General features: G+C 66.5%; 56 protein-coding genes (1 of these 56 only partly in view). 37 read left to right on the top strand and 19 right to left on the bottom strand.

Going from position 1 to position 56676, the window contains the following annotated elements:
* Positions 1-184, bottom strand: partial view of a YcgL domain-containing protein gene (locus BM365_RS11835; protein ID WP_093489780.1) — the 5' portion only. 74 nt of this gene lie to the left of the window's left edge; only the first 184 of its 258 coding nucleotides appear in the window; its start codon is at positions 182-184; its stop codon lies beyond the left edge, outside the window.
* Positions 185-371: 187 nt separating this feature from the next.
* Between BM365_RS11835 and BM365_RS11830 the strand changes: the two genes are divergently transcribed.
* Genes BM365_RS11830 through hemF form a run of 3 tightly spaced genes read left to right on the top strand, consistent with a single transcriptional unit; the run spans position 372 to position 4227 of the window.
* Positions 372-2714: a S9 family peptidase gene (locus BM365_RS11830; RefSeq protein WP_175502107.1), complete on the top strand. Its 2343-nt coding sequence runs from the start codon at positions 372-374 to the stop codon at positions 2712-2714.
* A 3-nt stretch (positions 2715-2717) separates the two neighbouring features.
* Complete coding sequence (locus BM365_RS11825; RefSeq protein ID WP_093489778.1) at positions 2718-3287, top strand: hypothetical protein; 570 nt, start codon at positions 2718-2720, stop codon at positions 3285-3287.
* A 10-nt stretch (positions 3288-3297) separates the two neighbouring features.
* Positions 3298-4227, top strand: a complete 930-nt coding sequence (gene hemF, locus BM365_RS11820; protein WP_093490751.1) for an oxygen-dependent coproporphyrinogen oxidase — start codon at positions 3298-3300, stop codon at positions 4225-4227.
* 15 nt (positions 4228-4242) lie between these two features.
* Here hemF and BM365_RS11815 read toward each other — a convergent pair whose 3' ends face one another.
* Together BM365_RS11815 and polA are read right to left on the bottom strand one after the other, a co-directional pair.
* Positions 4243-4755, bottom strand: a complete 513-nt coding sequence (locus BM365_RS11815; RefSeq protein WP_233210796.1) for a DUF421 domain-containing protein — start codon at positions 4753-4755, stop codon at positions 4243-4245.
* 363 nt (positions 4756-5118) lie between these two features.
* Positions 5119-7884, bottom strand: coding sequence for a DNA polymerase I (polA, locus tag BM365_RS11810; RefSeq protein ID WP_093489777.1), 2766 nt, complete (start codon positions 7882-7884; stop codon positions 5119-5121).
* 94 nt (positions 7885-7978) lie between these two features.
* Between polA and BM365_RS11805 the strand changes: the two genes are divergently transcribed.
* Positions 7979-8287, top strand: coding sequence for a DUF2782 domain-containing protein (locus BM365_RS11805; RefSeq protein ID WP_093489776.1), 309 nt, complete (start codon positions 7979-7981; stop codon positions 8285-8287).
* Between the two features lie 10 nt (positions 8288-8297).
* On the opposite strand, the gene BM365_RS11800 is transcribed toward BM365_RS11805, so the two are convergent.
* The 4 genes from BM365_RS11800 to BM365_RS11785 all read right to left on the bottom strand — a co-directional run bounded on the left by BM365_RS11800 (position 8298) and on the right by BM365_RS11785 (position 12212).
* Complete coding sequence (locus BM365_RS11800) at positions 8298-8744, bottom strand: universal stress protein (RefSeq protein WP_093489775.1); 447 nt, start codon at positions 8742-8744, stop codon at positions 8298-8300.
* Between the two features lie 79 nt (positions 8745-8823).
* The gene (uvrD, locus tag BM365_RS11795) at positions 8824-11016 is read right to left on the bottom strand and encodes a DNA helicase II (RefSeq protein ID WP_093489774.1); all 2193 of its coding nucleotides are present in this window, start codon (positions 11014-11016) and stop codon (positions 8824-8826) included.
* Between the two features lie 49 nt (positions 11017-11065).
* A complete protein-coding gene (locus BM365_RS11790) occupies positions 11066-11566 on the bottom strand; it encodes a GNAT family N-acetyltransferase (RefSeq protein WP_233210795.1) in 501 nt (166 codons plus the stop codon).
* 4 nt (positions 11567-11570) lie between these two features.
* The gene (locus BM365_RS11785) at positions 11571-12212 is read right to left on the bottom strand and encodes a TIGR00645 family protein (protein ID WP_093489773.1); all 642 of its coding nucleotides are present in this window, start codon (positions 12210-12212) and stop codon (positions 11571-11573) included.
* 108 nt (positions 12213-12320) lie between these two features.
* Between BM365_RS11785 and BM365_RS11780 the strand changes: the two genes are divergently transcribed.
* The 4 genes from BM365_RS11780 (at position 12321) to BM365_RS11765 (ending at position 16707) form a co-directional block, all read left to right on the top strand.
* The gene (locus BM365_RS11780; RefSeq protein ID WP_093489772.1) at positions 12321-13037 is read left to right on the top strand and encodes a glutathione binding-like protein; all 717 of its coding nucleotides are present in this window, start codon (positions 12321-12323) and stop codon (positions 13035-13037) included.
* 64 nt (positions 13038-13101) lie between these two features.
* Positions 13102-15330 carry a S9 family peptidase gene (locus BM365_RS11775; RefSeq protein ID WP_093489771.1) on the top strand — a complete coding sequence of 743 codons (2229 nt, stop codon included), beginning with the start codon at positions 13102-13104 and terminating at the stop codon, positions 15328-15330.
* Positions 15331-15361: 31 nt separating this feature from the next.
* Positions 15362-15802: a cytochrome c oxidase assembly factor Coa1 family protein gene (locus BM365_RS11770; RefSeq protein ID WP_093489770.1), complete on the top strand. Its 441-nt coding sequence runs from the start codon at positions 15362-15364 to the stop codon at positions 15800-15802.
* A gap of 44 nt (positions 15803-15846) precedes the next feature.
* Positions 15847-16707, top strand: a complete 861-nt coding sequence (locus tag BM365_RS11765; protein WP_199186233.1) for a transglutaminase-like domain-containing protein — start codon at positions 15847-15849, stop codon at positions 16705-16707.
* On the opposite strand, the gene BM365_RS11760 is transcribed toward BM365_RS11765, so the two are convergent.
* Positions 16623-17114, bottom strand: coding sequence for a hypothetical protein (locus tag BM365_RS11760; protein WP_139227419.1), 492 nt, complete (start codon positions 17112-17114; stop codon positions 16623-16625). The genes BM365_RS11765 and BM365_RS11760 overlap by 85 nt on opposite strands.
* Positions 17115-17124: 10 nt before the next feature.
* Positions 17125-17586, bottom strand: a complete 462-nt coding sequence (locus BM365_RS11755) for a hypothetical protein (protein WP_093489768.1) — start codon at positions 17584-17586, stop codon at positions 17125-17127.
* 219 nt (positions 17587-17805) lie between these two features.
* On the opposite strand from BM365_RS11755, the gene BM365_RS11750 reads away from it, so the two are divergent.
* The 6 genes from BM365_RS11750 to BM365_RS11725 all read left to right on the top strand — a co-directional run bounded on the left by BM365_RS11750 (position 17806) and on the right by BM365_RS11725 (position 22410).
* Entirely contained in the window at positions 17806-18738 is a 933-nt protein-coding gene (locus BM365_RS11750; RefSeq protein WP_233210868.1) for a chorismate transformation FkbO/Hyg5 family protein, read from the top strand.
* A gap of 72 nt (positions 18739-18810) precedes the next feature.
* Positions 18811-19059, top strand: a complete 249-nt coding sequence (locus BM365_RS11745; RefSeq protein ID WP_093489766.1) for a hypothetical protein — start codon at positions 18811-18813, stop codon at positions 19057-19059.
* Positions 19060-19156: 97 nt separating this feature from the next.
* The gene (hemB, locus tag BM365_RS11740) at positions 19157-20146 is read left to right on the top strand and encodes a porphobilinogen synthase (RefSeq protein WP_093489765.1); all 990 of its coding nucleotides are present in this window, start codon (positions 19157-19159) and stop codon (positions 20144-20146) included.
* Between the two features lie 159 nt (positions 20147-20305).
* Positions 20306-21154 (top strand): shikimate dehydrogenase, encoded by an 849-nt coding sequence (aroE, locus tag BM365_RS11735; protein ID WP_093489764.1) that lies wholly within the window; start codon positions 20306-20308, stop codon positions 21152-21154.
* A 46-nt stretch (positions 21155-21200) separates the two neighbouring features.
* On the top strand, positions 21201-21554 hold the full coding sequence (locus BM365_RS11730) for a hypothetical protein (protein WP_093489763.1): 354 nt from the start codon (positions 21201-21203) through the stop codon (positions 21552-21554).
* A gap of 79 nt (positions 21555-21633) precedes the next feature.
* Positions 21634-22410: a ThuA domain-containing protein gene (locus BM365_RS11725; RefSeq protein ID WP_093489762.1), complete on the top strand. Its 777-nt coding sequence runs from the start codon at positions 21634-21636 to the stop codon at positions 22408-22410.
* 4 nt (positions 22411-22414) lie between these two features.
* Here BM365_RS11725 and BM365_RS11720 read toward each other — a convergent pair whose 3' ends face one another.
* From BM365_RS11720 to BM365_RS11690, 7 genes are read right to left on the bottom strand one after another with little or no spacing between them, the layout of a single operon-like run.
* Entirely contained in the window at positions 22415-23452 is a 1038-nt protein-coding gene (locus tag BM365_RS11720) for a DUF4380 domain-containing protein (RefSeq protein ID WP_233210794.1), read from the bottom strand.
* Positions 23452-24750, bottom strand: coding sequence for a DUF58 domain-containing protein (locus BM365_RS11715; RefSeq protein WP_093489761.1), 1299 nt, complete (start codon positions 24748-24750; stop codon positions 23452-23454). Before BM365_RS11715 ends, BM365_RS11720 begins: the two co-directional genes overlap by 1 nt.
* Before the next feature lie 52 nt (positions 24751-24802).
* A complete protein-coding gene (locus BM365_RS11710) occupies positions 24803-25804 on the bottom strand; it encodes an AAA family ATPase (RefSeq protein WP_093489760.1) in 1002 nt (333 codons plus the stop codon).
* Positions 25801-27000, bottom strand: a complete 1200-nt coding sequence (locus BM365_RS11705; protein WP_093490746.1) for a DUF4350 domain-containing protein — start codon at positions 26998-27000, stop codon at positions 25801-25803. The genes BM365_RS11710 and BM365_RS11705 overlap by 4 nt, the downstream gene beginning before the upstream one ends.
* Positions 26997-28562 carry a DUF4129 domain-containing protein gene (locus BM365_RS11700; protein WP_093489759.1) on the bottom strand — a complete coding sequence of 522 codons (1566 nt, stop codon included), beginning with the start codon at positions 28560-28562 and terminating at the stop codon, positions 26997-26999. The genes BM365_RS11705 and BM365_RS11700 overlap by 4 nt, the downstream gene beginning before the upstream one ends.
* Positions 28552-29550 (bottom strand): stage II sporulation protein M, encoded by a 999-nt coding sequence (locus tag BM365_RS11695; protein WP_093489758.1) that lies wholly within the window; start codon positions 29548-29550, stop codon positions 28552-28554. The genes BM365_RS11700 and BM365_RS11695 overlap by 11 nt, the downstream gene beginning before the upstream one ends.
* Positions 29547-30227, bottom strand: coding sequence for an RDD family protein (locus BM365_RS11690; RefSeq protein WP_093489757.1), 681 nt, complete (start codon positions 30225-30227; stop codon positions 29547-29549). The genes BM365_RS11695 and BM365_RS11690 overlap by 4 nt, the downstream gene beginning before the upstream one ends.
* Positions 30228-30374: 147 nt before the next feature.
* Between BM365_RS11690 and BM365_RS18180 the strand changes: the two genes are divergently transcribed.
* Together BM365_RS18180 and BM365_RS11680 are read left to right on the top strand one after the other, a co-directional pair.
* Positions 30375-30692: a YkgJ family cysteine cluster protein gene (locus tag BM365_RS18180; RefSeq protein ID WP_093490745.1), complete on the top strand. Its 318-nt coding sequence runs from the start codon at positions 30375-30377 to the stop codon at positions 30690-30692.
* Entirely contained in the window at positions 30671-31309 is a 639-nt protein-coding gene (locus BM365_RS11680) for a Pr6Pr family membrane protein (protein ID WP_093489756.1), read from the top strand. Before BM365_RS18180 ends, BM365_RS11680 begins: the two co-directional genes overlap by 22 nt.
* A gap of 10 nt (positions 31310-31319) precedes the next feature.
* Here the strand turns inward: BM365_RS11680 and BM365_RS11675 are convergent, their stop codons facing one another.
* Together BM365_RS11675 and BM365_RS11670 are read right to left on the bottom strand one after the other, a co-directional pair.
* Positions 31320-31697 carry a VOC family protein gene (locus BM365_RS11675; RefSeq protein WP_093489755.1) on the bottom strand — a complete coding sequence of 126 codons (378 nt, stop codon included), beginning with the start codon at positions 31695-31697 and terminating at the stop codon, positions 31320-31322.
* 37 nt (positions 31698-31734) lie between these two features.
* A complete protein-coding gene (locus BM365_RS11670; protein ID WP_093490744.1) occupies positions 31735-32283 on the bottom strand; it encodes a gamma carbonic anhydrase family protein in 549 nt (182 codons plus the stop codon).
* Between the two features lie 199 nt (positions 32284-32482).
* Between BM365_RS11670 and BM365_RS11665 the strand changes: the two genes are divergently transcribed.
* The 3 genes from BM365_RS11665 (at position 32483) to xth (ending at position 36327) form a co-directional block, all read left to right on the top strand.
* Positions 32483-33871 carry a coniferyl aldehyde dehydrogenase gene (locus tag BM365_RS11665; protein ID WP_093490743.1) on the top strand — a complete coding sequence of 463 codons (1389 nt, stop codon included), beginning with the start codon at positions 32483-32485 and terminating at the stop codon, positions 33869-33871.
* A 97-nt stretch (positions 33872-33968) separates the two neighbouring features.
* Entirely contained in the window at positions 33969-35528 is a 1560-nt protein-coding gene (locus BM365_RS11660; protein ID WP_093489754.1) for an MFS transporter, read from the top strand.
* A 28-nt stretch (positions 35529-35556) separates the two neighbouring features.
* On the top strand, positions 35557-36327 hold the full coding sequence (gene xth / locus BM365_RS11655; protein WP_093489753.1) for an exodeoxyribonuclease III: 771 nt from the start codon (positions 35557-35559) through the stop codon (positions 36325-36327).
* Positions 36328-36423: 96 nt separating this feature from the next.
* Here xth and BM365_RS11650 read toward each other — a convergent pair whose 3' ends face one another.
* Positions 36424-36681 carry a GlsB/YeaQ/YmgE family stress response membrane protein gene (locus tag BM365_RS11650; RefSeq protein WP_056881586.1) on the bottom strand — a complete coding sequence of 86 codons (258 nt, stop codon included), beginning with the start codon at positions 36679-36681 and terminating at the stop codon, positions 36424-36426.
* A 173-nt stretch (positions 36682-36854) separates the two neighbouring features.
* Here BM365_RS11650 and BM365_RS11645 point away from each other — a divergent pair, with 173 nt between their 5' ends.
* From BM365_RS11645 to BM365_RS17845, 18 genes are all read left to right on the top strand, one after another.
* The gene (locus tag BM365_RS11645; protein WP_093489751.1) at positions 36855-37472 is read left to right on the top strand and encodes a 4'-phosphopantetheinyl transferase family protein; all 618 of its coding nucleotides are present in this window, start codon (positions 36855-36857) and stop codon (positions 37470-37472) included.
* A gap of 7 nt (positions 37473-37479) precedes the next feature.
* Complete coding sequence (gene rsmG, locus BM365_RS11640) at positions 37480-38136, top strand: 16S rRNA (guanine(527)-N(7))-methyltransferase RsmG (RefSeq protein WP_093489749.1); 657 nt, start codon at positions 37480-37482, stop codon at positions 38134-38136.
* 186 nt (positions 38137-38322) lie between these two features.
* Positions 38323-39120 carry a ParA family protein gene (locus BM365_RS11635; RefSeq protein WP_093489747.1) on the top strand — a complete coding sequence of 266 codons (798 nt, stop codon included), beginning with the start codon at positions 38323-38325 and terminating at the stop codon, positions 39118-39120.
* Positions 39120-40016: a ParB/RepB/Spo0J family partition protein gene (locus BM365_RS11630; protein ID WP_093489745.1), complete on the top strand. Its 897-nt coding sequence runs from the start codon at positions 39120-39122 to the stop codon at positions 40014-40016. The genes BM365_RS11635 and BM365_RS11630 overlap by 1 nt, the downstream gene beginning before the upstream one ends.
* 77 nt (positions 40017-40093) lie before the next feature.
* Positions 40094-41857, top strand: coding sequence for a DUF885 domain-containing protein (locus tag BM365_RS11625; protein ID WP_233210793.1), 1764 nt, complete (start codon positions 40094-40096; stop codon positions 41855-41857).
* Between the two features lie 330 nt (positions 41858-42187).
* Positions 42188-42424 carry a 50S ribosomal protein L28 gene (gene rpmB, locus BM365_RS11620; protein ID WP_093489741.1) on the top strand — a complete coding sequence of 79 codons (237 nt, stop codon included), beginning with the start codon at positions 42188-42190 and terminating at the stop codon, positions 42422-42424.
* 13 nt (positions 42425-42437) lie between these two features.
* On the top strand, positions 42438-42602 hold the full coding sequence (rpmG, locus tag BM365_RS11615; protein WP_027070918.1) for a 50S ribosomal protein L33: 165 nt from the start codon (positions 42438-42440) through the stop codon (positions 42600-42602).
* Positions 42603-42714: 112 nt separating this feature from the next.
* Entirely contained in the window at positions 42715-44124 is a 1410-nt protein-coding gene (gene cls / locus BM365_RS11610; RefSeq protein WP_093489739.1) for a cardiolipin synthase, read from the top strand.
* Between the two features lie 43 nt (positions 44125-44167).
* Positions 44168-45568: an FAD/NAD(P)-binding protein gene (locus tag BM365_RS11605; protein WP_093489737.1), complete on the top strand. Its 1401-nt coding sequence runs from the start codon at positions 44168-44170 to the stop codon at positions 45566-45568.
* Positions 45569-45620: 52 nt separating this feature from the next.
* Positions 45621-49121: a hybrid sensor histidine kinase/response regulator gene (locus BM365_RS11600; RefSeq protein ID WP_093489735.1), complete on the top strand. Its 3501-nt coding sequence runs from the start codon at positions 45621-45623 to the stop codon at positions 49119-49121.
* A gap of 188 nt (positions 49122-49309) precedes the next feature.
* Positions 49310-49633, top strand: coding sequence for a barstar family protein (locus BM365_RS11595; RefSeq protein ID WP_217645170.1), 324 nt, complete (start codon positions 49310-49312; stop codon positions 49631-49633).
* A 66-nt stretch (positions 49634-49699) separates the two neighbouring features.
* The gene (locus tag BM365_RS17855; RefSeq protein WP_139227418.1) at positions 49700-49966 is read left to right on the top strand and encodes a hypothetical protein; all 267 of its coding nucleotides are present in this window, start codon (positions 49700-49702) and stop codon (positions 49964-49966) included.
* A gap of 606 nt (positions 49967-50572) precedes the next feature.
* Positions 50573-50986, top strand: a complete 414-nt coding sequence (locus BM365_RS11590; RefSeq protein ID WP_139227417.1) for a hypothetical protein — start codon at positions 50573-50575, stop codon at positions 50984-50986.
* A 1139-nt stretch (positions 50987-52125) separates the two neighbouring features.
* Positions 52126-52419, top strand: coding sequence for a hypothetical protein (locus BM365_RS17850; RefSeq protein ID WP_139227416.1), 294 nt, complete (start codon positions 52126-52128; stop codon positions 52417-52419).
* Between the two features lie 110 nt (positions 52420-52529).
* Entirely contained in the window at positions 52530-52739 is a 210-nt protein-coding gene (locus BM365_RS11580) for a hypothetical protein (protein ID WP_139227415.1), read from the top strand.
* A gap of 61 nt (positions 52740-52800) precedes the next feature.
* Positions 52801-53103: a hypothetical protein gene (locus tag BM365_RS11575; RefSeq protein WP_093489724.1), complete on the top strand. Its 303-nt coding sequence runs from the start codon at positions 52801-52803 to the stop codon at positions 53101-53103.
* A 24-nt stretch (positions 53104-53127) separates the two neighbouring features.
* Complete coding sequence (locus BM365_RS11570; protein ID WP_093489722.1) at positions 53128-53487, top strand: hypothetical protein; 360 nt, start codon at positions 53128-53130, stop codon at positions 53485-53487.
* A gap of 940 nt (positions 53488-54427) precedes the next feature.
* Complete coding sequence (locus BM365_RS17845) at positions 54428-54712, top strand: hypothetical protein (RefSeq protein WP_139227414.1); 285 nt, start codon at positions 54428-54430, stop codon at positions 54710-54712.
* The last annotated feature ends 1964 nt before the right edge of the window (positions 54713-56676 follow it).

Below are 56676 nucleotides of genomic sequence, written 5' to 3'. Positions count from 1 at the left end.
TCCGGACCACCTCGGCATCTTCCCGCGCCAGTTTGCGCTCGGGCGTCAGGGCAACCTCGAGCACGAAAGCCAACTCGCCCAGTTGGGTACGCAGCGGCTCGGGGAGTCGGGCGAAATCGTCGCGCGTCGCCAGGTAGACGAACGTGTCGGCCTTGCGCTGGCTCTTGTAGACGTAGGCTTGCATCCGCGCTTTTCGCGCCCTGCCGATGGACAAGCGGGGATTGTGCGGGAAATACCGCATACGTGAAACCCGCATCGCGATCACGCCGGGCATGACGATCGGCGGCGGGAGGCACGCGGACGGACTGGTACTCTTCGCCCCTTCACCTCGCACTAACGGAAGCCCGATGCGCCCTGCCCTGTTCGCCCTGCTGCTGCCGCTCGCCCTTGCGCCGGCCGCACACGCCCAGACGCCCGCACCGCTCACGCTGGAACAAGTGATGGCCGAACCGGACTGGATCGGCCCGCCGGTCGAGCGCGCCTGGTGGGCATGGGACGGCAAGCAGGTGCAGTACGAACTCAAGCGCGATGGCAGCGTGGTGCGAGACACCTTCGAGCAATCCCTCGACGGCGCCGCCGCGCACCGTGTCGCCGACGACCAGCGCGCGCGTCTCGACGCCATCAACCCGGTCTACGACGCCACCCGCCAGCGCATGCTGCTCACGCGCAACGGCGACCTGTTCGTGCGCGACCTGCGCAGCGGGGCGCTCACCCAGCTGACCCGCACCAACGAGGCCGAGCAGCAGGCGCGCTTCGCCCGCGACGGCGCCGTGATCTGGCGCGCCGGCAACGCCTGGTATCGCTGGACCGCCGACGCGGGCACGGCGACGGTCGCCGAACTCAAGGCCGAGCGCGATCCGCTGGCCGCTCCCAAGCCGGACGCACTGCGCGAGCAGCAACTGCGCACGATCCGCACGCTGGCCGACGATCGCGCGCAACGCGAAGCCGCGCAGAAGCAGGCCGAAAGCTGGCGAAAGGCCGATGCGAGCCGCGCGCCCGCACCGATCTACCTCGGCACCGAGGTCGACATCGACGACAGCTCGCTTTCGCCGGACGGCCGCTGGCTGCTGGTGGTGACGCACAAGAAGGGCGCCGATGCCGGACAGGCCGGCAAGATGCCGAAGTACGTGACCGAATCGGGCTACGAGGAATTTCAGGAAGTCCGCACCCGCGTCGGCCGCAATGCCCCCGTGCCGCACACGCTGTGGCGCGTCGACCTCGCCGACGGCAGCGTCAAGGAAGTGACGTTCGACAGCCTGCCCGGGATCGACCGCGATCCGCTCGCTGCGCTGCGCAAGCAGGCAGGCAAGGAACCGTTGAAGGGATCGCGCGATGTGCGCGTGGAGAACGACAGCGACGGCGGTGCCATCGCCTGGACCCCGGATGGCAGCCAGGTCGCCGTGCAGGTGCATGCCGTCGACAACAAGGACCGCTGGATCGCCACCGTCGACCTGCCCGGCGCGCGCCTGCAGCCGCGCCACCGGCTGACCGACGAGGCATGGATCAACTGGGGCTTCAACCAGTTCGGTTGGCTGCCGGACAACCGCACGCTGTGGCTGCTGTCGGAAGAATCCGGCTACTCGCACCTGTACACCGCGACCGGCAATGAAAAGCCCCGCGCGCGCACGTCGGGCAAGTGGGAAGTCTCCGCTCCGGAAGTCACCGCCGACGGCAACGGCTTCCTGTTCCTGTGCAATCGCAGCTGGCCAGGCGACTACGAGGTCTGCAAGCTCGACCTGGCCAGCAACCAGGTGAAGGAAGTCACCGCGCTCGACGGCGTGGAGGATTTCAGCCTGTCGCCGGATGGTCGCCAGCTGCTGGTCCGCCATTCGCGCAGTTATACGCCGGCCCAGCTGTCGGTGACGGGCGTGGACGGTGGCGACGTGCACACACTCACCGATACCCGCACCGCGGGCTTCAAGGCGCGCGAGTGGATCCAGCCGGAATACGTGCAAGTACGCTCGCGCCACGGCGCAGGCGTGGTGTGGGGCAAGTACTACGGCCCGAAGACGATGGAAGCCGGCAAGCGCTATCCCATCGTCATGTTCGTGCATGGCGCCGGCTATCTGCAGAACGTCACCGCGCGCTATCCCAACTACTTCCGCGAGCAGATGTTCCACCAGTTGCTGGTGGACCGCGGCTACATCGTGCTAGACCTCGATTACCGCGCCAGCGAAGGCTACGGCCGCGACTGGCGCACCGCCATCTACCGCAACATGGGCCACCCGGAACTCGAGGACTACCTCGACGGCCTGGAGTGGCTGGTCGCGCAGAAGCAGGGCGATCGCGACCGCGCCGGCATCTACGGCGGCAGCTACGGCGGCTTCATGACCTTCATGGCGCTGTTCCGCGCGCCCGGGGTGTTCAAGGCCGGCGCCGCGCTGCGCCCGGTGGTGGACTGGACGCAGTACAACCACGAATACACCAGCAACATCCTCAATACGCCGGAACTGGATCCTCAGGCCTACCGCACCTCTTCGCCGATCGAGTACGCCGACGGCCTGCAGGACCACCTGCTGATCGCGCACGGCATGATCGACGACAACGTGTTCTTCAAGGATTCGGTGGTGCTGTCGCAGAAGCTGATCGAACTGCGCAAGGACGATTGGGAGCTGGCGGCGTATCCGCTGGAACGGCACGGCTTCACGCGGTCGGACTCCTGGCTGGACGAGTACAAGCGCGTGCTGAAACTGTTCGAGCAGAACCTGAAGTAAGCCATGCGTCCTGCATCGCCCACCGCGAGCGGCTCCGCCTTCGTCACCGTGATGGCGAAGGTGTCGATCGTCGTGGGCGCCGGCGCCACCTTGTACGCGGCACTGCAGGTGCTGGCGGCACTGGTGATCCTGCGGGGCGAAGAGGTCGCGCGCTTCCTCGACTTCGTCGCGACGCAGCCGGTACCGGCATCCGCCCTGTGGGTGTTGTCCCACATCACCGCCCTTGCGGTCGTCTTCCTTTTAATGAGCGTGGCCTTCCTGGCGGTGTCGGTGGGCCTGCTTCGGCGGCGCGCTTGGGCGTGGTGGGGATTCGTGCTCTTCATGGTGCTGGGCGCGCTGGCCAACTTCGCCGGCATCGCCGTGATCGACCTCGTGTTCTCCTGGCTCGACCGGCTGCCCCAGATGCCCGACGCCGCGCCATTGCTGGCGGAACTGGCGTCGTTGCGCGCGATGTCGTTGACGATGGCCTGGGTGACCGCTCTCGTATTCGGCGTGCTGCACGCGCTGATCGTGTGGCAGCTGTGCCGTCCGGCCGTGCGCGTAGAGTTCGGATGGACGCAGCCGCCCCGGTAGAATGCGCGGCATGAACGACATCACGCCCGTCCGCGATTACCTCACCGACCTGCAGGACCGCATCTGCGCCGCCATCGAAGCGGCCGATGGGAGGGCGCGCTTCCACGAAGACGCCTGGAGCCGCGCACCCGACGACGCATCGCCGATCCGTGGCGGTGGACGCACCCGCATCCTGCGCGACGGCGCGGTGTTCGAGCAGGCCGGCATCGGCTTCTCCGATGTCTCCGGCGATCGCCTGCCGCCGTCCGCGTCCGCGCATCGCCCCGAGCTCGCCGGTGCATCCTGGCGCGCGGTCGGCGTATCGCTCGTGTTCCACCCGCGCAACCCGCACCTGCCCACAACCCATGCGAACGTGCGCCACTTCCGCGCCGAGCGCGATGGCGAAACGGTGGCGTGGTGGTTCGGCGGCGGCTTCGACCTGACCCCGTTCTATCCGGTCGACGAAGACGTGCAGCACTGGCATCGCACCGCGCGCGACCTGTGCGGACCGTACGGCGGCCAATCGCGCTACGACGCCCACAAGCGCTGGTGCGACGAGTACTTCTTCCTCAAGCATCGCAACGAGACGCGCGGCGTGGGTGGCCTGTTCTTCGACGACCTGGGCGAGGACTTCGAACGCGATTTCGGTTACCTGCGCGCCGTCGGCGACGGTTTCCTCGATGCGTACCTGCCCATCGTCGCGCGCCGAAAGGATGCGCCCTACGGCGAACGCGAACGACAGTTCCAGCTGTACCGGCGCGGCCGCTACGTGGAGTTCAACCTGGTCTACGACCGCGGCACGCTGTTCGGCCTGCAGAGTGGCGGGCGCGCCGAATCCATCCTCATGAGCCTGCCGCCCTTGGTCCGCTGGGAATACGGCTACGCACCGGAGGATGGCAGCGACGAACAGCGTCTGGCCGACTATCTGCGACCGCGCGATTGGCTGACCGACGCGGTCTGAATCCGCGACGGCGGCTCAGGTCGTTCCCACCTCGGTCTTCGGATCCTGTCGCGCCACCAGCGTGATGTGTCCGTTGTTCTCCAGCACGGCGAGCCGAATATCGGCCATGTCCAGGCAGCCGGCTTCGCGCATCGCCTTCTCGAAGTCCTCACGGCTGATCAGTTCGCGGCGCAGCACGTCGCGATAGACCTGGCCGTCGCGCGCCAGCAGCACGGGCGCGCCTTCCACCCAACGCTCCACCCGCGGCGATCGAGCGGATACGAGACCGACGAACCAGTTCAGGGTGATGAGCGTGGCCGCCAGCAGCAGGCCGCCGCCCACGGAGGTGTCTTCGCCGAGCAGCGCGTTCTGTACGGCGTTGCCGAGCAGCACGACCAGCAGCATGTCGAACGGGGTGAACTGGCCCATCGTGCGCTTGCCCGACAGACGGATCATCCCCAGCAGGATGAAGTACACCACGCACGCGCGGAGCACGAAGGCCCACCAGGGCATGGCCAGCTGGAACATCTGGTCGAACGGAGCGCTCATGCGTCACCCGGCAGGAGGGAGTGCGCGCACGGTAGCGCAGGTCGGGGCAAACGACAGGCAATAAAAAGCCCCGCAGACCAGGGGGAGATCGGCGGGGCCAGGGGAGCGGGACCTGGGGAGGGGTCGTCGCTCCGGGGGAGATCGCTCCAGGGGATGGGAGAGATCAGCGACAGACGTTGCATCTGTCGCGAGCTATATGACCACTCCGCACATGGATGGTTCGTGAAGATTCCGGTTAAAAAACCGTAAGATTCAGGAGGAATTCAGTTTATTGAACTGATCGGTATACAAATATACCTGACAGGGTTTCCCTGAACGTTTCGCAAGCCCATGTTCCGGAAGGGAAAACGTTTTCAGTCGCGGCTAATGGGCCTCTTCCCAGTTGTCGCCGACCCCGCTATCCACCACCAGCGGAACGCTCAATTGCGCGGCCGCCGCCATTCGGGTGGTCGCTTCCTCCAGCAACGTCGGAACGAAGTCCGCGTCGGCCTCGAACACCAGTTCGTCGTGCACCTGCAGGATCATCAGGGCGCGCTCGCGGTGGCCGGCCAGCCACGCGTCCACGCCGATCATCGCGCGCTTGATGATGTCCGCGGCGGTACCCTGCATGGGCGCGTTGATCGCGGCGCGCTCAGCACCCGCACGCTGGCCCTGCGTGCCCTTGTTGATGTACTCGAGGTACAGCCGCCGGCCGAACACGGTTTCGACGAACCCATGCTCGCGCGCCTGCTGGCGCGTGCGCTCCATGTAGTCGCGCACGCCCGGGTAGCGGCTGAAGTAGAGCGCGATGTAATCCTGTGCCTCACCGCGACCGATGCCCAGCTGCCGCGCCAGGCCGAACGCGCTCATGCCGTACATCAGGCCGAAGTTGATCGCCTTCGCGGCACGGCGCTCGTTGCCGGTCACGTCTTCCAGCTTGCGGCCGAACACTTCCGCCGCCGTCGCCTTGTGGATGTCGGCGCCGGATTCGAACGCGCGCACCAGCCCCGGGTCCTGCGACAGGTGGGCCATGATGCGTAGCTCGATCTGCGAGTAGTCGCATGCCACCAGCTTGCGGCCCGCGGGTGCGACGAAGGCCTTGCGGATGCGGCGCCCGTCTTCGGTGCGGATCGGGATGTTCTGCAGGTTCGGATCGGTGGACGACAGCCGTCCGGTCGCGGCGCCGGCCTGGTGGTAGCTGGTGTGAACGCGACCGGTATCGGGATTGACCATCTCCGGCAGCTTGTCGGTATAGGTGCTGCGCAGCTTGGCCAGGCCGCGGTACTCCAGTATCACGCGCGGCAGCTCGTGCTGGTCGGCGATGGCCTCGAGCGCTTCTTCGTTCGTGCTGGGCTGGCCGGTGGGCGTCTTCACCAGCACCGGCAGCTTGAGCTCGTCGAACAGCAGCGCCTGCAACTGCTTCGGCGAATCGAGGTTGAAGGTGCGCCCCGCGAGCTCGGTCGCTTTCTGCTGCGCGGCCAGCATGCGTTTGGACAGATCGGCGCTCTGGCGGCGAAGCTCGTCGCCATCGATCCTCACGCCGTTGGCCTCGATGCGCGCCAGCACCGGCACCAGCGGCATCTCGATATCGCGGTACACGCTTTCCAGTCCCGGCTCCTCCGCCAGCCTGGGCGCGATCGCCCGATGCAGGCGCAGGGTGATGTCGGCATCCTCGGCGGCGTAGCGGGTGGCGTCGTCGACCGCCACCTGCGAGAACGGGATCTGCTTGGCGCCTTTTCCAGCCACCTCCTCGTACTTGATCGTGTCGTAGCCGAGGAAGCGCTTGGCCAGACTGTCCATGTCGTGGCGGTTGCTGCCGGAGTTCAGCACGAAACTCTCCAGCATCGTGTCGTCGGCATAGCCCTGCACGTCCACGCCATGCCGGCGCAGCACATGCAGGTCGTATTTGCCATGCTGGCCCAGCTTGCGCTTCGCCGGATCGCACAGCACCGGCGCGAGCGCGTCCAGCACACGGGTGCGATCGAGCTGTGGCGGCGCGCCGGGATAGTCGTGTCCGACCGGCACGTACACGGCCTTGCCGGTCTCGGTGGCGAAACTCAGGCCGACCAAACGGGCTTGCATCGGATCGAGGCTGTCGGTCTCGGTGTCGAACGCGAATTCGTCGGCCGCGCGCAGCTCCGCGACCAGCGCGTCGAGCTGTGCGGATTCGGTCACGGCCGCGTACTCGCCCGCCACGCCCAGCGAGGGATCCACCGGACCTTCGTCGCTCGACGCCGGCGCGACGCGCCCCGTGCCGCGGGCTCGTCCTGGCTCCTTCTCCGCGACGGACGTCGCATCGGGCGCACCGCCCTCAAGTTCCTTCAACGCCTGGTTGAAGCCGTAGCGCGCGTAGAGTTCGCGCAGCGCTTCGACATGGCGGTCGCGTAGCGGAAGCGTCTCCGGGCCGCCGTCCAGCGCCACATCGGTCTTGATGGTCACCAGCGTGCGGTTCAACGGCAGGCGCGGCAAGGCGGCGCGCAGGTTTTCGCCGATCTTGCCCTTGATGTCGCCGGCCTTGTCGATGATCGCGTCGAGCGTGCCGTACTCGCCCAGCCACTTCGCCGCCGTCTTGGGGCCGCATTTCTCCACGCCGGGCACGTTGTCGACGGTATCGCCCATCAGGGCGAGGAAATCGACGATCTGGTCCGGTCGCACGCCGAACTTTTCCATCACGGACTCGGTGGAGTCCAAACGGCTGCCGCTCATCGTATTGACCAGCGCTACGCCCGGACGCACCAGTTGGGCGAAGTCCTTGTCGCTGGTGGAGATGGTCACCTCCATCCCCTGCGCCGCACCTTGCAATGCCAGCGTGCCGATCACGTCGTCGGCCTCGACCCCGTCGATGCACAGCAGCGGGAAGCCGAGCGCCTGGACGATGCGTCGCATGGGTTCGACCTGCGCGCGCAAGTCTTCCGGCATGGGCGGACGGTTCGCCTTGTAATCCGCGTAGAGCTCGTCGCGGAACGTCGGGCCACTGGCATCCAGCACGAAGGCCACATAGTCCGGCTTCTCCTTCAGCGTCGCGCGCAGCATGTTGACCACGCCGAACAGCGCACCGGTCGGTTCGCCGTGTGCGTTGGTGAGCGGAGGCAGCGCGTGGAAAGCGCGGAACAGGTAGCTGGAACCGTCGATCAGTACGAGTCGTGTCATGCCCGCATTCTACGCCGCGCCTCCCGGACGGGCGTCACGCGCGCACCACGCGTTGGGCGCATAATCCGGTCACTGCCCCCGCCAGGATGCCCCCATGACCCGCTCGCTGAAACGCGCCCTGCTGCTGTCCTGCGTGCTGGCCGTGGCCGGGTGCGCCTCTACCGGCGGCGCCAACGCACCGACCGGCGTCGATCTCGCCAACGCCCAGGTCGCGGTGCGCACCGAGAAGAACGGCGACACCATCGAGGAATACCGCGTGAGCGGCAATCTGCGCATGGTCAAGGTCACGCCGTCGCGCGGCGCGCCCTATTACCTGTACGACTCCGACGGCGACGGCCGCCTGGACAAGAGCAAGGACAATAGCGACATCTCGCCGGTGTACTGGAAGCTCTACGGCTGGTGACGGTCCGCGCTCAGCGGATCACCAGCACCGGCACGCCGCAGCGGGCCAGCACTTCACTGGTCTGGCTGCCCAGCAGCAGACGCCCCAGCGCGCGTCGCCCGTGCGATGCCATCACGATCAGGTCGCAACCCTGGCGTTCCGCGGTCTCCACGATGGCCTCTGCAGCGTAGCGCTCGGCGACGTGCAGCGTGGCCGCGTCCACGCCGATGCCGCCCGCCTGGGCGGATGCGCCCGCCAGCACCTTGCGTGCGGTTTCTTCACGGGCCGTCTGGAATTCCGGCAGCGAGGTGCCGATGGCGCTCCACCCCAGCGCGTCGTCGAACCCGGTGTTGATGGGCTCGCTGACGGTCAGCACGGTCGCGCGCGCCTGCAGGCGCGCCGCCAGGGTCAGGCCATGTTCCACGCCCTTGCCGGCCAGCTCGGAGCCGTCGGTGGCGATCAGGATATGCCGGTACATGCCGCACCTCATCACGATGGGATGCGGCCATTACACGCCCGGCGGGCTTAGCCCGCCGTGATCTGGATCAATCGGTCGATCAGACCGCCTGCAGGTTCGCGTAAGCCAGCACCAACCACTTGCTGCCCTCGCTGTCGAAGTTGACCTGCACGCGCGCATGCGCGCCGCTGCCTTCGTAGTCGGTCACCACGCCATGGCCGAACTTGGCATGGGTGACCGTCTGGCCCAGCTTGAGGCCCGGCGTCTCCAGGCTGGCGTGGCCCGCGACTGCACGGCTGGCGAATCCCGGTGCCGCGCGGCTGACCTGCACGCGCGGGCGCACTTCGCTCACCAGCGACGCGGGAATCTCGCGGAGGAACCGCGACGGGATGCCGTACATGTCCTGGCCGTGCAGGCGACGCGCCTCGGCGAACGTCAGTACGAGCTTCTGTCGGGCGCGGGTGATGCCGACGTACGCCAGGCGCCGCTCTTCTTCCAGCCGGCCGCTCTCGTCGAGCGAACGGTTGCTGGGAAACAAGCCCTCTTCCAGCCCGACCAGGAACACCAGTGGGAATTCCAGGCCCTTGGCCGAGTGCAGCGTCATCAGCTGCACGCCGTCTTCGCCCGCCTCCACCTGGCCTTCGCCGGCCTCCAGCGCCGCGTAGGACAGGAAGGCGACCAGCTCGCTCATGCCTTCGGTCGTTTCGTCGTCGTCGATGCGGCGCACGAAACGCGAGGCCACCGACACGAGCTCGTCCAGGTTCTCGGTGCGGGATTCGGAATCGAGCCCGCCGCGGCTCTCCTTCGCCCAATGCTCGCGCAGGCCCGAGCGCACCAGCACATGGTCCACGCGCTCGGCGAGATCCATGTCCGCGGTCTCGCCGGCCAGTTGCTCGACCAGCGACAGGAACGCAGCCAGCGCGTTGCGCGCGCGCCCGGCCAGTTCCGTGCCCTGCGTGGCCAGCATGGCCGCGCCCCACAGCGACACGCGCGCGCCGCGCGCCAGCCGGCGGACTTCATCCAGCGTGCGCTCGCCGATGCCGCGTGCCGGCGTGTTGACCGCGCGCTCGAACGCGGCGTCATCGGCGCGATTGGCGACGAGGCGCAGATAGGCCAGCGCGTCCTTGATTTCGGCGCGTTCGAAGAAGCGCATGCCGCCGTACACGCGGTATGGCAGCTGCTCCGACAGCAGCGCCTCTTCGAAAGCCCGCGACTGCGCGTTGCTGCGATACAGGATGGCCGCGTCGCCCAGGCTGCCGCCCTCGCGCACCCATTGCCGGATGCGCTCGACGACGAAGCGCGCTTCGTCCATCTCGTTGTAGGCGGCGTACAGATCGATCGGTTCGCCATCGCCGGTATCGGTCCACAGCTGCTTGCCGATGCGGCCGGGGTTGTGCGCGATCACCGCGTTCGCCGCGCCCAGGATGTTGGCGCTGGACCTGTAGTTCTGTTCCAGCCGGATCGTCTGCGCGCTGGGATAGTCGCGCAGGAACTGCTGCATGTTCTCGACTTTCGCGCCGCGCCAGCCGTAGATGCTCTGGTCGTCGTCGCCGACCACGAAGACCTGGCCCGTGTCGCCCGCAAGCACCCGCACGAACGCGTACTGGATGGCGTTGGTGTCCTGGAATTCGTCCACCAGGATCTGCCGGAACCGTGCGCGGTAGTGCGCCAGCAAGGCGGGCGTGTCGCGAAGCACTTCGTGCGCACGCAGCAGCAGTTCCGCGAAGTCCACCAACCCGGCGCGGTCGCAGCGCTCCTGGTAGCCCGCATAGACCTGCCGGCGTACGTCCAGCCAGTCGTCGTTGGGCGCGGGCTGGAGGTGCTCCGGACGACGGCCTTCGTCCTTCTGCTCGTTGATCCACCAGGCGAGCTGCTTGGGTGGGTACTTGGCCTCGTCCAGCTCCATGCCCTGTACCACGCGCTTGACCAGCCGCTGCTGGTCGTCGCTGTCCAGCACCTGGAAGGTCTCCGGCAGCTTCGCTTCCTGCCAGTGCAGGCGCAGCAGCCGGTGCGCCAGGCCGTGGAAGGTGCCGATCCACATCCCGCGGCTGCCGGTGCGCAGCTGCATGTCGGCGCGCGCGCGCATTTCGCCGGCGGCCTTGTTGGTGAAGGTCACCGCGAGGATGCCGTGCGCGGGTACGCCGTGAACTTCGTTCAGCCAGGCGATGCGGTGCGTCAGCACGCGGGTCTTGCCGGAGCCGGCGCCGGCGAGGACGAGGTAATGGCCCGGCGGGGCGGAGACGGCCTCGCGCTGGGCCGGATTCAGGTGGTCGAGCAGGTGGGAGACATCCATCCGCCCATTTTACGGCCTGCGCCGCCCAGGGCCTGAGACGGCGTACGGCTCAAGCGAGCTCGGCGACCTGCATCGAGACCTGTTTGCGGCCACCGTCGAGCCATTGACTGCCCGCTTCGACGAAACCGTGGCGGGCATGGAACAGGCGCGAGGGCTCGTTCGGCGGCACCACGTTGAACTCGCAGACGATGCGCGGGATGCCCTGTGCGCGGGCGAAGGCGAACAGGTCGCCGTACAGCGCCGAGCCCAACCGCAGGCCCTGGACCGACGCGTCCACGACGATGCGGTCCACGTACAGGAAATCCGGGTAGCGCGCGGCGAACCAGGCAAAGTTGTCGTTGCGGTAGTCCGCGCCGGCGCGCATCGCCAGCAGGAAGGCCGCGACGCGGCCTTCGACGTCGGCGACGCGATGGTAGGCAGCCAACGACGCCAGCACGCGCGTCCTGTCCGCGTCCATCGGGCTGGTGTGGCGGACTTCCGCCGCGTTCAGCGCCACGATGGCGTCGATGTCGCCCTCGTTCGCGTCGCGGATCAGCGCCTCGGCCGCCACGGGATCAGTGCGCGGCGTGCTTGGCGGGCGCGCCGTTGCTCATGATCCTGTCGGTATAGGCGATGCCGATCGCGGACAGGATGAAGGCGCCGTGGATGATGGTCTGCCACATCACCGCCGTGGTGGTGACCGACGTGCACTTGGAGGCGGCCATCGCATACCCCGCCTTCACCGCGTTTGCGACGGCATCGAGCGAGGCGAGGTGATCCGGCGAGCCGCACAGCGGCAGGCCAAGCTCACCCGCGCCGATGAAGGTCTTCAACAGGTGGACCGACGAAATGCCGATGATCGCCATCGCCAGCTTGACCTTCAGCACCGACGCGTTCACGTGGCTCAGCCATTCGGGCTGGTCCGGGTGTCCTTCCAGGCGCAGGCGCGACACGAAAGTCTCGTAGCCGCCGACGATCACCATGACCAGCAGGTTGGAGATCATCACCACGTCGATCAGGCCCAGCACCAGCAGCATGATGCCCTGCTCGGTGAGGCTGTTCGCGTCCATCACCAGGTGCTTGAGCTCCTTGAGAAACAGGAACACGTAGACACCCTGCGCGATGATCAGCCCCAGATACAGCGGCAGCTGCAACCAGCGTGAAGCGAAGATCAGGTTGGGCAGGAAGCCGAGACGGGCGTTGGTAGGTTGCGACATGGGCCGGGAACAGTGTTTTCCAAGGATGGCGCAGGGTAACGGCCGAATTTGACGCTGCCAAGTCCGCGGCCGCCGCTAGACTGCGGCTCTCCCCCGCGAGGAACCGACATGATCGATCTGTACTACTGGCCCACGCCCAACGGCCACAAGATCACCCTGATGCTGGAAGAACTGGCGGAGGCCGGCGCGAAGCTGGATTACCGCATCGTCCCGGTGAACATCGGCAAGGGCGACCAGTTCAAGCCGGAGTACCTCGCGTTCTCGCCCAACAACAAGATGCCGGCGATCATCGATCACGCGCCCGCCGACGGTGGAGAGCCCATCAGCGTGTTCGAATCCGGCGCCATCCTGCTGTACCTGGCCAACAAAGCCGGGCGCTTCTTCGGCACGGACACGCGCCAGAAGGTCGCGGTGAACCAGTGGCTGATGTGGCAGATGGGCGGGCTGGGCCCGATGACCGGGCAGTACGGCCATTTCACCGTGTACGCGCCGGAGAAGATCCCGTATGCCATCGATCGCTACACGCGCGAAGTGCAACGCCTGCTCGGCGTGCTGGATACGCAGCTGGCGAAGCATGCCTATATCGCCGGCGCCGATTACAGCATCGCCGACATGGCCACGCATCCGTGGATCAACGCCTACGACAAGGCGCCACTGGACCTGACGCCCTATCCCGCCCTGCAGCGCTGGCATGCGGAGATCGCCGCGCGTCCTGCCGTGCAGCGCGCGTATGCGCTGAAGTCGCAGGTCAATCCGAACGCCGGCCAGCCGCTCAGCGACGAAGAGCGCAAGCACCTGTTCGGGCAGGGCGCGCCGAAGGCCTGAGAACCGGCGCCGAGCGTTCGCGGCATAATCCGGGACTGACCGGCCCTGCCGCCCGAGAAGTCCCATGCGCCTTGCCCTGTTCGCCCTGATGACCTTCGCCACCGCCCTGCCCGCCCACGCCGAAAAACTCACCCTGGAAGCCATCACCGGCAGCGCGCCGCTGTCGGGCCCCACGTTGACCAAGCCGCAGGTCGCGCCGGACGGCGCGCGGGTGACCTTCCTGCGCGGCAAGGACCGCGACCGCAACCGGCTGGACCTGTGGGAGTACGACGTCGCCAGCGGGCAGACGCGCTTGCTGGTGGATTCGTCGGTGGTGCTGCCGGGCGAGGAAGTGCTGAGCGACGAAGAGAAGGCGCGCCGCGAGCGCCAGCGCATCGCGGCGCTGTCCGGCATCGTCGATTACCAATGGTCGCCCGACGGCAAGGCGCTGCTGTTCCCGCTGGGTGGCGAGCTGTACCTCTACGACCTGTCGAAGACCGGCAAGGCCGCGGTACGCAAGCTCACGAACGGCGGCGGCTTCGCCACCGATCCTAAGATCTCGCCGAAAGGCGGCTTCGTCAGCTTCATCCGCGACCGCAACCTGTGGGTCATCGCCCTGGCCGACGGCAAGGAAGTGCAGCTCACCCGCGACGGCAGCGACACGATCGGCAACGGCGTGGCCGAGTTCGTCGCTGACGAGGAAATGGACCGCCACACCGGCTACTGGTGGGCGCCGGACGATTCGGCCATCGCCTTCGCCCGCATCGACGAAACCCCGGTGCCGGTGCAGAAGCGCTACGAGGTCTACCCGGACCGCACCGACGTGGTCGAGCAACGCTACCCGGCCGCCGGCGACCACAACGTACTGGTGCAGCTGGGCACGATCGCACCGAAGACCGGCGCGACACCGCGCTGGATCGACCTGGGCAAGAACCCCGATATCTATCTGGCCCGCGTGGACTGGCGCGACCCGCAACGCCTGACGTTCCAGCGCCAATCGCGCGACCAGAAGCAGCTCGAGCTGATCGAAACCACGCTGGCGAACGGTGCGCAGCGCACGCTCGTGACCGAGACCTCGAAGACCTGGGTCCCCCTGCACAGCGACCTGCGCTTCCTGAAGGACGGGCGCTTCCTGTGGTCGTCGGAGCGCAGCGGATTCGAACACCTGTATGTCGCATCGGAGGATGGCTCGAAGCTGACCGCGCTGACGCAGGGTGAGTGGGTCGTCGACGGCCTGCTCGCCCTCGACGAAGCCGCCGGCTTGGCCTACGTGGGCGGCACGCGCGACGGCGTCACCGAAACGCATGTCTACGCCGTGCCACTGACCGGTGGCGAACCGCGTCGGCTGACACAGGCGCCCGGCATGCATGCCGCCGCATTTGCGCGCAACGCGAGCGTCTTCGTCGACAGCTGGTCCAGCGACACCGTGCTGCCACAGATCGAACTCTTCAAGGCTGACGGCACGAAGCTGGCCACGCTGCTCGCCAACGACGTGGCCGATGCCGCGCATCCCTACGCGAAATACCGCGCTGCGCACCAGCCGACCACCTACGGCACGCTGATGGCGGCCGATGGCACCACGCCACTGCACTACAGCCTGGTCAAGCCGGCCGGCTTCGATGCGAAGAAGCAGTACCCCGTCGTGGTCTTCGTCTACGGCGGTCCCGCCGCGCAGACCGTGACCCGTGCCTGGCCCGGCCGCAGCGATGCCTTCTTCAATCAGTACCTCGCTCAGCAGGGTTACGTGGTGTTCTCGCTCGACAACCGCGGCACGCCGCGCCGTGGCGCGGCCTTCGGCGGCGCGCTGTACGGCAAGCAGGGCACGGTGGAAGTGGACGACCAGCTGCGCGGCGTCGAATGGCTGAAGTCGCAGTCCTTCGTCGATCCCGCCCGCATCGGCGTGTACGGCTGGTCCAACGGCGGCTACATGACGCTGATGCTGCTGGCCAAGCACGACGAGGCGTACGCCTGCGGCGTGGCGGGCGCGCCGGTCACCGACTGGGCGCTGTACGACACCCACTACACCGAACGCTACATGGACCTGCCGAAGGCGAACGAAGCCGGTTACCGCGAAGCCAGCGTGTTCACCCATGTGGACGGCATCGGCGCCGGCAAGCTGCTGCTGATCCACGGCATGGCCGACGACAACGTGCTGTTCACCAACTCCACCAAGCTGATGAGCGAGCTGCAGAAACGCGGTACGCCGTTCGAGCTGATGACGTACCCCGGCGCCAAGCATGGCCTGCGCGGCACCGACCTGCTGCACCGCTATCGGCTGACCGAGGATTTCCTTGGCCGCTGCCTGAAGCCGTAAGCGTTCAACGGGGAACGACCGGAGCCCGCGCATGCACTCGACGACCCCACCTCCCTCCACGTGGCTGGGCCGCAACTGGAAATGGTGCGTGCCGGTGGTGGCCGCGCTGCTGCTGGCGCTGTTCGCCACCTTCATCCTCGGCATCGTGGCACTGGTCTTCGGTGCCATCAAATCCTCTACGCCCTACCAACACGCGATCGAACGCGCCCAGTCCGATCCCGCGGTGGTCGCCGCGCTCGGTGAACCCATCCAGGCCGGCTGGTTCGTTCAAGGCAACATCGGCACCAGCGGATCGGGTGGCGAAGCCGACCTGGCGATCCCGCTCGACGGTTCGCGTGCGGACGGTACGCTCTACGTGGTCGCGGAGAAGCGTGCCGGCGAGTGGCGCTACGAAACACTAGCCGTCAACGTGGACGGCGGCGAGCGGATCGTGCTGGAGGGCGGCGAGGCCGACACCGCGCCCACGCCTTGAAGGACGTGTCGAAAGCGGTCGGCGGGAACCTGCGATATCGCATCGTGCTTGCACTGCTGGTCTGGACGCTGCCTGCCATCGTCCACGCGCAGGAAGCCCGACCGTCGGATGCACGCGAAGGTACGCGTGCCTGGCTGCAACCCCTTCTCGTCCACTCGCCCTACAAGCTGTCGAGCGCCGCGCGGCATGGCGTCATCGAGTATCGATTGCGCGTGGATGGCATGCCGTGGTCGTGGCCCAGCACGTACGAACAACAGGTGGCCGCCGCGAGCGACACCGTGCTGGTGCGCATCTGCCGGGATTGCGGGGAAGAATCTCCACCCGACGCGGACGCGTTGGACCGATACAGCCGAGGCAACGCGTATGTGGACAGCGAGAATGCCTCCGTCCGAGCATTCGCGAGAACCCATTCGCGCGGCCGAAGCACTCACCTGCGTATGCGCTCACTCGCGAACGCAGTTCGTGAGCACATGACCGGGCGCATATCCTTTGGCGAGTACATGAGCGCCAGCGAGGCGCTGGCCGCACGGTCCGGGGATTGCACCGAAAGTGCGGTGCTGTTGGCAGCCGCCGCGCGTGCACGCGGGATTCCCGCCCGGGTGGTCTCCGGCATCGCGTATTCCAGCCGATTCACCGGACAGGCACACGTCTTCAGTCCGCACATGTGGGTACAGGCGTGGGATGGTCAGCGATGGACCAGCTACGACGCCGGCTTGGGCGAATTCGATGCCGGCCACATCGCGCTCCACGTGGGCGATGGCGACCCAGCCGGCATGCCTCCTTTGCTGGAAGGCATCCGCAAACTGCGCATCCTGGATGCTTACGCGCCGGTGTCTTCGGAGGGTGCGGGCGCGGCGGGCCGCGTCGTCCCTTCGGCGCGCGCTTCGAACGAACCTTCCACGTGACGCTGCGGCAGGTCCGGCAGGCCCGAGTCATCAATCCAATCGGCAGTGCCGGGTTCGCTGATACCGCCCACCATCACGAGCATCAGTAGCGGATTGGCCTCGTCGGGCGCATCCGCAACGGTGGCGACCGTTTCGCCTTGCCCTTGCTCGGCATCCGGCGACCCCGCCACTGCAGGTGCGGCCGCCAGCAACGCGGCGACCGCAAGCCCGGCCAGCGCGGGGCGCGGGAGACGGTAGGACACGCAGACGGGACCGGCCGCCTGCTTCATCCATGCGACTCGCTGATCCTCATCCAGGTCATCCAGGCGCTGGACCGACTTGCCGCACCGACCGCAGAAACCCGCGATGCAGCGCTGCTGTTCTGCGGGCAATGGGCAGGCGCTCTCGATCCTGGGGAACTTCGCCACCGTCGTCCCCTCAGCGCTTCGGCGCCGGTTCCGGCACCACGATGGACGGATCCACTGGCGTGCCAGGCGGCACGTAGATCGCCACGCCTGCGGCCTGCTTCTGGGTGGTCGGGATGCCCATGCTCAAGCCGCCGCCCGAGTGGCGGCCGTAGCTGCCGGCGCCGACCGACATGCCCACCGGCGAGCCGCTGGAGCCCACGCCCAGCAGGACGACACCGTTGGCGCCGAGGGCGGCGGCTTCGCGCTTCAGGCGCGCCACCGCGGCGTCGGTCTGGCCTTGGGTGCCGAAGCCGACCGCGCTCTTGGACTCGAGCTGGGCGATTTCGAGCGCACCTGCGGGCGGCGTGCGGTAGATCTGCACCTGAGCCGGATCGATCGGCGCGCGCGCCTGGCCCAGCATGACCTTGGAACTGCCGGCACACCCGGCGAGGAGCAGGACGGCGAACGCGATGGGGACGATGCGGAACGGCATGGCGGCTTCTCCCGATGGCCTTGCGGCGATCTTCCGCCGCACCGGCTGAATACTGGCATATCCCGTCATCGGGCGGCGTCACGGGGCGGCGGGTTATCATTTCACCCTGACCATGCGCCTGTTTTCCGCACGATGAGCTCTGCTCCCGACCTCCCGCCCGCGCCGCAGCGGCTGGCGGTCGACTACATCCACGCCCCGACGCCGCAGGCGCTGCTCGGCATGCCCGAGACGCTGGCCGTGTTCGGCTTCGGCACCCTGGCCCCGTCGTCGGCGGCCGTCGACGATGCCCGCTACCTGCACGTGCCCTTGTCGCCCCTGCGCGAAGCCGCGGCACCGTACGAGGTGTGGCGCTCGGCCGGGCCGGTGGCGACGGGACGCGAGGGCGCGATCCGCTACAGCCACGATGGCGCGCTGATGTTCGGCGTCATGGAGTGGGAAGAGCCCGAGGGCGGCATCCTGCATGCCAGCGCGAACGCTTATGCGGCCATGGTGGCGTTCTGGCGCGATAGCGGTTATCCGCACCTGCTGCGCATCTGGAACTACTTCGATGCGATCACCCTGGGCGAAGGCGACACCGAGCGCTACCGACAGTTCTGCGTCGGCCGTGTGCAGGGACTGGGCGACGTGGACACGCGCACGCTGCCCGCGGCGACGGCCATCGGTAGCCGCGACGGTCGTCGCGTGCTGCAGGTGTATTGGCTGGCCGCGCGCGAACCCGGCCTGCCACTGGAAAATCCGCGTCAGGTCAGCGCCTATCGCTATCCGCGCGAATACGGCCCGCAGTCGCCGAGTTTCGCGCGCGCGCTGCTGCCGCCTTCACCGCAGGTGCCCCTGCTGCTGTCGGGCACGGCAAGCATCGTCGGGCATGCGTCGCAGCATGCCGATTCGCTGCGCGCCCAGCTGGACGAAACGCTGACCAACCTCGACAGCCTGCTGGGCGCGGCGCGTGAGCGCGCACCGACGCTGTCGCCGCACCTCGATGGCACTTCGCGACTCAAGGTCTACGTGCGCGACGCCGCGGACGCCGATGCCGTCGCCGCACAACTGGAAGCGCGGCTGGGCACACGCGTACCGTGGTTGATGCTGCATGCAGACGTCTGTCGCCGCGAACTGCTGGTCGAAATCGAGGGCATGCACGGCGTCGGTGCTTGAAGCGCCACGGCAGCATCCGCATAGTGCAGACATGAGGCGCCGCGTCGCGGGCCATGTCGGAAGGACGCATCGATGGGACTGATCAGCCTGCTGTGGGGCATCGTGGCGATGCTGTGGATGGTGCTGGCACTGATTCCGCTGCTCGGCTGGGGCAATTGGTTCCTGATTCCCTTCGCCGCCGTCGGCGCGATCATCGCGGCGGTCGGCATCCTGTTCACGCGGACCGAGAATCGCGGTCGCGTCAAGGCCGGGCTGGTGCTCAACGGCATCGTCATCATCGTCGGCATCGTCCGCTTGTCGTTGGGCGGCGGCGTCATCTGACGCCCCGCCAGACACAGCGTTCCGCGCTGCGACCGCCGGTCGCAGGCCGCGCCCGGCCCTGCGGGCGTATCATGCGCCGCTCTGCCAGGAGCCCGTGATGGCCTACCCCTACACCCGCCCGCGCCGCATGCGCCGCGACGAGTTCTCCCGCCGCCTGATGCGCGAGAACGTGCTGACCACCAACGACCTGATCTATCCCGTGTTCGTGCACGAGGAGAAGGGCCGGGTGCCGGTGGCATCGATGCCGGGTGTCGAGCGGCTGTCCATCGATGAACTGCTGCGCGTGGGCGAAGAAGCGCTGGAACTGGGCGTGCCCGTCCTGGACCTGTTCGGCGTGCCGGACCCGGCGGCGAAGACCGCCGACGGCCGCATCGCGTGGGACGAGGACGGCATCATCCCGCGCGCGATCCGCGCGCTGAAAGCACGCTTCCCCGAACTCGGCGTGATGACCGACCAGGCACTGGACCCGTACACGACGCATGGCCAGGACGGGTTGATCGACGACACCGGCTACATCCTCAACGACGAGACGATCGAGGCGCTGGTGAAACAGTCCCTCGCACACGCCGCCGCCGGCGTGGACATCCTCTCGCCCAGCGACATGATGGATGGCCGCATCGGCGCGATCCGCGAAGCGCTGGAGAAGGCCGGCTACATCAACACCCGCATCATGTCGTACGCCGCCAAGTACGCCAGCGCGTTCTATGGCCCGTTCCGCAGCGCGGTGGGCAGCGCCGGCAACCTGGGCAAGGGCAACAAGTTCACCTACCAGATGGACCCGGCCAACTCGAACGAAGCACTGCACGAGATCGCGCTGGACCTGGACGAAGGCGCGGACATGGTGATGGTCAAGCCGGGCCTGCCGTACCTGGACGTGATCCGCCGGGTGAAGGACGAGTTCGGCGTGCCAACGTTCGCGTACCAGGTCAGCGGCGAGTACGCGATGATCAAGGCCGCCGCCGCGAACGGCTGGCTGGACGAAAAGGCGTGCGCGCTGGAGGCCCTGACCGCGTTCAAGCGCGCGGGCGCCGACGGCGTGCTGACCTACTTCGCGCTGGATGCGGCGCGCTGGCTGCGTGGCGGCTGACAGGCCCGAGCCCGATGCCTGCGTCGGGCTCGCCAAGACGCAACACGTGTACGTCTGCCGCCTCCACGCGCGGTAGACTGCGGGCGACCGCGGTGGCGACCCGGCTGTGTTCCCGGGACGTCCCTGCTCCGACATCACTTCACGACGGGGTCCTGCGCCATGTCCAGCCATCGCTATGCCGTGTTCGGCCACCCCGTCGCCCATTCGTTATCGCCCCGCATCCATGCGGCGTTCGCGCGGCAGGTCGGCATCGCGCTGGAGTACACGGCGATCGACACCGCGCCGCACGACTTCGTCGCCACGCTGGACCGGTTCGCCGGTGACGGCGGCGCGGGCGCCAACGTCACTCTGCCATTGAAGGAGGCGGCGTTCGCGATCTGCGCGCGGGTGACCGATCGCGCGCGTCGTGCCGGCGCGGTCAACACACTCACACGCAACGACGGCCAGTGGCATGGCGACAACACCGATGGCGCCGGCCTGGTGCGCGACCTCACCGGCCGCCATGGCTTGGACCTGCGCGCGCGACGCGCGGTGATGATCGGCGCGGGTGGTGCGGCGCGTGGCGTCGCACCGGCTCTGCTCGATGCCGGCGTCAGCGAGCTGATCATCGTCAACCGCACGCCAGAGCGCGCCGACGCACTCGCCGATGCGCTGGGCGAACCGGACCGCGCGCACTCGCGTTACTGGGACGACCTGCGCAACCTCGGCGACTTCTCGCTGATCATCAATGCGACCTCGGCCGCACGCCAGGACCAGGGCGAGTTCACCCTACCCTTTGGCCTGGCCACACCGCGCACGCTGGCGGTGGATCTCAACTACGGCGAGGCGGCGATCCCCTTCCTCGCCTGGGCGCGCGCCGCCGGTTGCCACGACGTCGTCGACGGCCTGGGCATGCTGGTCGAACAGGCCGCCGAGGCCTTCGAGCACTGGCACGGGGTGCGCCCGGAAACCGACGCGGTCTACGCCGCGTTGCGCGACAAGGACAAGGTGCTGGTGACGGCGGATTGAAAGCGCGCCTGCGTTCCCCTGCAAGCCATCACGAACGGAGTAGCGCATGGACGGCTTCCTCACCCAACTGCTGACGATGCTGGGCTACCAGCTTCCCGAACTGCTGGCCTGCGTGGCGGGCGTCGCGATGCTACTGATGTGGGCGCCCGCTGCACCGGGACGCACGCTCGCGCTGGCGGGCACGGGACTGATGCTGGCAGCCACCATCCTGCGCGGCGCCATGAGCGTCTGGCAGGCCTGGCTGATCCACAGCGCCGCCGACGGCTACAGCGCGATCAGCGGCATGATGTCGCTGTTCGGTGCGGTCGGCATGCTGCTTGGCGTGGTGTCCGCCGCGGGCCTGGTGATGCTGGCCTGGGGCGCCAGCAAGGCGATGCAGGCGGCCCGCGCACCCGCCTAGGCGATAACCGCATACCCGCGGCACGAATCGGAATAGCTGCACGCGTGCCGTGCATGGCCCCGGCCGTTAGCATCACGGCATGACCCGACGCCTGCTGATCCTCCTCGCCTGCCTCGCTGCGCTGCTGCCCGGCATCGCCTTCGCCCAGGGCCAGTTCAAGGTGCTGGTGGTGGCCATCCCCAACCGCTACCACCACGACTATGCCGTGGTCGCCAAGCCGCAGTTCGAACGCATGGCGCAGCGGCATGGCTTCGACCTGACGTGGTCGTGGAACAGCGCGCCCTTCGATGGCGATCTGTCGCCGTATGCCGCCATCGTGCTACTCAACACGCCGGGCGATGAATTGAAGGGTGCGCAGCGCGCGAACTTCGAGTCGTACGTGCGCAAGGGCGGCGGCGTGGTCGCGGTGCATCGCGCCCTGATCTTCAACCCGCCAGGCGAGTGGCCCTGGTTCGAGGGCCTGATAGGCCGCACGTTCCGCATCCACCCGATGGTGCAGACGGCGACCGTGCGCGTGGAAGACGCTGCGTTCCCCGCCGCGTTCGGCCTGCCAGCGCGTTGGGTATGGACGGACGAATGGTACGAGTTCAGCGCACCCGTCACGCGCGGCCTGCGCACCGTGCTGAGCGTGGACGAAACGACGTACGACCCCACCCGCATCTGGCCCGGGCAGACCGCCAAGGGCATGGGCGAACACCATCCCGTCGCGTGGTACCACCGTTACGACGGTGGACGCGTGTTTGTAACGGCGCTCGGCCACACACCGACGTTGTACGACGATCCGTTGTACCTAGAACACCTGTACGGCGGGCTCTGGTGGGCCGCGACCGGCAAGGGCATCGACGCGGCCCGCTGAGGCGTCATTCCGCCGTGGATGCGGCGCACAGCTGCATGCGGCTGCACAGGAAGGCAAGGTGCGCCTGTGGCGTATCCGCGCCGTCATACCGCAACACCGTCCAGCGTTCGCGCGCCTGCATGGCCTCGCCCGGCGCCAGCGTGCGGTAAGGCGCATGCACTTCCATCTCCAGCAGGCCGGCCGCGATGTCCTCGCCGTGGTCGAGGTAGAGCTCAACCTGTCCCTGCTGCGGATGGATGGCGCTGCGCGGCTGATGATCGAAACGAATGACGAACGCCTGGCCGTGCGCGAATCCGGCCATCCATCCCGCCGAAGGTTGCAACAGCACCTTCCCGCGGCGGAGGGTGCTCGCCGTCGGCGGCGGCAGGAAGGAGAACACGCCCGCATCGATGCGCCAGACGGGCGCCATCGCTTCCGCGGCTTCGATGCGCACATCGGCAGCATCGGCGACCGGCACGTAAACGCGGGTGGTGGCGGACGTGCGCGTGTTGAACCACAAATCTCGCGAGACAGATCGGTCGCGGATGTTGCGCGCAAGCGCGGTCACTGTGAGCGTGGCCGGATCGGTAGGATCGAAGACGAACGACTTCAACAACCGCACGCCGGTGACCGGGCTATCGATGCCCTCCAGCACCAGCCGGTCAGGCGACCGCGCCACCACTCGCGTGTGCGCGAATGCGAGGTACGGATCCGGCGGCCATACGGCACGCGCCTCGCGACGTGCGGAATTCACGTGTTGGTCGGACCACCAGTCGCTCTGGGGGCCCAGCCATACATCGTGGCCTAGGTAGCCGATGTCGTCCGCGGTCGCCGATACGTCTGGCACCGGCTGCGACACGACCGGGTCGCCGACCTTGATCAGGTTCGGGTGCCCAGCCAGGCCGAAGGCGAGCACGCGTCCGCCCAACGCCGGCGTGACCTCGAGGATCGCCTCGTGCGAGCGTAGCTGGATGCGTTCGACCTCCGCGGCATCGGCCACGAGAACCCGCGTGCAGATCGCCATCGCGACCAGGGAAATCACCGCCGCACGCAGACGTGCCACTACAGCGCGCCGTCCCGCTTGACCGCCAGGTAGCGCTCCACCAGCGCCCCCGGCAGCTCATCGGTGGTTACGTCCAGCACCATCACGCGATGACTGCGCAAGGCTTCGTGCGCCGCCGTGCGCTGTTCCAGGTAGCGGGCGACGGCACCGGCATGGATGGCGCCTTGCAGGTCGCGCACGTCGTGGCCGAGGGCGTCGTCCAGCGATGTCTCGCGCAGGCTGGCCACGCACACCAGGTGCCGGCGCTGCAGCAACCGCACGGCCGCCAGCAGATCCTCGATGTCCTCATCGCGGACGTTGGTCACCAGCATGACCAATGCGCGGCGACGTTGGCGCAGGCTCAGTTCAGTGGCGGCGGCAAGGTAATCCGTGGCGACGGCACGCGGCTGCAAGTCGTAGCTCGCGCGCAACAGCGTGTCGATGGCGCCCATGCCCCGCTGCGGTGCCACCCAACGACGGTCGCCACCGGCGGCGAGCAGGCCCACGCCATCGCCCTGCCGCAGCGCCAGATAGGACACCACCAGCGAGGCGTTGAGCACATGGTCGAAATGGCCCAACGCGTCCTCGCGCGCCATCATGCGGCGGCCGGTATCGATCAGCATCACCAGCTGCTGGTTCTTCTCGTCCTGGTATTCGCGAGAGATCAGCTTGCGCGAACGTGCGGTGGCCTTCCAGTCGATCTGGCGTAGGCTGTCGCCTACGCGGTACTCGCGCATCTGGTGGAAGTCGGTCCCCTCGCCGCGCCGGCGCTTTAGGTGGGCGCCCACCAGGCGCGACGCCTGTTCGGCGCTGAACAGTGCGAAGCGCGTCAGCGGCGCGAAATTCGGGTACACCCGCACGCGCTGCGGTGCACCGGCCACGCGTGTGTGCCGCCACAGCCACAGTAGGGACCGCAAGCGCAGCATCACGCCATCGAAGGCGGCATCGCCGCGTGCATTTGGCTGCAGGCGGTAGGTGATGCGCGTGGCCGACAGCGGCGCCAACGTCAGGCGGCGCGGTAGGCCCGACGCAGGCCAACCGCCAGGGTGCAGGTCGAACACGTCTACCCGCTGCCGCACATGCGATTCCAATTGCAGCCCCACCTCGCGCTCGATGCCCAGCGGCAGCGCCTCGGGGACCTCGCGCACCACCTCGGGCGTGGGCCGACCGTGCAGCCGCCACGCGTCGAATGCGGCCACCACCGCGATGACCGCGCCGACTACCTGCCAATGCCACAGCGGCCAGCCGAGGAACGGCACGGCGAGCCCGGCCAGTCCCCAACTGGACAGCAGCAGGATCAGGAGCGGCGCAGGCCTCACGTGCGTGGCCTGCCCGATGCGTGCGTCATGGCGTGACGGAGGCGGCGCGGGCTCATTTCCGTGGTGCGTCCACTTTGGCGAGCAGCGCGCGCAGGACGTCGTCGGGCGACTGGCCCTCGATCTGCAGTTCCGGCGCCAAGGTGATGCGGTGGCGCAGCGCCGGCCGCGCGATATCGCGTATGTCGTCCGGCGTGACGAAATCGCGCCCCTGCAGCACGGCCTGCGCGCGCGCCGCACGCACCAGCGCGAGGCTGCCGCGCGGTCCCGCGCCCAGCGCGATGCCTGGCCACTTGCGCGTCGCCGCGACGATGCGCACGGCGTAGTCGATCACCTGTTCGTCCACCTGCACGGCGGCGGTGTCGCGCTGCATCGCGATGATGTCGTCCGGCCCCAGCACGCGATTGACCCTCGACAGGTCGAAGTCGGCGGCGGTGCGCCCGGTGGTGATCGCATCGACCATGCGCTTCTCGTCCTCCAGCGCGGGGTAGTCGATCAGCACCTTCAGAAGGAAGCGGTCCAGCTGCGCTTCGGGGAGCGGATAGGTACCTTCCTGTTCCACCGGGTTCTGCGTGGCCAGGGTGATGAACGGCGGCGAAAGCTCGAAGGACTTGCCCTCGATCGTCACCTGGCCTTCCTGCATCACTTCGAGCAAAGCCGCCTGGGTCTTCGCCGGTGCGCGGTTGATCTCGTCGGCGAGCAGGATGTTGGTGAACACCGGGCCACGACGGATCTTGAAGCTCTCGGTTTTCGGGTCGTACACCGCATGTCCGCTGACGTCGCTCGGCATCAGGTCGGGGGTGAACTGGACACGTGCGTAGGTCAGTTCCAGGGCCTGCGCCAGCGCACGCACCAGCAGCGTCTTGCCCAGCCCGGGCACGCCCTCGATCAGCACATGGCCGCCGGCGAGCAGTGCGATCAGGATCTGGTCCAGCATGTCGGCCTGGCCGATGAAGGCCTTGGACACCTCGTCGCGCACGGCATCGGCGCGCGCCGACAACGCATTGCCGGGCGTCGGCGGGAGCGCGGGAGGCGCAGCGGCAGTCTCGTCGTTCATAGGCGGTTTCTCAGTTGGATCAGCAGGGAAATACGGTCGCGGAACGCCTTCCGGTCGTGCGAGGCGGGCGCGTTGAGGGCCGTGCGGATGCGCTCGGCAGGCAGACCGGTGCGCGCGGCGACCGCCTCGATCTGGGGTTCGCCCGACAGGGCAGCAGCCACCGGGTCGCGGCGGCGCAAGCGGGCCAGGAAGGCCTGGCGCACCGCGGCGTACAGCATGACGCCACGCCCATAGCGAAAGAGATGTTCGCCGCTGGCCCTTACATGCTCCAGCAGCGAACGACGCTCGCCAGCGGGCGTCGGTACCGGCGGACCGAAGCGCTGCATGCGCATCCACAACCAAGCGGCCAGTGCCAGCGCCAGCGGGATCCACACCATCCAGCCGCGGATCAGCAGAGTGCGCCACAACGTGGGCATCTGCGCGGCGTACACGAGGTGCATCGTGCCCTGGCCGTAGTTGGGCGCCAACACCTGTCGCGCCAGCGCGCGATGCGGACCGTCGCGAAGGCCGCCCTTCGGCGGCGTGCCGAGCGCGTCGCCGAGCGCCGGGCGATGCTCGGCATTCATCAGGAAATCGAGATCGGCCAGCACGTCGACCTGCCCGCGTCCGTGCGAGATCCGCGCATAGACGAAGCCCGCCTGGAGGTCGCCCCACGAGAGCGCCGGCACGACGCCGTCGAATGCGAAGCGGCGACCACGGCAGAACTCGACGTGAGGGTCCTCACCTTCGACCTGGAAGGCTTCGCAGTCGGGGGTTTCTTCCACCAGCCACACGGAGAGGTGTTCCAGGAGGTCCGCGTGTGGCACCTCTTCTTCGACCAGATCCTCTTCGTAGGAACCGAGCGGTGTGCGCACGATCAGGTGCCCGCCCCGCTCCACCCACGCCAGCAGTTCTTCCGTTTCCGGTGGCGAAAGCGCGCGCGGATCGTTGAAGAGCAGCAGTGTGTCGCGTGCGCCCAGCGCGTTGTCGTCCAGCATCAGGCGCTGGCGCGCATTCACCTTGATGCCGTCGGCCTCTAGCGTTCGCGCGAGCGCATACAGCGGGTTGTACGCGGCCTCGCCATTCGGCGGGAGGTACAGCGTCTTCTCCACGCGCACATAGGTGTGGCGGAACCATGCCACGACCAGGGCCAGCACGACGAACGTCACGACCAGTCCCCCGCCGACGATACGCCCGTTGCGACGCGCGCCGCTCATGACGCCCATCCATAGCGCTGCTGGAGTTCACCCACCAGCGCATCGAATTCGTGCTCGGCGGGAAGGCGCTGTCCATAGGCCGCGTACTGCCACACCCTGACTATCAGCGCGAACGCCTGACGGTCCTCGGCTCGGGGCATGCGCCGCGAGGCGCGCAGGCATTCGGCCTCGGTCGCGCCCGGCGGCAATGCGATCTCGGCGCGCGCGCTCATGCTTTCCACGCTCGCGCGGTAGAGCAGCGCCAGGGCATGCCGCGGGCGGCCATCGCGCCACAGCGCGCGCGCGGCAGCGGCGATGTCGTCGGGCAAGGTTTCGGGGAGCACCAGGGCCTCGACTTTCGGACCGTCACGATGCGGCGCGGGTGCGCGCGACATGCCACGCATCCACGGCCACCAGTAGCGCGCGGTCGCCAGCAGCGTGAGGACCAGCACGCCGGCCACCAGCCACAGGCCCCATTCGCCGATGAAGGCAAAGAAGTTGGCCAGGGCCAGCAGCAGCGGGTTGTCGCTCAGCGAGAAGTCGCTCTTCTTCCGTTCCTGCTTTTTCCGTCGTTCCCAACTGCCCTCGGTCCGCTTGCGGTCCAACAGCGGGTCTTCATAGGCGCGATCGGCGGCATCGCGGAACGCGCGATCGTTCACGCGCTGGTCGCCGAACACAATCGGCAGCGTGGGCGGCGTCGGCTTGTCGTCGGCAGGCGCTTCCTTCGTCGGCGCCGGGGGGCGCGGCCCGCCATGCCGTTCCTGCGCACCGGCCTGGCCCGGCAGGCTCGCCAACAGGACCGCGGCGAGCAGGATCGGTACCGCGGCCGCCAGCCGCGTACGCAGCTTGCGGAACACGATCTCCACGTCCCAGGCTTCGATCTCCGTGCGGCGATTGAGGTATAGCCCGAAACCCGCGCCGATGAAGAACGGCTCGGTCACGCTGACCGCCGCCCACAGCAGTGCGTTCCATGCCAGGTGCAGCCACACGGGCCATTCGATGGCCATGATGCGGAATGCCGCCTGCATGCTGTCCGGCAAAAGGTCCTGCGGCAGGTACACCAGCACCGCCACCACGCCACCGAGCACCAGCGCGAGGGTAAACAGCTGGCAGATCAGCGTGAGCAGGAAGGCGGTGCCGTACGCCTGTCCGCCCAGTACGCGTCGGCGCTGGCCCAGTCGCTCGCCCTGCACGCCTTCCAGCAAATCGATCGGCATGTACAGCGAACGTACCGGACTGAGCCGGCGCCAAGTCAGCAGGTGGAGCATCGTGCGTACACCCCACTGGCGCTGCGCGCGCAACGTTTCCCGCGTGCCGGGCACGCTGCCGAATACCGCGCGCGAGATGACGTACAGCGGGACGCGGTCGAAGACAGGCTTCAGCCACCACATCAGCAGCGCGGCCAGCCAGAACATGTCCAACCACCACGCGCCCAGGTTGAGCACGATGAATACCGGCAAGGTCAGCCACAGCCACGGCTTCCAGATCGCGGCGGCATGTCGGCGCACCAGCGCCATGCCCAGCTCGATGGCCTCCCAGCCCGAGCGCGTACGCAGGCGGACGGTGAGTTCCTCAATCCTCATCGACCACCCCGCGCCCACCGAAGCACAGCCACAGCGCCACCAGCGTCCACAACACACCAGAGACGCTGTACTTCACCACCGCCGGGATGGATTGCGTCGAGGACCAGAACGCCTCGATGAAGGCCGCGACCAGCAGCATGAACGCAACGCCCAGGCACAGCCGTGCCCCCTTCGCGCCGGCGATGGCCAGCGCATCGATACGCCGGTGCCGACCGGGCGCGATCAGCGCCAGTCCCAGCCGCAGGCCGGCGCCGCCCGCCAGCACCAGCGCGGTGAGTTCGAACGGCGCGTGGCCGCAGACGAAGCGCCACAGTGGATCGCCGTACCCGATCTGCTGCAGATGGCCGAATACGGTGCCGATGCCGATGCCGTTGGCGATCAGCACGACCAGCGCGCCTACCCCGGCGACCAAGCCGCCGGCGAACGTCTTCAAGCCGATGCTGATGTTGTTCCAGATATAGACGCCGAACATCTGCCAGTCCGTTCCGCTCTCGCGGCCCAACGCGTGCTGCGGGTCGCTGGGGTCGTACATCCGCTCGTACATCGCGACCTGCTCGGGCGATGCGAGGCTGTACACCAGTTCCGGACGGAGTTGCAGCAGCACGAACATCAGCACCAGCGGAAACACGAACGCCACTGCGGCCACGACCATGCAGCCGGCTTCGCTGCGCACCAACCGCGGGAAGTCCGCCAGCAGGAAGCGCGCCGCCCGCTGCCAGCGTGGAGCAGGCGTGCGGTACAGCACGCCGTGGCCCTGCTGCATCAATGCCTGCAGGCGATCCACCACCACGGGGCTGTAGCCGCGTGCGCGGGCGAGCGCCAGCTGCTGGCAGATCCGGCGGTACCGCGCAGGCACGTCCTCGTCGGTCATCGCGCCGGTGTTGCGCTCCTTCCTTGCACGCCGCGCGCTTTCGCCGCGGGCCATCAGCCACGACTCGAAGGCCAGCCATTCGGCCTGGTGGCGGGCGACGAACTGTTCCTGCCTCATCGCCGCCCCAACAACCAGTTGGCCATGCCATACAGCCGCTGCACGCCGACCTGACCGCGCGCGCCGGTGACCGGCGCCACGAGGTTGGCGAGCTCTTCCTGCCGCGACGGCGTCAGTTGCGGCGCGCGCTCGCCGAAGGCGACGACAGCGCCCTGCTCTTCCGGGAACAGGCCCGCCGGCGGCGCGAAGACCTCGTTTACCGGCGCCGGGGCATGCTCGCGTTCGCCGGTGGCGTGGACTACCAGCGTGCCGGCCACCATGTCGCCCAGCCGCCGCGCGTGCGTGTCGGTCAGGCACGACACCAGACCGGCGGCATAGCCGAAGGGCAGCATGTCCACGGTGCGCAGCAGGTTGCGGGTGATCGCCGCCAGCCAGCCCACCGGCGCGCCATCGGCCGCGACCACACGCAGTCCAAGCGCCTTCTTGCCGACGGTCTGCCCCTGCCACACGGCCTCGAGCACGATGGGATAGGCCCAAAACAACAGGAACAGTCCGATCAGGTAGAGGCCTTCGCCGGTTTTGCCCAGCAGCGCCAACACCATGCCCAGCACGCTGAGAAGGCCGAACCGCACCATCAGGTCGATGCTCCACGCCAGCGCGCGCGGCACCGGGCCGGCAGCGGGCAGGTGGAGCGGGACGCCTTCGGGCGTGACGACTTCGCGGTAGGTATCCAGCATCAGGTGTTCATCGCGTGCATGACAGCGCGATGACCGCAATCGGATCGTTGTGGTTGAACGGATGCATCCCGCGGTCCATGCGCCTTCCCCATGCCCGACTTTAGCCGGACACGCCACGCTTGCCCAGCCGCACTACACTCCGCCCCCGTGGACACGGTCTTCTCCTGCCGGTCGGGCTGCGCAGCCTGTTGCACCGCGCCGTCGATCACCTCGCCGATCCCCGGCATGCCGCATGGCAAGCCGGCCGGGGTCCCGTGCGTGCAGCTGGATGAAGCGCTGCGCTGCCGCTTGTTCGGGAGACCGGAAAGGCCGGCCTTCTGCGGCACGCTGAAGCCCGGGCCGGACATGTGCGGGGCGAGCCGGCAGGAGGCGATGGCGTTGTTGGCGGCGCTCGAACAGGCGACCGCACCCTTTCCGCGACCGCTTCACGCTGGAGACCCCGTATGCAGCGCACCTGGAACCTGATCCTGGCCCTGGTGGTCGCCGCGACGATCGTCGCGCAGCTCGTGCTGCTGGTCTCCGGCGGGCAGGACGTGAACACGACGACCGCCGCCGCCCCGGCCGCGCTGTCGACCCGACTGCTCCGGTTCTTCAGCTACTTCACCGTGCAGAGCAATCTGCTAGTACTCGCCGCTGCGGTCAGCCTGGTCATCGATCCGCGACGCGACGGCGCCCTGTGGCGGGTGTTGCGTCTGGACGCGCTGCTCGGTATCGCGGTGACGGGCGTGGTGGCCGCCACGCTGTTGGCCGGACTCGTGCAGCACACCGGCATCGGGCGCTGGATCAACGCCGGCTTCCATCATTTTTCGCCGCTGTGGACGTTGGCGGGCTGGCTGCTGCTGGGCCCGCGCCCGCGCATCGACCTGCGTACCGTCGGCTGGGCGTTCGCGTGGCCGGTGGCATGGCTCGCCTACACGATGGCGCATGGCGCGCTGACCGGCTGGTATCCGTATCCGTTCCTCAACGCCGACACGCTGGGCTATGGGCGGGTGGGCATCACCCTGCTGGTAATCCTGGCCGCCGCGCTGGGCACCGCGTTCCTGCTGCGGACCGTCGAGCGCCGGCTGCCGCCGACGCGTTGACCACCCCTGCTCACGCCACCTGCGTCGAGATCCACCACGTGGTGCCGCCGGCATCGCGGAAACCGCCACGGCGATCGCCGTCGCCCTTCTCTTCCGGCGCCTGCACCGGCTCGGCGCCCGCCGCCAGCGCGCGCGCCCAGGTGACGTCGACATCCGGCACGTAGACATGCACGTGGCTGGCGATGGCCGGCCACCCTTCCATGCCGTCGGCCAGCATCAGCACGGTGTCGTCGATGCGGACTTCCGCATGCCCGAGGCGATCGCCCATCGGATGCATGCGCAGCGGCTCGGCGCCGAAGACCACGACGAGAAAATCGATCGTGCGTTGCGCGCCGTCCACGACGAGATAGGGGGCGGCGGAGGTGTAGCCGCGCGGTTTCCAGGTCATGCGGATCTCCTATGCGGCGCAGGATGCGCCGCGACCGTCATGCTGTTGGCGGTGCCGGCTGCAGGTAGTGGTCCTTCAACCGCACGTAGTGGCCCGCGGAATAATGCAGGCTCTCGATTTCCTTCTCGGTCAGCATGCGGGCGAAGCGGGCCGGATTGCCCAGCCACAGTTCGGCCTCGCCCACCACCTTGCCCGGGCCTAGCACCGCGCCCGCACCGAGGAAGCCGTACTTCTTCACCGTGGCGCCATCGAGGATGCAGGCACCCATGCCGATCAAGCACAGGTCCTCGATGGTGCAGGCATGGATGATGGTGCCGTGGCCGATGGTGACGTCGGCGCCGATCAGCGTGGGGTAGCCCGCCTTGTTGTACGGGCTGTGGTGGCTGACGTGGACGATGGTGCCGTCCTGCACGTTGGTACGCGCACCGACGCGAATGAAGTTGACGTCGCCGCGCAGGATGCTGCCCGGCCAGACCGACGCGTCCTCGGCCAGTTCCACATCGCCGATCACGGTGGCGGCCGGATCGACGTAGACCCGCGGGCCCAGGACGGGAAAGCGGCCAAGATAGGGGCGCAGGGCGGTCAGAGTGTCGGTCATGCCGGGATTGTAGTGCGCCCGCTCGTAGGGGAAGGCATACACTCGGGCGATGACGACCTTTCCGCATGCCGCCACCACCGCCGCGAACGCGGCCATCACCGCCGCCAACGCCGCGATCACGGCCGCCACGGCGGGGGGCGAGCCCGCTGCGCCGCCGTCCGGTGGCCACGCCCCACGCGATACGCAGATGACCGACCTGGCGCCAACACTGGAACGCCTGCGGCAGGCCTGGCAGGCCCGCAAGCCGGACTACGCGCAGCGCCGCGACGATCTGCGGCGGCTGCGCGATGCGCTGAAGCGTCGCCTGCCGGAAATGGCCGACACGGTCGCTGCCGACTTCGGTCACCGCTCGCGCCATGAATCGTTGATCGCCGATGGCATGACGGTGCTCAACGAGATCGACCACCTGGCGTCGCACCTGCGCCGGTGGATGAAGCCCAAGCGCGTCGGCGTGGGCTGGCGTTTCTGGCCTGCGCGCGCGGAGGTGCGGCAGGCGCCGGTCGGCGTGGTCGGCGTGATCTCGCCGTGGAACTATCCGGTCAATCTCGCCCTGATCCCGCTCGCGACGGCCATCGCCGCCGGCAACCACGTCTACCTGAAGCCGTCCGAACACACGCCGCGCACGACCGAGTTCCTGCGCTCGCTGCTGGCGGAAGTCTTTCCGCTGGAACGCGTCACCGTCGCGGCCGGCGGCGCCGACGTGGCCGCCGCGTTCGCGGCCCTGCCGTTCGACCACCTGGTGTTCACCGGCTCCACCGCGGTGGGCCGCAAGGTGATGGCGGCGGCCGCGCCCAACCTCACCCCGCTGACGCTGGAACTCGGCGGCAAGTCGCCTGCCATCGTCTGCGACGACTATCCGGTGGAACAGGCCGCGGCGCGCCTGGCGACCGGCAAGTGGTTCAATGGCGGACAGACCTGCATCGCACCCGACTACGTCCTGTTGGTGGGCCGCAGCCGGCGCGATGCGCTGGTGCAGGCGCTGCGCGACCAGGTCGCCGCACGCTACGGCGACCTGTCCGATGCCGGCGACTACACCCGCATCATCAACGACGGTCAGTTCGCGCGCCTCGACGGCTACCTGGACGACGCACGCCAGCGCGGGCTCGAGGTGATCCCACTCGCCGCCGCCCACGACCGTGCCCAGCGTTTGTTCGCGCCCGCCGTGGTGCTCGAGCCGGGCGATGACGCGAAGGTGATGCAGGACGAGATTTTCGGCCCGATCCTGCCGATCCGCACCGTCGGCTCGCTGGACGAGGCGCTGGCCTACATCAACGCGCATGACCGCCCGCTGGCGCTGTATCCCTTCAGCCACGATCGCGACCGGGTCGAGAAGATCCTGCAGAACACGCTCGCCGGCGGCGTGACCGTGAACGACACCGTGCTGCATTTCGGCATCAACGCATTGCCGTTCGGCGGCGTCGGGCCCAGCGGCATGGGCGCGTACCACGGACGCGCGGGCTTCGATGCGATGAGCAAGTCGCTGCCGGTGTTGTGGCAGCCGCGGCGCGCGGGCAGCGACCTGCTGAAGCCGCCGTACTCGAAGGTCGCACGGTTCATCGATTTCATCATCCGCTGAGCCCAACGCGGACATCGCGGGCGACGCCTGTCCGCGACTTCGTCGAGAATCGGCGTTCCCGTTCGTCGAACGGGAAGATGCCCTCTGACGGACCGCCATGTCGACCCTGAACCCGCCCGCTAAAGCCACCCGCCGCGAATGGATCGGGTTGGCCATCATCGCCCTGCCCTGCATGGTCTATGCGATGGACCTGACCGTGCTGAACCTCGCGCTGCCGGCCATCAGCGCCGAACTGGACCCCAGCGCTAGCCAGTTGCTGTGGATCGTCGATGTGTACGGCTTCCTGGTCGCCGGCTTCCTGATCACGATGGGCACGCTGGGCGACCGGATCGGCCGGCGCAAGCTGTTGCTGATCGGTGCGGCGGCGTTCGCGGCGGCCTCGGTGATCGCGGCGTTCTCGCGCAGCGCGGAGATGCTGATCGCGATGCGCGCGCTGCTCGGCGTGGCGGGCGCGACGCTGGCGCCCTCGACGATGTCGCTGATCCGCAACATGTTCCATGACGAACACGAGCGCCAGTTCGCCATCGGCGTGTGGATCGCGGCGTTCTCGGTCGGCGGTGCGATCGGCCCGCTGGTCGGCGGCATGTTGCTGCAATGGTGGTGGTGGGGCGCGGCGTTTCTCGCCGCGGTGCCGGTGATGGTGCTGCTGTTGCTGCTGGGGCCGAAGCTGCTGCCCGAATACCGCGACCCGGACGCCGGCGAGCTCGATCCGCTCAGCATGGTGCAGTCGCTGTTCTCGGTGCTGGCCGTCGTCTACGGGCTGAAGCGCATCGCGGAGTTCGGCATCGATCCACGCGGATTCGGCGTGTTGCTGGTCGGCCTCGCCCTCGGCGTGCTGTTCGTCCGTCGGCAGAAGCATCTGGCGTATCCGTTTCTCGACGTGACGCTGTTCCGGCGACCCGCGTTCTCGGCGGCCATCGTGGCCTATGCGCTCGCGGGCCTGTCGATGATGGGCGTGTACATCTTCATGACCCAGTACCTGCAGCTGGTGCTCGGGCTAACGCCGCTACAGGCCGGCGTCGCGACCGTGCCGTGGTCGCTGTGCTTCACCGTAGGCTCGCTGCTGGCGCCACGGCTCGCACGCCACTGGGGCGCGCGCCGGGTGATGGTGCGCGGCCTGCTGCTCGCGGCGATCGGCTTCGGCATCACGGCGCTGGTGGTTCCGCCGTACGGGTTGTGGATCCTGATCGCCGGCATGCTGGCGATGAGCCTGGGCATGGCGCCGGTGTTCACCGTCGGCAACGAACTGATCATCACCACCGCACCGCCGGAACGCGCGGGCGCCGCGTCGGCGCTGGCCGAGACCAGTGCCGAACTGAGTGGCGCGCTGGGCATCGCCCTGCTGGGCAGTGCCGGCATGCTCGCCTACCGGCTATGGCTGGATCCCGCCCTTCCCGCCTCGCTCGCCGATAACGACGCGACCCGTGCATTGTCCACGCTCGGTGGCGCCGTTGCCGTCGGCAGCGAACTGGGCGGAGCGGCCGGCGCAGCCGTCGTCGATACCGCACGCACCGCCTTCACCGGCGCGATGCGCGCGATCGCCCTGTTCGGCATGGCGATGATGGTGCTGGCCGCCTGGATGGCCGCACGCCTGATGCGCGATGGCGAGGGCGAAGCGCACGGGGCCGTCGTCGTCGACGAACCCTCGGGCGCCTGATCGCCTGGTCTGGCATAGAATCGCCGCCATGAAGATCGCCAGCTGGAACGTCAATTCGCTCAACGTGCGCCTGCCGCACCTCACGCAATGGCTGGGCGCGTTCGCGCCTGACATCGTCGGGTTGCAGGAAACCAAACTGGAAGACCACCGCTTCCCCGACACCGCACTGGCGGAGCTGGGCTACCGCAGCGTGTTCGCCGGGCAGAAGACCTACAACGGCGTGGCGCTGCTGTCGCGCGAAGCGATCGGCGACGTGCAGGTGGGCATTCCCGGTTTCGAGGATGAGCAGAAGCGCGTGATCGCTGCGACCGTCGGCGACGTGCGCATCGTCAACCTGTACGTGGTCAACGGGCAGGACGTGGGCACCGACAAGTACGCCTACAAGTTGCGCTGGCTGGATGCGGTGCACGACTGGCTGGCCGCCGAACTGCAGGCGCATCCGAAGCTGGTGGTGATGGGCGACTTCAACATCGCGCCGGACGACCGCGACGTGTTCGATCCGAAAGTCTGGAACGACGGCCACATCCTCACCTCCACCGCCGAGCGCGGCGCGCTGCAGCGGCTGTACGCGCTGGGCCTGCACGATGCCTTCCGCCTGCACAGCGAAGAAGCCAACGTCTACAGCTGGTGGGACTACCGGATGGGTGGGCTGCGCCGCAACCTCGGCTTGCGCATCGACCTGACCCTGGTCTCCGACGCGCTGCGCGGGCATGCGGTGGAATCCGGCATCGACCGCGAGCCGCGTACCTGGGAGCGCCCGAGCGACCACGCACCGGCGTGGGTACGGCTGGGCGGTTGAACGACGGAAATGAAGAAGGCCCGGCGGATGCCGGGCCTTCTTCTTGCCACGGGCCTTGGGTGCGTCTCGAACGCGCACGCGGCCGCAGCGGAACCGCTATCGGGCGCGACCCCGGCTGAGCAGGTTGACGATCAGTAGCAGGACCACGGCGCCGATGAAGGCGGTGATCAGGAAGCCGACCCAGCCGCCGCCAAGACCCAGGCCCAGCGTCGGCAGCAACCAGCCGCCGAGGAAGCCCCCGATGATGCCGACGACGATGTTCAGGATGATGCCCTGCGAGCCATCGCGCTTCATCACGATGCTGGCCAGCCAACCGGCGACGCCGCCGACAATCAAATAGATCAGAAAATTCATGCCGCTTCCTCCCTTGATGGACAGAACCCCACGCTGCGGGGCACGCTTGCATCTTTACGGTCCGGCGTGAAACCACCGTTAACTCACATGGGGGACGCGTCCTTGCCGCTGCTGGATACCGCTGTTGCGCCGGGATTGCACGCTGTGTCGCACCACGCGCGGCGTGCGCACGCATGAACTGGCGCGAAGCACCCGCCGATTGGCGCCACGACGGTATCGCGATGTGGCTGCTGCCGCATGCGCCGCGGCAACGTGGCGAACCGCAAGCACGCGAATCACTGGCGCGTACGCTGGGCTTCGCTCCCGAAACGTTGCCGATCACCCGCGACGCGCAAGGCAGGCCGCACTTCATTGCACCGCTCCACCATCTGGAAACAGGCTGGAGCCACAGTGGCGAGGCGCTGCTGCTGGCGCTGGGCGAAGACATCGAGCTGGGCGTCGATATCGAACGCCTGCGCCCGCGACCACGCGCGATGGACCTGGCAGAGCGCTTCTACCATCCCGAAGAGACCACCTGGCTCCGCGGCCTCGACGACGACGACGCGCGCCTGCTCGCCTTCGTCCGCCTGTGGTGCACCAAGGAGGCCGTGCTGAAGGCGCATGGCCAGGGCATTTCCTTCGGGCTGCACCGTTTCCATGTCGTGCTGGACGGGGATGGGCCGCGCCTCGCCGCCTGCGACCCCAGCCTGGGACGGGCCGACGACTGGCACCTGCACGAATGGGCGCCGCGGCCGGACTACCGCGCCGCGCTCGCGTGGCATCCGCGGGGCCGACGCGAAGGCCTGCGATAATACGGCGATGAACGACACCGCCTTTCCCGCCGACCTGCGCGACACCCTGCACCGCGGCCTTGTCGCGCTCGGCCTCGACGCCGATGCGCTGGCGCCGCGCCTGCTGGCCTACCTGGCCCTGCTCGACCGCTGGAACAAGACCTACAACCTCACCGCGATCCGCGACCCGCGCGAGATGGTCACCCGTCATCTGCTGGATTCGCTGGCGATGCATCCGTTCGTGGATGCGCTGGCGACGAACGGCGGCGCGCTCGCCGACCTTGGCACCGGTCCCGGCCTGCCGGGTATCCCGCTCGCCATCGCCAAGCCCGGCCTGCGCGTGACGCTGGTGGAAAGCAACGGCAAGAAGGCGCGCTTCCTGCGCGAAGCCGTGCGCACACTGAAACTCGACAACGCACGCGTGGCCGAATCGCGTGCCGAGGCACTCGACGAACCTCAGGCCTACGACGCACTCACTGCGCGTGCGTTGGACGTACTGGCGGGCATCATCGAGGTCGGCGGCCATCTGCTGAAACCCGGCGGTGCGCTGCTGGCGATGAAGGGCGTGCGCCCCGACGACGAGATCGCGGCCCTGCCGACCGGCTGGTCCCTGGCGACTGTCGAACCCCTGACCGTCCCCGGTCTGGTTGGCGAACGCCACATGGTCGTCGTCCGCCGCGACTGAACCGCGCACCGCACCGGTGCGCGCCGTGTAACCCCTTGATATGACTGAGCGGCCCACGTCACCGCGACGTGGAGCAGCGGGCTGATGACCGGCTGCGACCGGTACGTCCGTTGAGATGATTTCGCACGCCCGCTCCCGACCCCCCATAATCCCCTACTCACCCCGTAATCGATAAGGCGCCCTCGCATGGCCCGCATCATTGCCATTGCCAACCAGAAAGGCGGAGTCGGCAAGACGACCACCGCCGTGAACCTGGCCGCCGCGCTCGCACGCGCGCCGCAACGGGTGCTGCTGGTCGATCTGGATGCGCAGGGCAACGCGACGATGGGCAGCGGCGTGGACAAGCGCGAGGTCGAAGCCTCGACCTGCGACGTGCTGTTGGGCGAGGTGGAGGCGAAGGCCGCCGTCGTCACCACGGCCGAAGGTTTCGACCTGATGCCGGGCAACATCGACCTGACCGCCGCCGAGATCCAGCTGATGGACTCGGACGGCCGCGAGCAGCGCCTGAAGAGTGCGCTGGAAAACCTGCGCGGCGATTACGACTTCATCATCGTCGACTGCCCGCCCGCCCTGTCGCTGCTCACGCTCAATGCGCTGACCGCCGCCGACTCCGTGCTGGTGCCCATGCAGTGCGAGTACTACGCACTGGAAGGCCTGTCCGCGCTGATGGAAACGATCGATGCGCTGCGCACGCGCCTGAACCCGGGCCTGGAGATCGAAGGCGTGCTGCGCACGATGTTCGACATCCGCAACAACCTGGCCAACGCCGTGTCCGGCGAGCTAACCACGCATTTCGGCGACAAGGTGTTCCGCACCATCGTGCCCCGCAACGTGCGCGTGGCCGAAGCGCCCAGCCACGGCCAGAGCATCGTCGGCTACGACCGCACCTCGCGCGGTGGCGTGGCCTACCTGGGCCTGGCCGGCGAGATCCTGCGCCGCCAGGCCGACCGCAAGAAGCAACAGCAGCACATGGAGCACGCGTGATGAGCGCCCCGAAGAAGCGCGGCCTGGGTCGCGGACTGGAAGCCCTGCTCGGCCCGAAAGCCGCCGAGACGCCACCGCCGGAAGCGCAGCCGGGCGAAGCGTTGCGCACGCTGCCCGTACAGCAGCTGCAACCGGGCAAGTACCAGCCGCGCATGGCGATGGATCCGTCCAAGCTCAGCGAGCTGGCCGAATCGATCAAGGCGCAGGGCGTGATCCAGCCGATCGTCGTGCGCGAGCTGTCGGCGGGCAAGTTCGAGATCGTCGCCGGCGAACGCCGTTGGCGCGCCTCGCAGGAAGCCGGGCTGGCCGAAGTGCCGGTGGTGGTGCGCGAACTCGACGACCGCACCGTCATCGCGATGGCCCTGATCGAGAACATCCAGCGCGAAGACCTCAATCCGTTGGAAGAAGCGCAGTCGCTGCAACGCCTGATCAACGAGTTCTCGCTGACCCACGCCGAAGCCGCCGAAGCGGTCGGCCGGTCGCGCGCCGCGGTCTCCAACCTGCTGCGCCTGCTGGAACTGCCGCCCGCCATCCGCGCCCTGCTCGAAGCCCGTCGCCTGGAAATGGGCCACGCCCGCGCCCTGCTCACGCTGTCGCCGGACCTGGCCAGCAAGCTGGCCTCCGATGCCGCCGAACAAGGCTGGTCGGTACGCGAAGTCGAACACCGCGCGCAGCAGTTCGCCGCCGGCAAGGTGCCGGTCAACGGCAAGAAGGCCAAGCCCGCCAAGGCGGCGCCGCAGCCCGACATCGCCTCGCTGGAAACCGAACTCTCCGAGAGCCTGGGCACCCGCGTCACCATCGCCCATGGGCGGGGCGGCAAGGGCAAGCTGGTCATCCAGTACACCGACCTGGACACGCTGGACGGCGTGTTGGAGCGGTTGCGTACCCGTGCCTGACCGCAGGCCTTTCGTAGGAAAGCGCTGAGCGCACCACTGCTTTACCATCCGGTTTCTGCTTTTGCCGGATGCCCGCCTTGAACCTTCGAACCGCCGCCCTCCTGCTGGCCTTCGCGCCCCTGCAGGCGCTCGCCTTCGCCCCTTCCGACGCCGACCAGCGCTTTCAGGCGCTCTACGAAAAAGAATGGAAATGGCGGCAGGAACAGACCGGCCAGGCCGACGAAGACACCGACACCAGCGGTGACAAAACCCGTTTGCCCGATGTTGGGGCCGCTGCGCACCAGGCGCGCCTCAAGGTGTGGGAGCAGGTCCTGACAGACCTCGATGGCATCGACGCCGCGCAGTTGTCGACCGAGAACCGCATCAACCTGGCGATCTACCGCCCGCAGGTGGAAAACCTGGCGGCGGAAGTGCGCCTGCGTGCGTACGAGATGCCCTTCAACTCCGATTCGTCGTTCTGGTCGAATCTGTCCTTCATGGCGCGCCGGCAGATGAAGACCGCCGACGACTACCGCGCCTATGCCGCGCGGCTGCGCGATGTGCCGCGCTACTTCGACCAGCACATCGCCAACATGCGCAGCGGACTGAAGCGCGGCTTCACCGTGCCGCGCGCGGTGCTGGACGGGCGCGACGTCTCCATCGCCGCCGTGGCCGAGCAGCGAGACCCCGAACAGTCCACCTTCTACGCGCCTTACAAGAAGATGCCGTCCAACATTCCTGCTGCCGAGCAGGAAGCGCTGCGCAAGGACGTGCGCGCGGCGATCAGCGAACAGGTCGTACCCGCGTTCGCCACGCTGCTCACGTTCTTCCGCAGCGAATACGTGCCGCAGGCCCGCACTACGCTGGCGGCCGAAGCGATGCCGGGCGGCAAGGATTTCTACGCACAGCAGATCCGCGAATACACCACGCTGGACCTGACCGCCGAACAGATCCACGCGATCGGCCTGAAGGAAGTCGCGCGCATCCAGGCCGAGATGCAGGAGGTGATCCAGCAGACCGGCTTCAAGGGAACGTTCGCCGAATTCCTGACCTTCCTGCGCACCGATCCTCAGTTCTATGCGAAGACGCCGCAGCAGCTCCTCGACCGCGCAGCGTGGATCTCAAAGCGCGTCGATGGCGAGGTCGGCAAGTACATCGGCACGCTGCCACGCGGGCGCTTCACCATCGTCGAGGTCCCCGCCGACATCGCGCCGTTCTGGACCGCCGGCCGCGGCGGCCTGGGCACGTACTGGCTCAACACCTACAACCTGCCGTCGCGCCCGCTGTACAACCTGCCGGCGCTGACGCTGCACGAATCCTCGCCCGGCCACTCGCTGCAGGCCGCGCTGGCGCAGGAGCAGGGCGAGCAGCCCGCCTTCCGCCGCGACAACTACATCTCCGCCTACGGCGAAGGTTGGGCGCTGTATACCGAGAAGCTGGGCAAGGAGATGGGCATCTACGAGACGCCCTATGAGGACTTCGGCCGCCTGACCTACGAGATGTGGCGCGCCACCCGCCTGGTGATCGACACCGGCGTGCACCACAAGGGCTGGAGCCGCGACCAGGCCCTGGCCTACCTGCGCGACCACACCGCCCTGTCCGAGCACGAGGTCACCACCGAGGTGGACCGCTACATCTCCTGGCCGGCCCAGGCGCTGAGCTACAAGCTGGGCGAGATCGCCATCGTCCGCCTGCGCGGCGAGGCGGAGCGGGAGCTGGGCCCGAAATTCGACATCAAGGCCTTCCACGACGCCGTGCTGAAGCAGGGTTCGGTAACCCTGCCGGTACTCGAGAGCCAGATCCGGGCCTTCATCGCCGCCAGCAAGGCGGCCCCCGCCAAGACGGCCGCCGCCGCGCCATAACCCGTAGGGTGGGCCCCGGCCCACCTCGCCATCCGGCCTTCCAGCCGCCGAGACGCCGCGATGTCGGGCCGAGGCCCGACCTACGCTTGGCAGGCGGGCTTCGGCCAACGCCGCCGCCCGCCCTAAGTGGTTGCAGCACAAGGGAAACCTCGGCATAATGCGCGGCTCGCTGCGTCCGGTACTGCCGGATCTGCGGCCGGAAATGCGATTCCGGCTTGTGTCTGCAGCGATTTTCGACCGTATCGCGTGGTGTCCGACCTGTCCTGCAGGCCGTCCGCCGGGCCGCCGTCTCCCGGGCTATGGGCGACACAATTACCTATCGAGGTGCGTATGTCCCGCGTATGCCAAGTCACCGGCAAGCGTGTGCAGACCGGTAACAACGTCTCGCACGCCAACAACAAGACCCGTCGTCGTTTCCTGCCCAACCTGCACGAGCGCCGTTTCTGGGTCGCCAGCGAAAACCGCTGGGTCAAGCTGAAAGTGTCCGCGCACGCCCTGCGCACCATCGACAAGAACGGCATCGACTCCGTTCTGGCCGAGCTGCGCGCCCGCGGCGAAAAGGTCTGAGGAGTAACTACACATGGCATCCAAGCGCGACAAGATCCGTCTGATCTCCTCGGCCAACACCGGCCACTTCTACACGACGGACAAGAACAAGAAGAACACCCCGGGCAAGATGGAAATCAAGAAGTACGACCCGGTCGTGCGCAAGCACGTGATCTACAAGGAAGGCAAGATCAAGTGAGCCTGGGGCGAAAGCCCGGCCCACGCTTCCCGAAGACCCGCCGCAAGGCGGGTTTTCTTTTGCCCGCGCGCCTGCGCAGAATCGGCACATCCTCTTCCGACGGTAGCGCCGCATGGAGTGGTCCTTCGGCACCGCCCTGCTGATCATCGACTGGCTGATCCGGCTGGCGGCGCTGTGGTGGATCCCCAGCCGGACCACCCCGGCCGCCGCGCGCAGCTGGCTGCTGCTGGTCGGGTTCGTGCCGCTGCTCGGCCTGCCGTTGTACCTACTGCTGGGGCACCCTTGGCTGTCGCGCGAACGCGTCGCACGGCAGGCCCGCGCTTCCGATGTGATCCGCGAAGAGCAGCGCCCGCTCAGCGCACTGCGCTGGACCCCGTACGACGGTGCCGCGGCCGAAATGGCGCCGCTGATCGAACGCCAGGGCGCGTTCATGCCGACCCATGGCAATGCGGTGGCGCTGCTGGACGACTACGAGGCGTCGCTGCGCGCGCTGCTCGACGACATCGGCGCGGCGAAGCAGCAGGTCCATCTGCTGTATTACCTGATGTTCGATGACACCGTCGGCGAAGCGGTGACCTCCGCCCTGTGCGACGCCGCTGCGCGCGGCATCACCTGCCGCGTACTGCTGGATGCCGTCGGTGCCAAGCGCGGTCTTCGCGCGTATCGCACGCGACTGCGCACGGCAGGCGTCATCGTGCACGACATGCTCCCCGGCGGCCTGCGCTGGCGGCGCAGCGGCCGCATGGACCTGCGCAACCATCGCAAGATCGCGGTGATCGACAACGGCATCGGCTACGTCGGGTCGCAGAACCTCGCGGATGCGACGTTCGTTCCCGGCCACCCGAATCGCGAACTCGTCGCGCGCGTGCAGGGGCCGGTGGTGTCGCATCTTGAAGGCGTGTTCGCCAGCGACTGGTACATCGAGACCGGCGAGCGGTTGGAGGTGCAGCCGGACCTGTCGGTGCAGCCGCAGGATGTTGCCGCGCAACTGCTGCCCAGCGGGCCTGCGTATCCGTTCGAGAACGCGCGTGACACCGTCAATGCGCTGATCCATCTGGCACGCCGCAAGGTGGTGCTGACCACGCCCTATTTCGTGCCGGACGATGCCACGCTCAGCGCGTTGCGTATCGCGGCGCTGTCGGGCGTGGACGTGCAGTTGGTGCTGTCGGCCACCAACAACCAGCCGCTGACGGCATGGGCGCAGCAGTCCTACTATGCGGAGCTGCTCGCCTGCGGGGTGAAGATCGCGCTGTATCGCCCGCACTTCCTGCACGCCAAGCACCTGACCGTGGACGACGATATCGCCCTGGTCGGCTCGATCAATCTGGATATCCGTTCGTTCGCGCTGAATGCGGAGATCGGATTGGTCTGCTACGACGCCGGTGTCGTGGCCCGTATCCGCGCCATCGAAGCCGACTACCTGGCGCACGCCGATGTCGTGGAGGCCGACGCATGGCAGCGGCGGCCGGGCTGGCAGCGCAGCCGCGAAGGCATCGCGCGACTGGCGGACTCGCTGATGTAGCCGTCTGGCAGGGACGACGCGGGGCATTCGCTACAATGGGCGTATGAGCGAAGACACCCCGACCGCCCCGCTGCCGCCCTGCGACCTTGCGATCATCGGCGGCGGCGCCGGCGGCGTGCTGGTCGCGATGCAGGCCTTGCGCCAGGCCACCGCGCCACTGCGCATCGTGATGATCGAGCCCCGCGACACGCTCGCGCAGGGCGTGGCCTACGCGACGACGCATGGCGAGCACGTGTTGAACGTGCCGGCCGCACGGATGAGTGCGTTCGACGACCGACCCGCTGACTTCCTCGACTACGTCGTGGCCACCACGCCGCCCGGCGGCCCCGATCGCGACACGCTGGCGCATGCGTTCATCGAGCGCCGGCGCTACGGCGAGTACCTACGCGTCAGGCTGGGCGAAGCCATCGCGGCGAGCCCGGCGACGCTGCATGTGATGCACGACCGTGTCACCGAACTCGACCCCGAGGCCGATGGCGCGACCCTGCGCCTCGAAACGCACGGCGCCTTGCATGCGAAGGGCGTCGTGCTGGCGGTAGGCAATACGCCCAAACCGCTGCCGGCGCGCGGCGCGCCGCAGTTGCCGGCGGGCCGTTCGCTGGCCGCATGGGATTTCGATGCGATCAAGGCGATCCCGACCGACACCGACCTGTGCATCGTCGGCTCCGGCCTGAGCATGGTCGACACGGTGCTCAGCCTGGCCGACAACGGCCACGCGGGCACGATCCATGTGCTCTCGCGGCACGCCCTGCTGCCGCTCCCGCATTGCCACGGACCGGCCGCCACCTACGACCCCGCACCGCTGCAGGCGATGGACCTGCGCACGCGCATGCGTTTCCTGCGCAACGCGGCAAAGCAGGCGGTGGCCGACGGATTGCCCTGGCAATCGGCGATGGAGCGCATCCGCCCGCACGTCCAGGCGTTGTGGCAATCGCTTTCGGTGCCGGACCAGCGCCGTTTCCTGCGCCACGTGGTGCGCCAGTGGGACGTGCACCGCCACCGCATCGCGCCCGAGGTGCATGCCCGCCTGCAGGCGCTGGTCGAACGCGGCCAGCTGCGGCTGCATCGGGGCCGGCTGGATACGGTGATGGCCGAAGGCCCTCGCCTGCGCGTCAGCACGCACGCGCGCGACGGCCGTATCGACGAGTTCGACGTCGACTATGTGGTTAACGCCACCGGCGTGGAAATGCGCGCGCAGACCATGCGCAGCCCGTTGCTGCACGACCTGCTCGGCAAGGGCCATGCGCAAGCCGGACCGCACGGCATCGGCTTGAAGGCTGCGCGCGATGGCCGGATGGTCGATGCGCGCGGCGAGTCGCAGCCACGGGTGTTCATCCTCGGTAGCCTGCGCATCGGCTGCGTGTGGGAGAGCATCGCCATCCCCGAATTGCGCGGCCAGGCCGAAACCGCGGTGCGCGGACTACTCGGACCGGACGCCACCTGAGCGCACGCCACGCAGTACACTCGGCGACGGCGTAAGCGCCGGGGAGAGGGCGTTGGTTTCCAGCTGGATCCTGCTGTTGGTGTCGATCGGCTACGCCGCGCTGCTGTTCGGCGTGGCGTGGTGGGGCGACCGCCGCCCGATGTACCCCGACCGCCCGTGGCTGCGCCCGGTGGTCTACAGCCTGGCGCTGGCCGTGTACTGCTCGTCGTGGACGTTCTACGGCGCGGTCGGCAGCGCGGTCCGCAACGGCCTGGGCTATCTGCCGATCTATCTCGGCCCGGTCCTGCTGCTGCTGTTCGGCTGGCGCATCATCGAGCGGCTGGCGCTGATCGCGCGCAGCGAGAACACTGTCTCGATCGCCGACTTCATCTCCTCGCGCTACGGTCGCTCGCGGCGTCTGGCCGCCTTGGTCACGGTGATTGCGCTGATCGGCGTGGTGCCTTACCTCGCCCTGCAGTACAAGGCCGTGGCGATGAGCCTGAGCGTACTCAGCGGCGAAGGCGGCGACAGCGCGCACGGCTTCTTCACCGATCCGGCGCTGTACGTCGCCTTGCTGATGGCGCTGTTCGCCGCGTTGTTCGGCACCCGTCAGGTCGACGCCACCGAGCATCACCACGGCATGATGCTGGCGATCTCGCTGGAGTCGGTGGTCAAGCTGGTGGCGATGATCGCCGTCGGTGTATTCGCCTACCTGTGGCTGGATGGCAATGAGATCCGGGTGACCGATTCGGCACGCACGCTGTTCGAGAACGCGCCACCGGTGGGCTTCATCGCACAGACCTTGCTCGGCTTCCTCGCCATCGTCTGCCTGCCGCGCCAGTTCCACGTCGCGGTGGTGGAATGCAGCGACGTGGGCGATATCCGCAAGGCGCGCTGGCTGTTCGGTGGCTACCTGGCGCTGTTCTCGCTGATGGTGGTGCCGGTGGCGGCGGCAGGCGTGGCGTTGTTCGGCGGCAGCAGCGTAGCCGACGACAGCTATGTGCTGGCGCTTCCTCTGGCCGAAGGCCGCACGGCGCTCGCCATCGTCGCCTACGTGGGCGGCTTCTCGGCGGCGACCGGCATGGTCATCGTGGCGAGCATCGCGTTGGCCACGATGGTCAGCAACGATCTGATCATGCCGGTGCTGCTGCGTCGCGGCTGGGCCGAGCACCATGCGGAAGCCGACGTCGCCTCGCGCGTGTTGTGGATCCGCCGCGTGGCGATCCTGCTGCTGGCGCTGACGGCCTACACCTACTACCGCAGCAGCAGCAACGACAGCACGTTGGCCTCGTACGGCCTGATGGCCTTCGCGGCCGTGGCGCAGTTCGCGCCAGGCCTGATCGGTGGCCTGTACTGGCGCGGCGCCAGCCGGCGCGGCGTGGAGGTCGGCATGGTGCTCGGCTTCGCCACGTGGATCTACACGCTGCTGCTGCCCACGATGACGCAAGCCGGCTGGTTCGACATGCACTGGCTGCACAGCGGACCGTTCGGCATCACGTGGCTGCGGCCACAGCAGCTGTTCGGCCTGAGCGGCTGGGACACGCTGACGCACGGCACGTTCTGGTCGCTGCTGGTCAACACCGGCGCGATGATGATCGTGTCGGCGCGCTCGCGTCCCGGCGTCGACGAGCGCCTGCGCGCCGCGCCTTTTCTCGATCCGTATGCGCAGCGTCCCGCGCTGGTCGCGGGCGAATGGCCCGGCAGTGTGCGCGTGGGTGATCTGCGCACGTTGGCCGAACGCGTCGTCGGCGAGCGCCATGCCCGTCGCGCCTTTGCCGAACAGGCGCAATTGCTGGAGCGCGAACTGCAACCGAACGCACCCGCCGACCGGGCCTGGGTGCAGTTCACCGAGCGCTTGTTGGCGGCGGCCATCGGCGCAGCATCTGCCCGCATCGTGCTGACCAGCGTGCTGCGCGGGTCGGGCATGGAGTTGGGCGAAGTGGTGGCGGTGCTCGACCAGGCCGGCCAGGAACTGCGTTTCAACCGCGAGATTCTCTCCACCACGCTGGAGAACATCAGCGCGGGCGTCAGCGTGGTGGACCCGGAGATGCGCCTGGTCGCATGGAACCGGCGCTACCAGCAGATGTTCGGCTATCCGGAGGGCATGCTATACGTGGGCCGACCGGTGGCGGACCTGATCCGCTACAACGCCGAGCGCGGCGAGTTGGGCGAAGGCGACATCGATGCGCAGATCAACAAGCGCATCCGCTACATGCGTGCCGGTTCGCCCCACATCTTCGAGCGCGTCCGCGCCGATGGCCAGGTGATCGAGATGCGCGGCCAGCCGCTGCCCGGTGGTGGCTACGTGACCAGTTACAACGACATCACCGACTTCAAGCTCGCCGAATCGCTGCTGCTGGAAACCAACGAGACGCTGGAGCAGCGCGTCGCCGAACGCAGCCAGGCCGCCGAGCACGCGCAGCAGTCGCGTACGCGTTTCTTGGCCGCGATCAGCCATGACGTGCTGCAGCCGCTCAATGCAGCGCGCCTTTTCGTCAGCGCGTTGCGCGACAGCGAGCAAGGCGCCGATGCTCAGGCGCAGGAGCGCCAACATCTGGCCGAGCGCGTGGATGCGTCGCTGCGCGCGGCGGAAGAACTGCTCGACGGCCTGCTGGACGTCTCGCGACTGGACGCCGGCGGTCTGCAGACGCAGATCACCGATTTCGATGCGGGCGAACTCCTGCGCGAACTGGCCGCGCAGTACGCACCCGTCGCTGCCGGCCGTGGGTTGAAGTTGCGCGTTCACGCGCGCGCCGTTCCAGTGCGTAGCGATCGCCGCCTGCTGCGCCGGGTGCTGCAGAACTTCCTGGCTAATGCGCTGCGCTACACGCGCGAGGGCCGCATCGTGATCGGTATGCGCGCGCGCGGCGATCAGGTGGTGCTGCAGGTGTGGGATACCGGGCCGGGTATTCCCGACAACCACATGCGGCAGATCTACGATGAGTTCCACCGCTACCAGCAGCCGTTCGACTGGGGTGAGCGCGGCCTCGGCCTGGGCCTGTCGATCTGCCAGCGCATCTCGCGCCTGCTGCAGCACGAACTCGATGCGCGCAGCACGGTGGACCGCGGCAGCATGTTCTCGATCGTGGTGCCCCGCGGCACCCAGGTCAGCGAGCGCCGCACGTCCTCACGCCGTGCGGCCCTGGCAAGCGATTCGCTGGCAGGCCTCCGCGTGCTTTGCGTGGACAACGACCGCGAGATCATCGATGGCATGCGTGCGCTGCTGGGGCGTTGGCAGGTGGACGTCATTTCCGCCACCACCGTCGACGAAGCGCTGGAGAAGATCGCCGAGCATCCCGCGGTGATGCTGGTCGACTACCACCTGCATGACCGCCTCGACGGCCTGGCCACGCTCGACGCCCTGCGCGCCGCCAGCCCCGGCCCCATCGCCGGCGCCCTGCTCACCGCCGACGGTCGCGACGAGCTGAAGCGCGAAGCCCGCGAGCGCGGCTATCGGTTGCTGACCAAACCGGTGAAGCCGGCGTCACTTCGAGCGTTCCTGGCCGCCCATCACGTTGCCCCCCCTCAACCCGCTCCCGATCAGGACACCGATACCGCCCCGGAAGCAGGGTGATAAACCGTTATCGCCGCATCATTGGCGGATATTCCGTGGCCAGATCGTGCTCTTTCAGAGAAACATCACGGCCAAGCGGTTGATAGTGCGAAAGATCCTCCGTTGACGAGCCAGAGCACGCGGCTGAATACTCTGCGTTATTCCCCGCTTTTGGGGTCTACTAGGCGTTAGGCTGCTCGGAAGCAATGATGCGAATTGACGCAAACAGCATCGTGGACGTTGAGTCCTTCCATTCCGTATTCACTACGGCGTTTGGGTTCCCATCCTTCTACGGCCGCAACATGGACGCCTGGATCGACTGTCTTTCATATCTGGATGATCCAAGCTCAGGCATGACCACTGTGCACGTTGATTCCGGCCAGATGCTGTCGCTTGTTATTGACCACGCTCAAGACTTCAAGCTTCGCCAACCTGATCTATTCTCCGCTCTTGTCGAGTGCGCCGCCTTCGTCAACTGGCGACGCGTTGAGGCTGGTCAAGCTCCAGTTCTGGCGCTTGCGTTCCATGCGTGAGCCGCCTAACAATTCATTCAAGCCGAACCCGCTTCGCGGGTCGGCTTAATTCAGGCGTTAGAGCCCATGAGAATTTTCCTGAGCATCAACTTGTTGCTACTCGCATCCTGCGCAACGCAAGTTGACGGCAATCGTGTGGCATCCGGCGAGAGCTGCAACGCAAGAGCTGACCGGCTTATTGATGAGGCGGATCGTGCCGCAGATATTGCGCAAGATGCCTTGGACAAAGCGGAGTCTGAGCCGACCCAGGAGAATGCAGATGCCGCAAGAGAAAGATCGCTGGAGGCTAGTGAAAAGGCGGTAGCTGCGGCGGAGTTCAAGTGCGGTGCGTGAGCCGCTCCAACATGGGCTCTAACAATTCATTCAAGCCGAACCCGCTTCGCGGGTCGGCTTAATTCAGGCGTTAGCGCCCATGAGAGCACTCTTACTAGCAGCCCTTCTTCTCGCGCCTTGCCTAGCGGCGGCACAAGCATTCGAGTCCTCGCTGACCCCTGTGACAGCCAAAGCGAGCTATGCGGCCATCGAGTTCATGTCGGCTGGCGACAGCGCAGCACTTCCTTCGGTTGCAGATACTGATTCTCCCAATTCGCCTCAGGCACAGTCGCTACGCGTAGTGGTTTATCGCTCTGAGATCTATCAGTCTTTGGTTCTTGAGACGCTTACCACAGGCCTTGAGGGGTGCTGCAGCAAGGTGGCAGCCTCTCGTTCCGTCGACTTGGCTGCATTCGCTGAGCACTTTGGATTCAAGGGGGAGTTGTCCGGCTTCGTCTTTTCTAGCTGGTCGTCCCCTAGCTCGTTCCGGTTCACCTATCGAGGAGAGCCATTCCATGCCACCATCATCAATGGCGCACGCATCCGCATAGATCGCGGTGCGGGCGCTAACAATTCATTCAAGCCGAACCCGCTTCGCGGGTCGGCTTAATTCAGGCGTTAGGCCCCATGAGAAAGACCGCGATAAAACTCGGAGCTTCAATCGCGACAATGCCTCTGTCGCTGTTGCTCGTAGGGCTTACCCAGAACGGGTTCTTCTTCCTACTCTTCCTCGCCAGTCTGCCCCTGGTGGTGCTCTACTGGATTGATCTTGGGCGTGAGCTCCGCAGCACTCAAAGCCGCGGGACTTTCATCCACACCCTCGGCATACTAATGGGGGTGCCGCAGGCTTTATTCGGGCTGGCCTGTGCTGGCATTGGCTTGAGTATCGTCGCTTGGGTTCTATACAACACTTTCGTGGAGCGAGAGCCTCAATACACCGGCGGCCTCCTAACTCTTGGCATTGGTCCCGTACTGACGTTGTTTGGAGCTGGCTGGCTCCGCTCGGCCTTCCGTACGCCGGGGGCGTCGGATGGGGCCTAACAATTCATTCAAGCCGAACCCGCTTCGCGGGTCGGCTTAATTCAGGCGTTAGGCGTCACTGGAGTTCCGCGATGACCCAACCAAAGAAGGGAACACCTGCTGGCCACGCCACCGCCCTACTTGCTGGGATAGGGTGCCTTTTCTTAGTGCTACTAGCTTTCGGGCAATCACTCAAAGCAGAGCAAGCTGCAATATGCAGAGCTTCCTGTATCTACGGATACCCGGCGATCTTTGCGATGGTGGTGTTCTCTGCAATCGGCATCTACTTGATAGGCAGCGCGGTGAGAGGCTTCTCGAGGTCAGATCGTGACACCTAACAATTCATTCAAGCCGAACCCGCTTCGCGGGTCGGCTTAATTCAGGCGTTAGGTGCTGATATGGATATGCGCGCCATGGTCGGGATGCCGACCTTTGCTCTTCACTCTATCGGGAACTTGGCTTATCTCGCTGGCAAGCTTGGTCGCCCTAGACTTCCGCACTCCCTTCAGAGGCCCGCTTCTGATTCTTATGGGCTTGTCTTCCGTTTTCATGCTTGTTGTTGTTCCGGCCGCAGGCTATGCCCTGATCACCAACAAGGCGCTACGGACCGCTCCACAGTGCATTAGCTTCTGGCTTTGCACGATGTGCCTGATTCTGGTTCTATCTACTTTGGTCGCCGGCCACCTAGCTTGGAGCAGCTGATGGACTTTCCTGAGTCAGCACCTAACAATTCATTCAAGCCGAACCCGCTTCGCGGGTTGGCTTAATTCAGGCGTTAGGCCTCATGAGAGTTATCGCAGAAGAGTCCGGGTCGTGGATGCTTTTCGACAACGATGGTGATCTATACCTTTCTGTCCTATGTGGCACGGTTGGCTTGTACTCCGTCGACTTGCACCTCACGCCCGAAGAGTCGGAGCAGATCTCTTGTAGAGGTACGGTCTACGCTGCAGATCTGGCCAGGCTTGTGCGACATAACCCAACGAGCTACCACGAGCGCCATACCCGCGCTTTTGATAGCTTGCCCGGCATCAAAGAGGCGACAGTCGCTTGGCGTGCAGCCATGTCGACTGAGGCCTAACAATTCATTCAAGCCGAACCCGCTTCGCGGGTCGGCTTAATTCTGGCGTTAGGCGTGCACTGAGGGGGTTCGTAACCGACGCATGATGGTCCTCATTGCTGCCATGATGTCTGCTGCAGTCGCTTTCATAGTGGCCACGGCTTCAGCTGGCCGCATATCTAGAGAAATGCCCGATCTTCACAAAAAAATTGACTCACCATCTGGTGGTGAGTGGTGGCCCTTCTGGGTGTTTCATTTTCTCCAGCCAAGCAAGTGGCGCCAGTTGGCAACCAATCTCAAGCTCCTCGTGGGTTTAGCCATATGCGCCCTTACTCTTGCCATTGTGCTGTTAGCCTTTCTGCTGATACGTTTCGCGGCCTCGGGCGGGAGTCTGTGATAGGCACGTCTAACAATTCATTCAAGCCGAACCCGCTTCGCGGGTCGGCTTAATTCAGGCGTTAGGCCGCGACGGGAAGCGACATGTTTACTTACTCAGACGGATCGACCATGAAGATCGGAGACTCCGTACTGTTAGAGAACGGGAAGACACCCGGCACCATTGAGCTGATCGTCCGTACGCCGGCGGAGATGCAGGCAATCGGTGTTGAGGAGTCTGGCGTCATGCTGTTGTCCCCACCATTCGGCCGCGTCTATCTGCCAGAATGGTCCTTGCAAAGAGAGCCTTTGCAGTTTGTTTCTCACGGGCCGTCGGCCTAACAATTCATTCAAGCCGAACCCGCTTCGCGGGTCGGCTTAATTCAGGCGTTAGGGGGCAAGGATGATCTATCTGCGCTGGGGCAAGAGCGAGATCGAGGGCATCGAGAGATTTGGGCTCTCCCATATCGTCACAGAGTGCGGCGCTGACGGGTCCGTGTTGCGCGAGATAGGTTTTGATGACGCTGACATGCCCGTACACCGAGCGCCCATCCCGCCGGCGATCTTCCTGTTTGACTCGCAGCTAGTGGACTTGAGCAACAAGATTAGCGTCATGTCTGCAGCACAGTTTGACGCTGCCTGGCTTGATGCCGGCTTGCCCCCTAACAATTCATTCAAGCCGAACCCGCTTCGCGGGTCGGCTTAATTCAGGCGTTAGGCCTCTCAAGACATGAACTCGTACCCGACAGAGATTGATCTCCTTGCGGCACTAGATCGCTCTGATGACCTGGTGCGCGAGTGTGCTGCTGGACACGTGTCGTTCGCTGAATTCTGCGCCGAGTACGACAACTTCTATTGGTCATTTGCCCTGGACGGCCACGAGTCGGATCAGGCAGGTCAAGCCGTGCTGGCCAGGTACGCCGCGCGCATTGCCCTCCATCAGACAGTGGCGGAGACCATTCTTGCCAAGGCCTGCTCGGACGCGGATGCGGCAAATGAGAGCTATCGCGCGGCCGGCCGCTTCGGTTCCACTGAGGCGGTCTCAAGGCTTAAGCTTGTGGTGGCGGGCCTTTCCGGTGGAGAGGCCTAACAATTCATTCAAGCCGAACCCGCTTCGCGGGTCGGCTTAATTCAGGCGTTAGGGCCATGATCAGAGTTTTTCTAGGTGCGCTACTAACGCCCCTGATACTTCAGCTTCCCCACCTCGTTCCACCATATGACACCTATACCCTGTGGTGGTTCAGGCTAATGCTGGTGATTAGTTACTCCGTAATGCTTCTTTTCGGCACTCCGATAATCTGGCTGTTCATCCGTAGACGTTGGCTAGCTTGGTGGCAGTCCATCATGGGTGGAGTTGCCGCCGCCAGCTTGTTTCTTCTCCTGTGGTTCTCAACGTCAACTTGGGAGGACTTCTTGCTCAATGGGCTGTCAACAACTCTGTTTTCGCTGCTTCTCGCCACGGGCGGAGGGCTTGTCTTCTGGTTCATTGCACTCTGGCGAAACCCTCGCTTCAATGGCCCTAACAATTCATTCAAGCCGAACCCGCTTCGCGGGTCGGCTTAATTCAGGCGTTAGGCGGCACATGAAGTGGCTCGCAGCTACCGGCTTCTCGGCTCTATCACTTTTTTCAGCCGGTTCTTTGGCCGGCAAAGCGACCACGTGCACTGGTCTCGATCCTGAGACAATCTCTTGCCCCGCTCCTCAAGCTCCTCGCATTACTGAGCTCAGACGGGGAAATGTAGTAGTCAGACTCACGATCCAAAGGGACGGAACCGTTGCAAACGTCGTTGTTGTTTCGGCTTCCGGGCATCCAGCCTGGAAAGAGGCTGTTCTTCAAGCAGTAAAAGCGTGGCGCTACGAACCTTCTGGCAAACTTCGCTCTATTACCATCCCGTTCGAGATGACGTTCGAGTAGTGCCGCCTAACAATTCGTTCAAGCCGAGACCGCTTCGCGGCTCGGCTTAAGTGGTAGCGTTTACCACTCCGCCGTGCCGCGCAGCGGTCCGGCTTAACTCAGGCGTTAGGTGCCCATGCCAGTCTTTCGTTGCTTCATTCGCGGAGATAACTTTCCTGGCAAGCTGATAGGGAGCAAGCAGCCGGCCGGCTTCTACACCACACGCTTTGTGGACGCAGCCTCGGCAGAAGAGGCAGAGATGCTGGTAGTAGAACTCTTACGGAATGATCCGGATCTAGCTGTTGCGCCTAAGTATCGGATGAAAGATGCAAAAGTGTACTTCGAGAACATTGATGAGGTTCCCGCGGAGACGGAGCGCAAGCCCAACCAAGGCTTCACCTTCTTCCCGATGGGCACCTAACAATTCATTCAAGCCGAACCCGCTTCGCGGGTCGGCTTAATTCAGGCGTTAGACCCCATGTATCGAATAGTCCTTGCTTGTAGTGGAGTTCCTGAGCAGGTCGGCGCTGCCGCTGCCTGTGACATCGCTGAGGAGTTCATGCACCGGCCCTGGCACCAGAACGTTCAGTGCTCTTGGGCCGGCTTTCGGTTGCTGCTGCAAGCGGACAACGACTACGACGCAGATGGTTCTGCCCTGACGGGCGAGTTCTCGGACGCTATCGCGGCGTGCATTGCGGAGGGGTTCAATGGCAGCATCACAGTCGAGTCGGTCACAGCGCTGGCTGGGGCCTAACAATTCATTCAAGCCGAACCCGCTTCGCGGGTCGGCTTAATTCAGGCGTTAGGCCGCGGAGACAATGTTTCGATTTCTGTCACTTCTCTTCCTAGCCATCTTTCTCATTGACTTGGTCGCCGGCGCAGTCGAGACACGTCGCGTCTGGGTGATGGGTAGCATCGTCCTGAAGCGAAAGACCGCACCGATTCGCTACTGGACTATGACCGTTCTTTGGTCGCTGGTGGCACTTGGTGCGCTGCTAGGGGTTCTGCTTCTGCTCTATCAGGCAGTTGCGGGTAGCGGACCATACAAAGATCATGCGTTCTTCTCTTTCCATCAAGCATGGCCGTATGCTGCGATATCCATCATATTTGGATGGCTGGCCTTCAAAATTCTCAGGGATAGGCTATTGCAGCTTGGGCTCCGTGGACGCGCGGCCTAACAATTCATTCAAGCCGAAGCCGCTTCGCGGCTCGGCTTAATTCAGGCGTTAGGCACCATGTCAAAGTGTTTCGTAATCGAGGACGAGAGCCACGCCGAGCAGATCGGCGAGTACGCGTCGCTCGACGAAGCCTGGGCAGAGTTAGGGCGGCTGGCCGCTATTCCTTGGGACCAACGTCCAAACGTTGCACCTTGCACGAGCTGGCAAACCTGCGGCCGCACCTACGAGATCATCGAGTACGAAACCTCAAGCACCCCATGGCAAGAGCTAAGGCGAGTTGCCGGCCTTGACGTAAGTTCCAATGCTGTAACTTGGGGCTCGGAGGCGCCGCGTTATGGTGCCTAACAATTCATTCAAGCCGAACCCGCTTCGCGGGTCGGCTTAATTCAGGCGTTAGGTGCCATGAGGTTGATCGATGCTGACCCAAGCTTGGCCAGTCGCCCGGACGTCGGATCCGGCGTAAGCGATCGGGCTCGTTCACTGTGGCAGTGCGAGCTATCCGATCTTTCGCAAGGCGATCTCGCCTTCTGCTTGCGGCAGGGGATTGGGGTAGCTCATCTGGCTCCACTTGCCATCGGCGCACTCACCGTCGAACCGCTCCTTGAGGCTGAGCTTTACCCCGGTGACCTGCTAACCAGCCTGCTGCATGCGGAAGCACACTATGGCCTGGGGTCTGATACCGCATCTGACTTGGCAGAGATTTGTTCTGTCGCTCTGACTGGTGCAGAGTCTATCCAGGAGATCGTGGTGCCTGCAGCGGCGGCCTTTGTGGCGTCTCGGGCTGGCACCTAACAATTCATTCAAGCCGAACCCGCTTCGCGGGTCGGCTTAATTCAGGCGTTAGGGCGCACAAGAAATGATTCTTGGGTACATAGGGCTAGCTTTAGTAGCGCTGGGTGTCGCGCTTGTTGGGCTCCCGGTATTCGGCTACGACTTTTCGCTCTGGTTCTTTGCGCCTGGAGTTGTGGCACTACTTATTGGAGCGATTCTTGTAGACGGCTTCCGGGAGAAGATCGTTCAGCGACTTACGGGTTCAGAGCGTCGTGATCGGCGCTAGGGGAGTGGCCGGCTTGCTGCGCCCTAACAATTCATTCAAGCCGAACCCGCTTCGTGGGTCGGCTTAATTCAGGCGTTAGGTCTATGGATCGAGTCTTCGTGGCGGCCGCACTAGTTCTTCTGGCAGGTCCTATCTCTGCGGCTCACCGTC

It is taken from the genome of Pseudoxanthomonas sp. YR558, from assembly GCF_900116385.1.
Taxonomy (GTDB): Bacteria; Pseudomonadota; Gammaproteobacteria; order Xanthomonadales; family Xanthomonadaceae; genus Pseudoxanthomonas_A.
This window is presented reverse-complemented; position numbering and strand designations above follow the sequence as displayed.

Coding starts and splice junctions, on each gene's coding strand:
- BM365_RS11825 (WP_093489778.1), top strand. CDS start 2,718: ATGCGTCCTGCATCGCCCACCGCGAGCGGCTCCGCCTTCGTCACCGTG.
- hemF (WP_093490751.1), top strand. CDS start 3,298: ATGAACGACATCACGCCCGTCCGCGATTACCTCACCGACCTGCAGGAC.
- BM365_RS11815 (WP_233210796.1), bottom strand. CDS start 4,755: ATGAGCGCTCCGTTCGACCAGATGTTCCAGCTGGCCATGCCCTGGTGG.
- polA (WP_093489777.1), bottom strand. CDS start 7,884: ATGACACGACTCGTACTGATCGACGGTTCCAGCTACCTGTTCCGCGCT.
- BM365_RS11805 (WP_093489776.1), top strand. CDS start 7,979: ATGACCCGCTCGCTGAAACGCGCCCTGCTGCTGTCCTGCGTGCTGGCC.
- BM365_RS11800 (WP_093489775.1), bottom strand. CDS start 8,744: ATGTACCGGCATATCCTGATCGCCACCGACGGCTCCGAGCTGGCCGGC.
- uvrD (WP_093489774.1), bottom strand. CDS start 11,016: ATGGATGTCTCCCACCTGCTCGACCACCTGAATCCGGCCCAGCGCGAG.
- BM365_RS11785 (WP_093489773.1), bottom strand. CDS start 12,212: ATGTCGCAACCTACCAACGCCCGTCTCGGCTTCCTGCCCAACCTGATC.
- BM365_RS11780 (WP_093489772.1), top strand. CDS start 12,321: ATGATCGATCTGTACTACTGGCCCACGCCCAACGGCCACAAGATCACC.
- BM365_RS11775 (WP_093489771.1), top strand. CDS start 13,102: ATGCGCCTTGCCCTGTTCGCCCTGATGACCTTCGCCACCGCCCTGCCC.
- BM365_RS11770 (WP_093489770.1), top strand. CDS start 15,362: ATGCACTCGACGACCCCACCTCCCTCCACGTGGCTGGGCCGCAACTGG.
- BM365_RS11755 (WP_093489768.1), bottom strand. CDS start 17,586: ATGCCGTTCCGCATCGTCCCCATCGCGTTCGCCGTCCTGCTCCTCGCC.
- BM365_RS11750 (WP_233210868.1), top strand. CDS start 17,806: ATGCCCGAGACGCTGGCCGTGTTCGGCTTCGGCACCCTGGCCCCGTCG.
- BM365_RS11745 (WP_093489766.1), top strand. CDS start 18,811: ATGGGACTGATCAGCCTGCTGTGGGGCATCGTGGCGATGCTGTGGATG.
- hemB (WP_093489765.1), top strand. CDS start 19,157: ATGGCCTACCCCTACACCCGCCCGCGCCGCATGCGCCGCGACGAGTTC.
- aroE (WP_093489764.1), top strand. CDS start 20,306: ATGTCCAGCCATCGCTATGCCGTGTTCGGCCACCCCGTCGCCCATTCG.
- BM365_RS11730 (WP_093489763.1), top strand. CDS start 21,201: ATGGACGGCTTCCTCACCCAACTGCTGACGATGCTGGGCTACCAGCTT.
- BM365_RS11725 (WP_093489762.1), top strand. CDS start 21,634: ATGACCCGACGCCTGCTGATCCTCCTCGCCTGCCTCGCTGCGCTGCTG.
- BM365_RS11710 (WP_093489760.1), bottom strand. CDS start 25,804: ATGAACGACGAGACTGCCGCTGCGCCTCCCGCGCTCCCGCCGACGCCC.
- BM365_RS11705 (WP_093490746.1), bottom strand. CDS start 27,000: ATGAGCGGCGCGCGTCGCAACGGGCGTATCGTCGGCGGGGGACTGGTC.
- BM365_RS11700 (WP_093489759.1), bottom strand. CDS start 28,562: ATGAGGATTGAGGAACTCACCGTCCGCCTGCGTACGCGCTCGGGCTGG.
- BM365_RS11695 (WP_093489758.1), bottom strand. CDS start 29,550: ATGAGGCAGGAACAGTTCGTCGCCCGCCACCAGGCCGAATGGCTGGCC.
- BM365_RS11690 (WP_093489757.1), bottom strand. CDS start 30,227: ATGCTGGATACCTACCGCGAAGTCGTCACGCCCGAAGGCGTCCCGCTC.
- BM365_RS11680 (WP_093489756.1), top strand. CDS start 30,671: ATGCAGCGCACCTGGAACCTGATCCTGGCCCTGGTGGTCGCCGCGACG.
- BM365_RS11675 (WP_093489755.1), bottom strand. CDS start 31,697: ATGACCTGGAAACCGCGCGGCTACACCTCCGCCGCCCCCTATCTCGTC.
- BM365_RS11665 (WP_093490743.1), top strand. CDS start 32,483: ATGACCGACCTGGCGCCAACACTGGAACGCCTGCGGCAGGCCTGGCAG.
- BM365_RS11660 (WP_093489754.1), top strand. CDS start 33,969: ATGTCGACCCTGAACCCGCCCGCTAAAGCCACCCGCCGCGAATGGATC.
- xth (WP_093489753.1), top strand. CDS start 35,557: ATGAAGATCGCCAGCTGGAACGTCAATTCGCTCAACGTGCGCCTGCCG.
- BM365_RS11650 (WP_056881586.1), bottom strand. CDS start 36,681: ATGAATTTTCTGATCTATTTGATTGTCGGCGGCGTCGCCGGTTGGCTG.
- BM365_RS11645 (WP_093489751.1), top strand. CDS start 36,855: ATGAACTGGCGCGAAGCACCCGCCGATTGGCGCCACGACGGTATCGCG.
- rsmG (WP_093489749.1), top strand. CDS start 37,480: ATGAACGACACCGCCTTTCCCGCCGACCTGCGCGACACCCTGCACCGC.
- BM365_RS11635 (WP_093489747.1), top strand. CDS start 38,323: ATGGCCCGCATCATTGCCATTGCCAACCAGAAAGGCGGAGTCGGCAAG.
- BM365_RS11630 (WP_093489745.1), top strand. CDS start 39,120: ATGAGCGCCCCGAAGAAGCGCGGCCTGGGTCGCGGACTGGAAGCCCTG.
- rpmB (WP_093489741.1), top strand. CDS start 42,188: ATGTCCCGCGTATGCCAAGTCACCGGCAAGCGTGTGCAGACCGGTAAC.
- rpmG (WP_027070918.1), top strand. CDS start 42,438: ATGGCATCCAAGCGCGACAAGATCCGTCTGATCTCCTCGGCCAACACC.
- cls (WP_093489739.1), top strand. CDS start 42,715: ATGGAGTGGTCCTTCGGCACCGCCCTGCTGATCATCGACTGGCTGATC.
- BM365_RS11605 (WP_093489737.1), top strand. CDS start 44,168: ATGAGCGAAGACACCCCGACCGCCCCGCTGCCGCCCTGCGACCTTGCG.
- BM365_RS11595 (WP_217645170.1), top strand. CDS start 49,310: ATGCGAATTGACGCAAACAGCATCGTGGACGTTGAGTCCTTCCATTCC.
- BM365_RS17855 (WP_139227418.1), top strand. CDS start 49,700: ATGAGAATTTTCCTGAGCATCAACTTGTTGCTACTCGCATCCTGCGCA.
- BM365_RS11590 (WP_139227417.1), top strand. CDS start 50,573: ATGAGAAAGACCGCGATAAAACTCGGAGCTTCAATCGCGACAATGCCT.
- BM365_RS17850 (WP_139227416.1), top strand. CDS start 52,126: ATGATGGTCCTCATTGCTGCCATGATGTCTGCTGCAGTCGCTTTCATA.
- BM365_RS11580 (WP_139227415.1), top strand. CDS start 52,530: ATGAAGATCGGAGACTCCGTACTGTTAGAGAACGGGAAGACACCCGGC.
- BM365_RS11575 (WP_093489724.1), top strand. CDS start 52,801: ATGATCTATCTGCGCTGGGGCAAGAGCGAGATCGAGGGCATCGAGAGA.
- BM365_RS11570 (WP_093489722.1), top strand. CDS start 53,128: ATGAACTCGTACCCGACAGAGATTGATCTCCTTGCGGCACTAGATCGC.
- BM365_RS17845 (WP_139227414.1), top strand. CDS start 54,428: ATGCCAGTCTTTCGTTGCTTCATTCGCGGAGATAACTTTCCTGGCAAG.